Annotated in this window: 57 protein-coding genes and 1 pseudogene (1 of these 58 only partly in view); 29 read left to right on the plus strand and 29 right to left on the minus strand. The window is 40.5% G+C overall.

Going from position 1 to position 57,671, the window contains the following annotated elements:
- Nucleotides 1–74 precede the first annotated feature (74 nt).
- Together ACOI22_RS12610 and ACOI22_RS12615 are read left to right on the plus strand one after the other, a co-directional pair.
- Nucleotides 75–1,304, plus strand: coding sequence for an EAL and HDOD domain-containing protein (locus tag ACOI22_RS12610; RefSeq protein WP_420672473.1), 1,230 nt, complete (start codon nt 75–77; stop codon nt 1,302–1,304).
- Between the two features lie 8 nt (nt 1,305–1,312).
- A complete protein-coding gene (locus ACOI22_RS12615; protein WP_420672474.1) occupies nt 1,313–2,548 on the plus strand; it encodes an EAL and HDOD domain-containing protein in 1,236 nt (411 codons plus the stop codon).
- A gap of 21 nt (nt 2,549–2,569) precedes the next feature.
- On the opposite strand, the gene ftsX is transcribed toward ACOI22_RS12615, so the two are convergent.
- The 3 genes from ftsX to ftsY all read right to left on the minus strand — a co-directional run bounded on the left by ftsX (nt 2,570) and on the right by ftsY (nt 5,631).
- A complete protein-coding gene (gene ftsX, locus ACOI22_RS12620) occupies nt 2,570–3,550 on the minus strand; it encodes a permease-like cell division protein FtsX (RefSeq protein ID WP_420672475.1) in 981 nt (326 codons plus the stop codon).
- The gene (gene ftsE / locus ACOI22_RS12625; RefSeq protein ID WP_420672476.1) at nt 3,547–4,239 is read right to left on the minus strand and encodes a cell division ATP-binding protein FtsE; all 693 of its coding nucleotides are present in this window, start codon (nt 4,237–4,239) and stop codon (nt 3,547–3,549) included. The genes ftsX and ftsE overlap by 4 nt, the downstream gene beginning before the upstream one ends.
- 78 nt (nt 4,240–4,317) lie before the next feature.
- Nucleotides 4,318–5,631 (minus strand): signal recognition particle-docking protein FtsY, encoded by a 1,314-nt coding sequence (gene ftsY, locus ACOI22_RS12630; RefSeq protein WP_420672477.1) that lies wholly within the window; start codon nt 5,629–5,631, stop codon nt 4,318–4,320.
- Nucleotides 5,632–5,704: 73 nt separating this feature from the next.
- Between ftsY and rsmD the strand changes: the two genes are divergently transcribed.
- Complete coding sequence (gene rsmD, locus ACOI22_RS12635) at nt 5,705–6,370, plus strand: 16S rRNA (guanine(966)-N(2))-methyltransferase RsmD (protein ID WP_420672478.1); 666 nt, start codon at nt 5,705–5,707, stop codon at nt 6,368–6,370.
- Here the strand turns inward: rsmD and ACOI22_RS12640 are convergent.
- Nucleotides 6,350–6,937 carry a YjaG family protein gene (locus ACOI22_RS12640; protein ID WP_420672978.1) on the minus strand — a complete coding sequence of 196 codons (588 nt, stop codon included), beginning with the start codon at nt 6,935–6,937 and terminating at the stop codon, nt 6,350–6,352. The two genes, rsmD and ACOI22_RS12640, sit on opposite strands and share 21 nt — an antisense overlap.
- Before the next feature lie 49 nt (nt 6,938–6,986).
- Nucleotides 6,987–7,592 (minus strand): YhgN family NAAT transporter, encoded by a 606-nt coding sequence (locus ACOI22_RS12645; RefSeq protein WP_420672479.1) that lies wholly within the window; start codon nt 7,590–7,592, stop codon nt 6,987–6,989.
- Between the two features lie 144 nt (nt 7,593–7,736).
- Here ACOI22_RS12645 and ACOI22_RS12650 point away from each other — a divergent pair, with 144 nt between their 5' ends.
- On the plus strand, nt 7,737–7,919 hold the full coding sequence (locus ACOI22_RS12650; RefSeq protein WP_420672480.1) for a helix-turn-helix domain-containing protein: 183 nt from the start codon (nt 7,737–7,739) through the stop codon (nt 7,917–7,919).
- A gap of 36 nt (nt 7,920–7,955) precedes the next feature.
- Here the strand turns inward: ACOI22_RS12650 and pepB are convergent, their stop codons facing one another.
- A complete protein-coding gene (gene pepB, locus ACOI22_RS12655) occupies nt 7,956–9,239 on the minus strand; it encodes an aminopeptidase PepB (protein ID WP_420672481.1) in 1,284 nt (427 codons plus the stop codon).
- 61 nt (nt 9,240–9,300) lie between these two features.
- Here pepB and sfsA point away from each other — a divergent pair, with 61 nt between their 5' ends.
- From sfsA to panC, 7 genes are all read left to right on the plus strand, one after another.
- Nucleotides 9,301–10,002 (plus strand): DNA/RNA nuclease SfsA, encoded by a 702-nt coding sequence (sfsA, locus tag ACOI22_RS12660; protein ID WP_420672482.1) that lies wholly within the window; start codon nt 9,301–9,303, stop codon nt 10,000–10,002.
- A 177-nt stretch (nt 10,003–10,179) separates the two neighbouring features.
- Nucleotides 10,180–10,626, plus strand: coding sequence for an RNA polymerase-binding protein DksA (gene dksA, locus ACOI22_RS12665; RefSeq protein ID WP_420672483.1), 447 nt, complete (start codon nt 10,180–10,182; stop codon nt 10,624–10,626).
- A gap of 64 nt (nt 10,627–10,690) precedes the next feature.
- Nucleotides 10,691–11,641 (plus strand): tRNA glutamyl-Q(34) synthetase GluQRS, encoded by a 951-nt coding sequence (gluQRS, locus tag ACOI22_RS12670; RefSeq protein ID WP_420672484.1) that lies wholly within the window; start codon nt 10,691–10,693, stop codon nt 11,639–11,641.
- Entirely contained in the window at nt 11,638–13,032 is a 1,395-nt protein-coding gene (gene pcnB / locus ACOI22_RS12675; protein ID WP_420672485.1) for a polynucleotide adenylyltransferase PcnB, read from the plus strand. Before gluQRS ends, pcnB begins: the two co-directional genes overlap by 4 nt.
- Nucleotides 13,029–13,547, plus strand: a complete 519-nt coding sequence (gene folK, locus ACOI22_RS12680; protein ID WP_420672486.1) for a 2-amino-4-hydroxy-6-hydroxymethyldihydropteridine diphosphokinase — start codon at nt 13,029–13,031, stop codon at nt 13,545–13,547. Before pcnB ends, folK begins: the two co-directional genes overlap by 4 nt.
- 48 nt (nt 13,548–13,595) lie before the next feature.
- Nucleotides 13,596–14,390, plus strand: a complete 795-nt coding sequence (panB, locus tag ACOI22_RS12685; protein WP_420672487.1) for a 3-methyl-2-oxobutanoate hydroxymethyltransferase — start codon at nt 13,596–13,598, stop codon at nt 14,388–14,390.
- Nucleotides 14,391–14,402: 12 nt separating this feature from the next.
- Entirely contained in the window at nt 14,403–15,251 is an 849-nt protein-coding gene (gene panC, locus ACOI22_RS12690; protein ID WP_420672488.1) for a pantoate--beta-alanine ligase, read from the plus strand.
- A 74-nt stretch (nt 15,252–15,325) separates the two neighbouring features.
- On the opposite strand, the gene hemB is transcribed toward panC, so the two are convergent.
- The 7 genes and pseudogenes from hemB to tatA all read right to left on the minus strand — a co-directional run bounded on the left by hemB (nt 15,326) and on the right by tatA (nt 22,465).
- Entirely contained in the window at nt 15,326–16,324 is a 999-nt protein-coding gene (hemB, locus tag ACOI22_RS12695; protein WP_420672489.1) for a porphobilinogen synthase, read from the minus strand.
- 40 nt (nt 16,325–16,364) lie between these two features.
- Nucleotides 16,365–18,299, minus strand: a complete 1,935-nt coding sequence (locus ACOI22_RS12700; protein WP_420672490.1) for a sensor domain-containing diguanylate cyclase — start codon at nt 18,297–18,299, stop codon at nt 16,365–16,367.
- The gene (locus ACOI22_RS12705; RefSeq protein WP_420672491.1) at nt 18,253–20,139 is read right to left on the minus strand and encodes a sensor domain-containing diguanylate cyclase; all 1,887 of its coding nucleotides are present in this window, start codon (nt 20,137–20,139) and stop codon (nt 18,253–18,255) included. Before ACOI22_RS12705 ends, ACOI22_RS12700 begins: the two co-directional genes overlap by 47 nt.
- Nucleotides 20,111–20,959, minus strand: a complete 849-nt coding sequence (locus tag ACOI22_RS12710) for a TatD family hydrolase (protein WP_420672492.1) — start codon at nt 20,957–20,959, stop codon at nt 20,111–20,113. The genes ACOI22_RS12705 and ACOI22_RS12710 overlap by 29 nt, the downstream gene beginning before the upstream one ends.
- A 20-nt stretch (nt 20,960–20,979) precedes the next feature.
- The gene (tatC, locus tag ACOI22_RS12715; protein WP_420672493.1) at nt 20,980–21,774 is read right to left on the minus strand and encodes a twin-arginine translocase subunit TatC; all 795 of its coding nucleotides are present in this window, start codon (nt 21,772–21,774) and stop codon (nt 20,980–20,982) included.
- A 139-nt stretch (nt 21,775–21,913) separates the two neighbouring features.
- A pseudogene (gene tatB, locus ACOI22_RS12720) lies at nt 21,914–22,210 on the minus strand (Sec-independent protein translocase protein TatB); the annotation flags it as partial.
- 3 nt (nt 22,211–22,213) lie between these two features.
- The gene (gene tatA, locus ACOI22_RS12725) at nt 22,214–22,465 is read right to left on the minus strand and encodes a twin-arginine translocase TatA/TatE family subunit (protein WP_420672494.1); all 252 of its coding nucleotides are present in this window, start codon (nt 22,463–22,465) and stop codon (nt 22,214–22,216) included.
- A gap of 157 nt (nt 22,466–22,622) precedes the next feature.
- On the opposite strand from tatA, the gene ACOI22_RS12730 reads away from it, so the two are divergent.
- The gene (locus ACOI22_RS12730) at nt 22,623–23,624 is read left to right on the plus strand and encodes a hypothetical protein (protein WP_420672495.1); all 1,002 of its coding nucleotides are present in this window, start codon (nt 22,623–22,625) and stop codon (nt 23,622–23,624) included.
- A gap of 25 nt (nt 23,625–23,649) precedes the next feature.
- Here the strand turns inward: ACOI22_RS12730 and ACOI22_RS12735 are convergent, their stop codons facing one another.
- The 3 genes from ACOI22_RS12735 to ACOI22_RS12745 all read right to left on the minus strand — a co-directional run bounded on the left by ACOI22_RS12735 (nt 23,650) and on the right by ACOI22_RS12745 (nt 25,364).
- Nucleotides 23,650–24,219 carry a glutathione S-transferase family protein gene (locus ACOI22_RS12735; protein WP_420672496.1) on the minus strand — a complete coding sequence of 190 codons (570 nt, stop codon included), beginning with the start codon at nt 24,217–24,219 and terminating at the stop codon, nt 23,650–23,652.
- A 13-nt stretch (nt 24,220–24,232) separates the two neighbouring features.
- On the minus strand, nt 24,233–24,577 hold the full coding sequence (erpA, locus tag ACOI22_RS12740; RefSeq protein WP_420672497.1) for an iron-sulfur cluster insertion protein ErpA: 345 nt from the start codon (nt 24,575–24,577) through the stop codon (nt 24,233–24,235).
- Nucleotides 24,578–24,656: 79 nt separating this feature from the next.
- Nucleotides 24,657–25,364 (minus strand): DUF6776 family protein, encoded by a 708-nt coding sequence (locus ACOI22_RS12745; RefSeq protein WP_420672498.1) that lies wholly within the window; start codon nt 25,362–25,364, stop codon nt 24,657–24,659.
- A 98-nt stretch (nt 25,365–25,462) separates the two neighbouring features.
- Here ACOI22_RS12745 and ACOI22_RS12750 point away from each other — a divergent pair, with 98 nt between their 5' ends.
- Both ACOI22_RS12750 and ACOI22_RS12755 read left to right on the plus strand, forming a co-directional pair.
- Nucleotides 25,463–27,154, plus strand: coding sequence for a chloride channel protein (locus tag ACOI22_RS12750; RefSeq protein WP_420672979.1), 1,692 nt, complete (start codon nt 25,463–25,465; stop codon nt 27,152–27,154).
- Between the two features lie 10 nt (nt 27,155–27,164).
- Entirely contained in the window at nt 27,165–27,590 is a 426-nt protein-coding gene (locus ACOI22_RS12755; protein ID WP_420672499.1) for a CopD family protein, read from the plus strand.
- Here ACOI22_RS12755 and ACOI22_RS12760 read toward each other — a convergent pair.
- Complete coding sequence (locus ACOI22_RS12760; RefSeq protein WP_420672500.1) at nt 27,587–28,216, minus strand: UPF0149 family protein; 630 nt, start codon at nt 28,214–28,216, stop codon at nt 27,587–27,589. The genes ACOI22_RS12755 and ACOI22_RS12760 overlap by 4 nt on opposite strands.
- 135 nt (nt 28,217–28,351) lie before the next feature.
- Here ACOI22_RS12760 and ACOI22_RS12765 point away from each other — a divergent pair, with 135 nt between their 5' ends.
- A complete protein-coding gene (locus ACOI22_RS12765; RefSeq protein WP_420672501.1) occupies nt 28,352–29,566 on the plus strand; it encodes an NRAMP family divalent metal transporter in 1,215 nt (404 codons plus the stop codon).
- Between the two features lie 4 nt (nt 29,567–29,570).
- Here ACOI22_RS12765 and ACOI22_RS12770 read toward each other — a convergent pair whose 3' ends face one another.
- Both ACOI22_RS12770 and ACOI22_RS12775 read right to left on the minus strand, forming a co-directional pair.
- Nucleotides 29,571–30,281 (minus strand): ATP-binding protein, encoded by a 711-nt coding sequence (locus ACOI22_RS12770; protein ID WP_420672502.1) that lies wholly within the window; start codon nt 30,279–30,281, stop codon nt 29,571–29,573.
- Between the two features lie 16 nt (nt 30,282–30,297).
- Nucleotides 30,298–33,372 carry a chemotaxis protein CheB gene (locus tag ACOI22_RS12775; RefSeq protein ID WP_420672503.1) on the minus strand — a complete coding sequence of 1,025 codons (3,075 nt, stop codon included), beginning with the start codon at nt 33,370–33,372 and terminating at the stop codon, nt 30,298–30,300.
- A gap of 186 nt (nt 33,373–33,558) precedes the next feature.
- On the opposite strand from ACOI22_RS12775, the gene ACOI22_RS12780 reads away from it, so the two are divergent.
- From ACOI22_RS12780 to ACOI22_RS12790, 3 genes are all read left to right on the plus strand, one after another.
- Complete coding sequence (locus ACOI22_RS12780) at nt 33,559–36,276, plus strand: EAL domain-containing protein (protein ID WP_420672504.1); 2,718 nt, start codon at nt 33,559–33,561, stop codon at nt 36,274–36,276.
- Between the two features lie 9 nt (nt 36,277–36,285).
- Nucleotides 36,286–36,678 carry an MAPEG family protein gene (locus ACOI22_RS12785; protein ID WP_420672505.1) on the plus strand — a complete coding sequence of 131 codons (393 nt, stop codon included), beginning with the start codon at nt 36,286–36,288 and terminating at the stop codon, nt 36,676–36,678.
- A gap of 398 nt (nt 36,679–37,076) precedes the next feature.
- The gene (locus ACOI22_RS12790) at nt 37,077–37,256 is read left to right on the plus strand and encodes a hypothetical protein (RefSeq protein ID WP_420672506.1); all 180 of its coding nucleotides are present in this window, start codon (nt 37,077–37,079) and stop codon (nt 37,254–37,256) included.
- 28 nt (nt 37,257–37,284) lie between these two features.
- Here the strand turns inward: ACOI22_RS12790 and ACOI22_RS12795 are convergent, their stop codons facing one another.
- Together ACOI22_RS12795 and gpmI are read right to left on the minus strand one after the other, a co-directional pair.
- The gene (locus ACOI22_RS12795) at nt 37,285–38,466 is read right to left on the minus strand and encodes a murein hydrolase activator EnvC family protein (protein WP_420672507.1); all 1,182 of its coding nucleotides are present in this window, start codon (nt 38,464–38,466) and stop codon (nt 37,285–37,287) included.
- A gap of 10 nt (nt 38,467–38,476) precedes the next feature.
- On the minus strand, nt 38,477–40,006 hold the full coding sequence (gene gpmI / locus ACOI22_RS12800; RefSeq protein ID WP_420672508.1) for a 2,3-bisphosphoglycerate-independent phosphoglycerate mutase: 1,530 nt from the start codon (nt 40,004–40,006) through the stop codon (nt 38,477–38,479).
- 204 nt (nt 40,007–40,210) lie between these two features.
- Between gpmI and ACOI22_RS12805 the strand changes: the two genes are divergently transcribed.
- From ACOI22_RS12805 to gpsA, 4 genes are all read left to right on the plus strand, one after another.
- Nucleotides 40,211–40,636, plus strand: coding sequence for a rhodanese-like domain-containing protein (locus tag ACOI22_RS12805; RefSeq protein WP_420672509.1), 426 nt, complete (start codon nt 40,211–40,213; stop codon nt 40,634–40,636).
- 67 nt (nt 40,637–40,703) lie between these two features.
- Complete coding sequence (gene grxC, locus ACOI22_RS12810; protein WP_420672510.1) at nt 40,704–40,961, plus strand: glutaredoxin 3; 258 nt, start codon at nt 40,704–40,706, stop codon at nt 40,959–40,961.
- Nucleotides 40,962–41,076: 115 nt separating this feature from the next.
- The gene (gene secB / locus ACOI22_RS12815; RefSeq protein WP_420672511.1) at nt 41,077–41,574 is read left to right on the plus strand and encodes a protein-export chaperone SecB; all 498 of its coding nucleotides are present in this window, start codon (nt 41,077–41,079) and stop codon (nt 41,572–41,574) included.
- A gap of 28 nt (nt 41,575–41,602) precedes the next feature.
- The gene (gpsA, locus tag ACOI22_RS12820) at nt 41,603–42,607 is read left to right on the plus strand and encodes an NAD(P)H-dependent glycerol-3-phosphate dehydrogenase (RefSeq protein WP_420672512.1); all 1,005 of its coding nucleotides are present in this window, start codon (nt 41,603–41,605) and stop codon (nt 42,605–42,607) included.
- Nucleotides 42,608–42,633: 26 nt separating this feature from the next.
- Here the strand turns inward: gpsA and trmL are convergent, their stop codons facing one another.
- From trmL to ACOI22_RS12840, 4 genes are read right to left on the minus strand one after another with little or no spacing between them, the layout of a single operon-like run.
- Complete coding sequence (gene trmL, locus ACOI22_RS12825) at nt 42,634–43,098, minus strand: tRNA (uridine(34)/cytosine(34)/5-carboxymethylaminomethyluridine(34)-2'-O)-methyltransferase TrmL (protein ID WP_420672513.1); 465 nt, start codon at nt 43,096–43,098, stop codon at nt 42,634–42,636.
- 56 nt (nt 43,099–43,154) lie between these two features.
- Nucleotides 43,155–44,138 carry an alpha/beta fold hydrolase gene (locus tag ACOI22_RS12830; protein ID WP_420672514.1) on the minus strand — a complete coding sequence of 328 codons (984 nt, stop codon included), beginning with the start codon at nt 44,136–44,138 and terminating at the stop codon, nt 43,155–43,157.
- 10 nt (nt 44,139–44,148) lie between these two features.
- Nucleotides 44,149–45,558: an ATP-binding protein gene (locus ACOI22_RS12835; protein ID WP_420672515.1), complete on the minus strand. Its 1,410-nt coding sequence runs from the start codon at nt 45,556–45,558 to the stop codon at nt 44,149–44,151.
- A gap of 2 nt (nt 45,559–45,560) precedes the next feature.
- On the minus strand, nt 45,561–46,250 hold the full coding sequence (locus tag ACOI22_RS12840) for a response regulator (RefSeq protein ID WP_420672516.1): 690 nt from the start codon (nt 46,248–46,250) through the stop codon (nt 45,561–45,563).
- A gap of 266 nt (nt 46,251–46,516) precedes the next feature.
- Here ACOI22_RS12840 and ACOI22_RS12845 point away from each other — a divergent pair, with 266 nt between their 5' ends.
- Nucleotides 46,517–47,323: a Spy/CpxP family protein refolding chaperone gene (locus ACOI22_RS12845; protein ID WP_420672517.1), complete on the plus strand. Its 807-nt coding sequence runs from the start codon at nt 46,517–46,519 to the stop codon at nt 47,321–47,323.
- Nucleotides 47,324–47,441: 118 nt separating this feature from the next.
- On the opposite strand, the gene ACOI22_RS12850 is transcribed toward ACOI22_RS12845, so the two are convergent.
- The 3 genes from ACOI22_RS12850 to ACOI22_RS12860 are packed head-to-tail and all read right to left on the minus strand — an operon-like array spanning nt 47,442 to nt 49,971.
- A complete protein-coding gene (locus ACOI22_RS12850) occupies nt 47,442–47,888 on the minus strand; it encodes a GyrI-like domain-containing protein (RefSeq protein ID WP_420672518.1) in 447 nt (148 codons plus the stop codon).
- A gap of 18 nt (nt 47,889–47,906) precedes the next feature.
- Nucleotides 47,907–48,467, minus strand: a complete 561-nt coding sequence (locus ACOI22_RS12855) for a DUF6436 domain-containing protein (RefSeq protein WP_420672519.1) — start codon at nt 48,465–48,467, stop codon at nt 47,907–47,909.
- A gap of 10 nt (nt 48,468–48,477) precedes the next feature.
- Nucleotides 48,478–49,971 (minus strand): methyl-accepting chemotaxis protein, encoded by a 1,494-nt coding sequence (locus ACOI22_RS12860; RefSeq protein ID WP_420672520.1) that lies wholly within the window; start codon nt 49,969–49,971, stop codon nt 48,478–48,480.
- Between the two features lie 411 nt (nt 49,972–50,382).
- On the opposite strand from ACOI22_RS12860, the gene argC reads away from it, so the two are divergent.
- Genes argC through argA form a run of 6 tightly spaced genes read left to right on the plus strand, consistent with a single transcriptional unit; the run spans nt 50,383 to nt 57,117 of the window.
- Nucleotides 50,383–51,396: an N-acetyl-gamma-glutamyl-phosphate reductase gene (gene argC, locus ACOI22_RS12865; RefSeq protein ID WP_420672521.1), complete on the plus strand. Its 1,014-nt coding sequence runs from the start codon at nt 50,383–50,385 to the stop codon at nt 51,394–51,396.
- A gap of 2 nt (nt 51,397–51,398) precedes the next feature.
- A complete protein-coding gene (gene argB / locus ACOI22_RS12870; protein WP_420672522.1) occupies nt 51,399–52,232 on the plus strand; it encodes an acetylglutamate kinase in 834 nt (277 codons plus the stop codon).
- Nucleotides 52,233–52,249: 17 nt separating this feature from the next.
- On the plus strand, nt 52,250–53,179 hold the full coding sequence (locus ACOI22_RS12875) for an ornithine carbamoyltransferase (protein WP_420672523.1): 930 nt from the start codon (nt 52,250–52,252) through the stop codon (nt 53,177–53,179).
- A 9-nt stretch (nt 53,180–53,188) separates the two neighbouring features.
- On the plus strand, nt 53,189–54,397 hold the full coding sequence (locus tag ACOI22_RS12880) for an argininosuccinate synthase (RefSeq protein WP_420672524.1): 1,209 nt from the start codon (nt 53,189–53,191) through the stop codon (nt 54,395–54,397).
- Between the two features lie 4 nt (nt 54,398–54,401).
- Nucleotides 54,402–55,790, plus strand: coding sequence for an argininosuccinate lyase (gene argH, locus ACOI22_RS12885; RefSeq protein ID WP_420672525.1), 1,389 nt, complete (start codon nt 54,402–54,404; stop codon nt 55,788–55,790).
- A 19-nt stretch (nt 55,791–55,809) separates the two neighbouring features.
- A complete protein-coding gene (gene argA, locus ACOI22_RS12890) occupies nt 55,810–57,117 on the plus strand; it encodes an amino-acid N-acetyltransferase (RefSeq protein ID WP_420672526.1) in 1,308 nt (435 codons plus the stop codon).
- 61 nt (nt 57,118–57,178) lie between these two features.
- On the opposite strand, the gene ACOI22_RS12895 is transcribed toward argA, so the two are convergent.
- Nucleotides 57,179–57,671: the 3' portion of an NAD-dependent malic enzyme gene (locus tag ACOI22_RS12895; RefSeq protein ID WP_420672527.1), read on the minus strand. The gene runs 1,202 nt beyond the window's last position; the window shows 493 of its 1,695 coding nt (coding positions 1,203–1,695); the start codon falls outside the window, past its right edge; it ends in the stop codon at nt 57,179–57,181.

A 57,671-nucleotide genomic window follows, 5' to 3' on the forward strand; every position in this document is an offset into this window, starting at 1 on the left:
ATTCGCCAATTACCACCGTCTATATGCTTATTTTGATTTCTTTCAGGGTTTATAAATAAAGGGTTCCATTATCAATGTTTGCATATGTTGCAAGGCAAGCTATTTACAATCGAAAAAAACAAGTATTTGCCTATGAGCTGTTATTTCGCGATGGGGTAGAAAATTGCTTTCCAGACGTATTACCAGATGAAGCTACCAGCAATATGCTCGCTGATAGCCATCTCACTATAGGCCTTGAAAGTATCACATTTAACAAACCGGCATTTATTAATTTTCACGAAGATACCTTATTGTATCGATTTCCCGCAACCTTGAATCCATTAGATGTAGTAATAGAGATTGTGGAAACCGTTAATGTGAGTCCAGAACTCATATTAGCTTGCCAACATATTTCCGATTTGGGCTACAAAATAGCGCTAGATGATTACGACTTTTCACAAAAATGGGATGTATTGTTACCTTTTACGCACTTTATCAAGATTGAAGTCAATGATATTGACATAAGTGATGAAAACCGGCTTGAACAAATTAAGAAGCTAAAAGACGATGGTAAAATACTCATTGCTGAACGCGTTGAAACAATTGAAGAATTTGATCAGTTGTTACCGCTAGGCATAGATTATTTTCAGGGCTATTTTCTATCTAAACCAGAAATGGTGAAACATAGAAACATAGAAGTCTCCGTTTCCTCCGTCATTGAATTAGTTGGCATTAGTGTATCGGCTGATTTCAACTTAAACGATGTAAACAAAGTGTTTGAGACTGATCTTGGCCTGTCTTTTAAGCTTATGCGGTTTATTAATAGTCCAATGTTAAATAAACGCCATTCTATAGGTTCGTTAAGTCACGCTATTAAATACTTAGGCGAAGTGGAGTTAAAAAAATTCATAGCATTACTCGCAATTGCTAATTTAAAAGGGAATAAACCTCTAGAGTTAATAGTGAGCAGCCTTCGACGCGCGCAATTTTGTAAATTACTAGGCACCCAAATGGATGTAAAAGAAGACCCACCCAATGGCTTTATTATGGGTCTGTTTTCACTGGTTGATGCCTTATTAGATAAACCAATGCAAGACTTAATGTCTTCATTACCTTTTTCAGATGAATGCAAAGACGTGTTGTGCCAGCAACGCACTCATGGAAAATTAGCCTATCAATATCGCTTATGTGTTGCTTTTGAGCGCGCCGATTGGCAAGAGATAGATAAACTCGCTCAAACCACAAAGATAGATCTTCCAACATTATTTTCGCTTTATTATGAAGCCTCTCAGTGGGCACATGATATGAAAAATACATTTAAATAAGTTTTGATATGAACAATATTTACGCAAGAGAACCCGTTTTCAATTTAAAAAAACAATTGTTTGCTTATCAGTTTGTTTATCGCAATCAAACAAATGGTGCCTATCCTATAGATATGAGTACCTTAAGTGTAAATAACGAACCTATACATGGACTTAGCATTGATGAGCTATTGCAAGTGGGTAAAACCATTGTCAACTTAAACATTGATGAAATTGATATTTTTAGAGAGCATTTTTCTCCAGACGACGTTATTGTTGAAGTATCTGGCATTACAGCGCAGCCCTCTTTTAGAGAAACGTTCAAAATTGAAAGCTTGAAAAAAGCGGGCTTTGAAATCGTAATAAGCTTATATCATGCGCAACTGCCTGAGTTATTAACAATAGCCAATTACGTAAAGTGTGAAGTACTGCACACCACGCCCTCTGAAATTCGCGAATTAAAAGCTAAGCTTGTAAACAAAAATGCTAAAATCATTGCTACACAAGTACATAGCTACTTTCAATTTGAACAATGTCAGAGCCTTGGAATTGACTATGTACAAGGTTTTTTCTTTTTAGAGCCAGCCACAAACACTAATAAACCGGCTCCAACCAGTAAATTAGCCAATATGCAGTTAATGATGGAGATGGCCAAATCTGAATTGGATGTTAAAAATCTTCAGCACGTTTTTGAGACTGACCCGACCTTATCATTTATGTTGATGAAGTTTATCAATAACCCATTGGTGAATAAGTCATACAAAATTACATCAATTCGCCATGCGCTTAACTACTTAGGCGAGCTTATGGTACGACGTTTCGTTGCCATTGTGTCATTAGCCAGTTTAAATTCAGACAAACCAAATGAGTTACTTAACTTGTCTTTATCACGAGCTAAATTTTGTGAACTTGTTGACGCAGAATGTGAAGGCTCTGCAGACGCAATGTCTGCATTTTTGGTAGGCTTGTTTTCTTTGCTCGATGTTATTTTAGATAAACCTTTACGAGTATTAATTGAGGGCTTAGGCTTAGATGACAAAATTGAGCAAGCCTTGATTCATAAACAGGGGCATTTATACGGTGTGCTGGCGTGTGTTAGAGCCATTGAAACCGGAGATTGGAACGAACTGATCGCAAGCGGCAACCGCTTATCCTTAACACAAGACTTTATGATTGAAACCCACCGTGAAGCGATGCGTTGGCAATACGATATGACAAAAGCAATGTCGCCATGTTTTCCTGTCACTAGCCCAGGTTACACTTAAGCCTTAACTGACAAATCATTATTATTCGGGCTCAATTTCATTCACGTGTTTTTGCACTGATATGAACGAGCCCAATAAACCTAGGGTAATTGAAAGCAACAGCATAACCCCTAAAGCCTGCATGTTTAAGCCGGTAATATTCATTTGAATTTGATATTGCTGCGCTAAATTGTCAAGGCTATGCCCTATCCACCAAAGTATAATACTTACCGTTAGCCAAGCCATTAAGCCCCCTAGTAGACCAAACCAAAATCCTGTGTATAAAAATGGTCGCTGAATAAACGCATCTGTTGCGCCTACCAATTTCATGACCAATATTTCATCTCGCTTATTAAGTATATTTAAACGAATGGTGTTTCCAATAATTAACACTACAGCAAAAAACAGCAATACCGCCAAAAGCAACACCAATTCTTTAGCAATAGCGAGCAAACTATACAAACGTTCTAGCCATTCAATATCTAGCTTTCCTATGTCAACTTCGCGCTCTTTGCGAAGCTTATCAAGCAGCATACCCGCTGCAGTTGGGGTAGCGTGTTTACTTGTAGGCACCACCAATACGGTTGCAGGCATAGGATTTTCGTTTAAATAGTCAAGCGCTTCGCCTAAGCCTGATAAACGCTGAAACTCATCTAAGGCTTGTTCCGGGGAAACGTATTTCACCTCGCTTATTTCTTTCCACGTTGATAAACGCTTTACCAACTGCTGTGCCTGAGGCGGCTTGACATTAGCTCGTAAAAATAAGGATATTTCAGAGGCTTGTTGCCACTGTTCAGTTACCTGTTCAGTATTTTTGACCATAATGTACAAGGTACTTGGTAAGGTAATGCTAAAACCCAAAACGCCAATGGTCATTAAAGCTGAAAACGGCTTTCTATACAATTCACCTAGGCTGTTTACACTTTGCCTAATATGATCAATGAAAAACATTAATATAAGCTGCAGTATACCCACTTTTTGTGAAGCCGAAGCCTGTTTTCGCCCTTTAAAAAGAATGCTCATGCCCACGTATCCTCTTGCGAAGATTGTGACAAGCCATCGGTTATCATTCGCCCATCTTTTAAGGTTAGGGTGCGATACTTCATTCGTGCGATTAAGCCTAAATCGTGAGTAGCGATAAACACAGATACCCCTGCACTATTAAAATCTTCGAATAAACGAATGATTTCCATTGATAATTTAGGATCTAAGTTACCGGTAGGTTCATCAGCTAATAGCAAAGGGGGTCGATTAACTACGGCTCGCGCAATACCTACACGCTGCTGCTCTCCGCCTGATAAGGTAATGGGCAAGTTTCTTACTTTGCTACTCAGTCCAACCATCTCAAGTGCAGCATCCACTCTTTTGGTGATTGTTTTGCGCGTGTGCCCTTCAATAATAAGTGGCAACGCTACGTTATCAAATACGGATTTATCCATTAATAACTGGTGGCTTTGAAAAATCATGCCTATGTCGCGGCGAATATAAGCTATTTGTTTACGGTTTATTTTGCCTAAATCATGCCCATTAATTAGCACCTTGCCTACCGTTGGGCGCTCCATTAAGCTGATTAATTTTAGTAAGGTACTTTTACCGGCGCCGGAATGCCCGGTTAAGAAAGCCATTTCGCCCTGCTCAACGTGGAAATTGACTTTGCTTAGCGCTTGGTGCCCGCCAGGATAAGTTTTACTTACATCTTCAAATTTGATCATTCGTTAATAGATATCGCTTTTTTATTATTGTTCCAATATAAGCACTATACATAGATATTACAAAACGTAATTATCTATTTATTCTGCAAACAGTGCCTCCACAAAGGCTTTAGAGTCAAACTCACGCAGGTCTTCAATACCCTCGCCAATCCCAATATAACGAACAGGTATTTTAAATTCATCAGCCAAGGCGAATATCACCCCACCTTTGGCACTTCCATCTAGCTTAGTTAGGTTTATACCCGTAATGCCTACCGCTTCATTAAATATCTTTGTTTGGCTTACCGCATTTTGACCCGTGCTAGCATCTAGAGTGAGCATAATTTCATGTGGCGCGTTTGGAATTTTCTTTTTCATTACACGCACTACTTTTTTCAGCTCTTCAATCAAGTTATCTTTATTTTGAAGGCGGCCTGCCGTATCGGCAATCAATACATCGGCATTTTTTGACTGAGCTGAGGCAATGGCATCAAAAAGCACGGAGGCGCTATCAGCACCCGTATGCTGCGCTACTACAGGAATATTGTTACGCTCTCCCCACACTTGCAGTTGTTCAACCGCGGCAGCTCTGAAAGTATCACCCGCCGCTAACATGACTGACTTTCCTTGCGCTTGAAACTGTTTTGCCAATTTACCAATAGTCGTGGTTTTACCTACGCCATTTACGCCCACCATTAAAATAACGAAAGGGACCTTCTGTCCATTTTCATCTACAGCAATTGAAAAATCCAGAGGCGTATTGACTTCATCCAGCATGCTTTGCATGTGATTTTGTAGTAAGCCTGTTAGCGCACCGCCATCTTTTAATTGTGAATGCTTGGCTTGGTCAGTTAATCTTTCAATGATTTTATTGGTAGTGGTCATGCCTACGTCAGCAAGTAACAAATGCGTTTCTAGCTCTTCGTATAAATCTTCATCTATTTTTTTGCCTAGCAATAAGCTAGCAAAGCCACTGCCTATATTGGCTTTGGTTCTAGATAAACTAGATTTTAATCGGCTGAAGAAGCCTTTTGACTCTTCTTTAGCTGGCTGGGCTGCGATCGCTTGCGCGTCGACTTCAGGCGCTATTTCAAGCTTTGCGGTGCCCTCTGATACAGGCTCTTCTATGGCAGGCTCTTCTATAACAGCCTCTTCACCTGCTGGTTCTTCTAGTTTTGACTCTTCTGTTGGTGTTTGGGCTTCGCTGACCTTTTCTTGAGCTTCATGCTCAGATATTTTAATACTTTTTTCTTCATTTTCCAGCGCTTGCTCTTCAAGTGGCGCAGAGTCATTTGAGTTATGACTTTTTCCACTTTCATCACTCAGTGCTTCGTTTGAATCAACAACAACATCATCAACTTTTTGCTCTTGTTTTTGCTCACTTTTCTTAAACCAACTAAATAATTTTGACATTTTGCCTACGCTTCGCTTGTAAAATCTTGATATAATCTTGCATCTTTTATAAATGATAACACTTTGATGTCCTATGTCGCCATTCCAAGATCGCAGTAAAGCACGTAAAAACAAACAGAAAAGCGCGAATTTCAAAGCTAAAAAAGGTCATTTATCAAAATCGCCTTCCCAGCCAGGCAAAACGAGCCGTGGTTTAGTGCGCATTATAGCCGGCACTCACCGAGGTCGTCGCCTCCCCGTTTTAGTATCAGAAGGCCTGCGCCCCACATCTGATCGCGTAAAAGAAACCTTGTTCAACTGGCTAATGACTCACACCACTGGTGCGAAATGCCTAGATATGTTTGCAGGAAGCGGTGCTCTTGGGATTGAAGCTTTATCGCGGGGCGCAGCCCATGTCACATTTATTGAGCAAGAAAAAACCGTGGCTGAGCAACTCAACAATAATTTAGTGACCTTGCGCGAAGCTGATAAAGCCGAGGTAGTAATGGGCAATGCCTATTCCCATGAATTTGATAGTGCTGCAGCTTATAATATTGTGTTTATTGACCCACCATTTGGTAAAGAGATGGTTGAGAAAAGTATCAATATTTTACTATCTAGCAAGATATTGTCGCCAAATGCGCTTATTTACATCGAAACCGCACACTCAGATGAGTATGCAGTTCCTAGTTGTTTTAGTTTAGTTAAACAAATAAAAACAAGCCAAGTATTTGCGGCCCTATTCGAGCTCAATACCTAGACTACTGATTTTTTGAGCTAATAAATCTTCTCGTAGCCCTTTGCACACGTCTTTATTCACCTTATTGTTTTGACAAAACTCAAGTAAACTTAGCTGTGTTTCAATTTCAAACTCCATTAGCGGGTGAGCTTTAATTGCCTCATTACTAATTTCGTCATCCTCGGTTGCCAAGATATATGCTTCAACTGAGCCTTGGCTTAATTTTGCAATGGTTACAGCTGGAAACTCATGCTCTTTACTAAATGACTGCAAAGCACTAGACAATGCCATACAAAAATCCAGTGCCGGATATACACCAAAGGTATCAAATTCGCTTACCTCAGGAATTATTTCTTCTAGCTTTTCCAACTGTACTGAGGCGTTGAATTTACTTTGTGGTGACATACACCATTCCCACAACAAATTAAGGATGCTTTGCGCAGTTTGGCCATCACCAAAATTAGATACCTGACTAAACAACTGATAGTTAGGCAACATTCGCTGAAGTAAAGCGCAGCAAAATAGCATGTCTTTAGGTGATCGCAAGTCACGAATTTGGGCAAAAGTATTTAGCTTGTTTTCTCGCATTTTCACGCTTATATCCTAATATTCTTTGGTTTTGATTATGATGCTTACGTTACGCTTTGTTTAACAGGTGCTCAAAATATACACCCACCCCATTTAGCAGCATTTGAATGGCTATCATCACAAGTATCATACCCATGAGCCTTTCTATTGCACGTAAGCCTTTGTCGGTCAGTATACGATGAAACATATTCGACATCATAAGAATTATTGCAGAACAGCCCCAAGCGAGTAACAAGGCAATACTCCACTCCATCATTTTAGTAGGATCTTGACTGGCTAATAAAATTAACGCGGCCATGGTTGAGGGGCCTGCAATCATAGGCACAGCAAGTGGCACAATAATGGGTTCTTCACCTTCGGGTAAATTCATTAAGCCGCCGGGTTTAGGAAATATCATCTTTATTGCAATTAAAAATAAAATAATTCCGCCAGCAATACTTACGGTTTCTTGGCCAATCTTTAAAAAATCGAGCAAACCTTGACCACTGAATAAAAAGATAAACAAAATTAACAAGGCAATACATAGTTCGCGAAAAATCACCCAAAGCCTTCTTTTAGGATCGATTGATTTTAAAACGGACATAAAAATAGGCAGATTCCCTAGCGGGTCCATTATTAAAAATAGCATGGTAGCGGCGGTTAAAATGTCAAACATTATGAGTAACCTTGCGGTAATTGAATAATTAAAAGAACGAAGTATCTTACCAAAGCTTCACCTCATTTGTTTTTTTATAAACTTTTGCAATAAAGTGCCGTTAAAGTCTTATCTGAATCTACAATTATTTGTCAGGAGACAACAATGGCATTACTAAACACAAGCGAAGTAGCAGAATATTTAGGTGTACCAGAAGCAAGAGTTTCACGTTTAGAACGTGAGAGTTTGTTGATAGCCGCCCAAAAAGATGAAAATGATCAGCCTATGTTTGAACAAGAAGCTGTGACTAAGTACAAAGAACTTGCTGAGCGTTTAGGCGGAATTTAAGCTGTAAACTCCGCCATTAGTTCAACCTGCTTTAATTTATTGATTTAGCAAAGTTAGAGCAATAGAACGAATACCCAAGCCTGTGCCGCCCGCAGGCATAAATTCTGTCGCATTTCTGCTGTATGCGGCAGCTAAATCTAAGTGTATCCATTCGCAATGTTCATGGTCCACAAATCGTGATAAAAACCCAGCTGCGTTTGACGCACCGCCGGCACCTCCCCCTTTTGTTGGACGGGAATTAGCCGTTTGTGCAAACGGCGAAGGGCACTGGTCTTGATGCCATAGCTCCAACGGTAAAGGCCAATGTGGTTCATTGACTTTTTTAGCGGTTTCTAAAAAGCGCTCACTTGCCTGAGGATGTAGGCTAAACAGTGCATTGTATTCCTTTCCTAAAGCGGCCACCGCTGCCCCAGTTAATGTTGCAGCATTTATAATTAACTTAGCCTTTGCTTCACTTGCGGCCATGAGGCCGTCAGCCAGTACTAAACGCCCTTCAGCATCAGTATTGACCACTTCAACCGTAGTTCCATTTTTGTAAGTGATAATATCACCAAGTTTATAAGCGTGCCCGCTCACAAGGTTTTCTGCACAGCATAGAAAAAGCTTAACGCGTTTTTGCAGGCCGTTCATAATGGCTAAACCTAAAGCGCCTGTAACAGTAGCCGCTCCGCCCATGTCACACTTCATATCAAGCATGCCTTCGCTAGATTTTAAGCTATAACCGCCGCTATCAAAAGTGATACCTTTGCCCACTAAAGCCACTGCTACATCATCATTTTCACTTGGGTTGTAGTCAATTTCCAGTAAAACTGGCGGGCGCTCACTTCCGCGCCCTACTTCATAAATTCCCATCCAGCCAGCTTGCTTAAGTTCTTCGCCTGTATATCGCTTCACTTTTAATACTGATTCATCAGCACAAATACCGCTTAACCATTTTTCAGCGGTATCGGCTAAATTTACTGGACTCATCACTTCGGGCGTTTGATTAACTAATTGACGCGTAAACAACAATGCTTTAAGGAAATTATCAAGGGCGCTCTTATCAGCCCCCTTAGCCCACTTTACGTGTCCATCAAAATTAGCCGCGCAAAAACTCTGTGCAAATATAGCTTGTTGTTCATCAGTCCACTCACCCTCAAATGCAATATCAGCCGCGCCTGTTGCTGAAATTTTTCTGGCACTTTGTTGCAGTGCTCTTACCCAATTGTTTTTAGCGGCAATGTGAATAACCGCGCCTGTTTCATTAAATGAAACAATACTTTCAGGTGAATATGGCGCCGGGGCGGCTTGTTGACTAAATTTGACTGTAAAAAATGACATGGATACTCCATTATAAGGCAACTTAAAAATTCGCTTAAGCCTCGGAGGGCTATAAAAGCAGATGGTAGCGTTTAGTTCATCATTAAAGCAAGCAACATTAATAAAACGTTATAAGCGTTTTTTAGCTGATGTCGTATTTCCTGACGGAACAATATCAACTGTTCATTGCCCAAATACAGGTGCCATGACAGGATGCCAAGACGAACATTCAAACATTTATTTGAGTTTATCAGCCAATGTAAAACGAAAGTATGCCTACACTTGGGAATACGCAACTGATCAAGCAGGAAATAGAATTTGCGTTAACACGAATATGGCAAATAAAGTCATAAAAGATGCCCTAGTGCATGGTCACATTAATGAGTTAAGCCAATACTCAAGCGTAAAACCAGAGCAAAAAGTAAATGCAAGCAGAATAGATTTTTTACTGCAATCTCCCCAGCATCCTGACTGCTATGTTGAAGTGAAATCAGCCACCTTAGCCGAAGGCGATTGCGCAATGTTTCCTGACACGGTAACCGAACGCGGTAAAAAACATTGCTACGAATTAGCACAACTAAGCCAACAAGGTTATAAAGCTGTTTTGTTGTTTTGCGTAATGCGTGAATCAATAACGCAATTTAAGATTGCCCATCAGATCGATCCAGACTATGCTAAGGCAGTTAAGTTTGCGATGGAACAAGGTGTTGATGTGATCTGCTATGGTTGCGACCTAAACCTAACAGAAATAAAAATTTCTCATCCAATACCTATTATTTGGTAAAAAAAGGTTGCTTTTTTACAAATAATCACCATATTACCGTCCTTGAATTTTTCTAGTAGTGGTATCAAGAAGATTTTATTTTGCCGCTATCGATAAGAAACGCTTGTAGGGCTGAAAAGTGCACAAAGTGGAATTGACCAGCACTGCTCAAGGAAGTTAATAGTAGGAGAATGGCTTATGCCAACTGAAAATAGTAAATCGATTGGATTGTTAGCGCTTGCCGAATTGGCTCCGTATCAGGAAGCTGAAGGCGAAGAGTATATGAACGAAGATCAACTTGAGCATTTCAAGAAGATCTTATTCGCTTGGCGCAATCAGTTACGAGTAGAAGTAGACCGCACAGTACATCACATGCAAGACGAGGCTGCTAATTTTCCAGATCCTGTTGACCGTGCTGCGCAAGAAGAAGAGTTTTCACTTGAACTGCGTACCCGTGATCGAGAACGCAAACTCATCAAGAAAATTGAAAAAACCTTGAAGCGTATTGAAGAAGACGATTTCGGCTTTTGCGATTCTTGCGGTATAGAAATTGGTATCAAGCGCCTAGAAGCAAGGCCTACTGCTGATTTATGCATTGACTGTAAGACCATGGCTGAAATCAAAGAAAAGCAGTTACAAGGTTAACTGTAGCAAGCATTAAAGAAGTGTTGCCTTTACAGCACTTCGTTTATGCTGCTTGATGCTATATATGAACACCTCTGAAAAGTCTATGTATGTGGGGCGATTTGCGCCGTCTCCTTCGGGCCCTTTGCACTTTGGTTCTTTAGTGTGCGCTTTAGCAAGTTACCTTCATGCTAAACAGCATAATGGCAAATGGTTACTTCGCATTGAAGATATAGACACTCCCCGTATAAACCCCGCTATGAACGAGGTAATACTTCGCTCGTTGGAACTTCACGGCCTTAAATGGGACAACGAAGTTAGCTACCAAAGTCAACGCCACCATTTATATGAGCACACCCTGAGTGAGCTTGAAAAACGCAAGCTTATATACGCGTGCAGTTGCAGTAGAAAACAAATTAGAGCTAGGTCGGGCACTTATGATGGCCATTGTAGATTAAGAAATTTACCATCAGCAGGCCACGCAATTCGATTTATGCACAGCAATAAACACACGCATTTTCAAGATTTGTACAAAGGCGAAGTACACATTAAGCATGCAATAGCGAGCGAAGACCCAGTACTTAAACGTGCAGATGGTATATATGCTTATCATTTAGCGGTAGTTGCCGATGATATTGAACAGGGTGTTACACATATTGTTCGGGGAAATGACCTAATTGATACTACGCCAATACATTTAGGCCTGTATGCGGCGCTTAAACAGAACGCTCCTCAATATTTACATATTCCTGTTTTGGTTCAAAAACAGGGGGAGAAACTGTCGAAACAGCATCATTCGCCAGCGATAGATGACCAAACACCCTTAGCAAATTTAAAGTTAGCTTTATACTTTTTAGGTTTACAAACACCTGCATATAATGCTGAAATTGAACAACTCACTAGCGTTGAATCATTATTGGCATGGGCAACCGTGAACTGGCAGTCTAAAATGTTATCAAAACAATCAGAAATTCTTATTTCGGTGACAAATGGCGTATACTCTGTCCCCCTAAGTCATAAAGAAGTACAACTATGAGTCAAATAGGCGACGCAGCAATAACTCCTCAAAAATTATTCCCGGAATTAATTCCACGGGAAGCGCATAATATGCGTAATAGCGATTTGTCGCCGAATACCTTAAAAGTGTTACAACACTTAATCACCAAAGGATATAAAGCATATGCTGTGGGTGGCTGTATTCGTGATAAACTTATGGGCTCAAAGCCAAAAGACTTTGACGTAGTCACTAACGCCACACCTGATCAAATAAAAGAGTGTTTTCGTAATTGTCGTTTAATTGGTCGTCGCTTTCGTTTAGCGCACATAACCTTTGGCCGTGAAATTATTGAAGTAGCGACTTTTCGCGGGCATCACGATGCGGAGCCAGCCACGCAAGCTAGCACCCCAGAAGAACCCACCAACAATAAGCCTAATCCTCGTAGTAAGCGCAAGATTGATGATGGCGTATTGGCTAAAAAGAACGAGGCTGGACAGTTACTACGTGACAACATTTTCGGTTCTATTGAAGAAGATGCCGCCCGCAGAGACTTTACATTTAATGCCATGTACTTTGATGTCTCGGATGAAAGCATATTGGATTTTGCCAAAGGCTTAGATTCTATTTCTAGCCGAACCATTGTTATGATAGGTGACAGTGCAATACGTTTCAGAGAAGACCCTGTTCGTATGATCAGAGCAATTCGATTCGCTTGTAAATTGAATATGCGCTTGCCCGATGTCTTGAGTTTGAGCATTCAAAAACACGCTTATTTGTTAGCCAATATACCACCGGCTCGATTATTTGAAGAAGTGAGTAAGTTACTGCTTAGCGGCACCGGAGAGGCTACGTTTGTAAGTTTACTAAAGCATAATTTACTTAGCCAACTGTTCCCATTACTTGCGGCATTATTAAAAGATGATAGCAGCAAAGAGTATCAGTTTATTTGCAACATGCTTCGCAATACAGATAAACGTATTAATAATGACCAACGAATTACCCCGGCGTTTTTGTATGCGGCTTTTTTATGGTACCCCATGGAAGAGCGCGCGCAAGAGTTGATGTTTGACTCCACCATGCCGCTGCATGATGCGATTAATTTAGCCAGCGCTGAAATTCTGCAACAACAAAGCCGACGCATTATGATACCCAAGCGCTTTAGCACCCCTGTAAGAGAAATATGGGCCTTGCAACTGCGCTTGCAACGTAGGCAGGGTAAGCGATGCTTGCAATTGCTCACGCATCCTAAATTCAGAGCCGCCTATGATTTCTTATTATTACGTGCGAGTGTAGAAGGTGGCAATTTACTTGAGTTAGCAAATTGGTGGACTAACATTCAAGAAGTTTCGAGCAATCAGCAAACCAAAATGGTTAACGAATTACCGAATAAATCTCCACGAAAACGTCCTAAAAGGAAGCCTAAGAAATGATGTCTGACATTGCATACATCGGCTTAGGTAGCAATTTAGCCGAGCCTATAGGGCAACTACAAAAAGCGCTTACTACTATTCATCAACATCCGAATATTAGTATTCAATATTGTTCACATTTATATTCAAGCGCGCCTATGGGGCCACAAGATCAACCTAATTATGTAAACGCTGTATGCAAAATAGTAACGTCGCTTTCGCCCATGGAATTGTTAGATGTGTTACAAGCCATAGAGCATGAGCACGGGCGGGAACGCAAAGCAGAACAGTGGGGCCCTCGTACACTAGATTTAGACATGTTACTTTTTAACAACGTAAGCATGAAAAACGAACGCCTTACCCTGCCCCACTATGGCATGAGTGAGCGTGAGTTTGTGTTAGTGCCTTTATTTGAAATTTCACCAGATATGATTATGCAGGATGGTAAAAGTTTAGCAGCTTGGGTTTCAAACTGTTCATTGAATGGTTTAAAAAGACTCGCTGAAGATATTGATTATGCTTCTATCGCCGCATAGAAAGCGAATTGTGAGCTTGGGCAAAAATATAAAAAACGAGGACTTGGGATGAAAAAAGTAACCGTAGCTAGCTTGCTGAAAATGAAGCAAGAGCAGCAAAAAATTGCGGCGCTTACTGCGTATGATGCTAGTTTCGCAAAATTGTTTGATGACCAAGGTATAGATGTCATTTTAATTGGTGATTCGCTTGGAATGGTACTGCAGGGCGCAGATGACACGCTAAGCGTAAGCACGCAAGAAATAGCCTATCATACCAAGTGTGTACGTAGCGGCGCTAACAGGGCATTTGTGATTGCTGATATGCCATTTATGAGCTATAGCTCGCCTGATGTAGCCTACAAAAATGCTGCCAGTCTAATGAAAGCGGGTGCTAGCATGGTGAAGCTTGAAGGCGGAGAATGGTTATTAGATACAATTCAGGGCTTAGTTGAGCGCAGCGTACCGGTGTGCGGCCACCTTGGCTTAACACCACAATCGGTACATGTACTTGGCGGTTTTAAAGTTCAAGGGCGCGAAAGCACACAAGCCGAAAAACTGATTAACTCAGCAAAGGCCTTAGAAGAAGCTGGGATCCAATTATTGGTACTTGAATGCGTGCCTACCAGCTTAGCGGCACTCGTAAGTGCAGCTGTATCTATACCCGTTATAGGCATTGGTGCAGGCGCACAAACCGACGGCCAAATATTGGTAATGCATGACATGCTAGGTATCAGTGCCAATTACATGCCTAAATTCTCAAAAAACTATTTGCTTGAATGTGGCAATATCCCTGATGCCGTTAGCAAATATATTAGTGATGTAAAAGCACAGGAATTCCCTGGTGCTGAGCATAGCTTCGAGTAAGAGTTTATAGATATGCAAATAATTACCGACATTAACACCTTGCGACTTACACGTCGCACATGGCAGGCAGGCAAAGATCTCATCGCGTTTGTACCCACCATGGGAAATCTGCACCAAGGCCACCTCAAATTAGTGAAGGAAGCCAAAAAGCATGCCAGCAAGGTGGTTGTATCCATTTTTGTTAACCCTTTACAATTTGGGCCCGACGAAGATTTAGACGCTTACCCAAGAACTCTCGAAGAAGATAAACAAGCCTTAGAAGCTTTGGGCGTTGATGTATTATTTATGCCACAAGCTAAAGACATTTATAGCCGTGGCTTAGAACATCAAACCTTCGTAGAAGTACCTGGCTTATCTTATATGATATGTGGCGCTAGCCGCCCTGGTCACTTTCGTGGCGTTGCCACCATTGTATGTAAGTTATTTAATATGGTTCAGCCAAATTTGGCGTTCTTTGGCGAAAAAGACTTTCAACAGTTACAAGTCATTAAAGCCATGGTGACCGATCTTTCCATGAACTTAAGCATTCACGGCGTGCCTACTGAGCGAGAATCAGATGGCTTAGCCATGAGTTCTAGAAACGGTTATTTAACTGAGCAACAGCGTAAAATTGCGCCAATGTTGTATCAGCAAATTAGCTGGATAGCAGATGCGATATTAAGTGGTCGACGTGATTTTTCAGCATTAGTTGCAAATGCAAACAAAAACTTAGCTGAAGCTGGTTTCAAACCTGACTACATAGAATTAAGAAGTGCCACTACCTTATTACAGGTTGGCCATGAAGATAAGCAACTGGTAATACTTGCTGCTGCATTTTTAGGAAAAACACGTTTAATTGATAATCTTCAATTATCAATATAGCGCATAGGGAATAAGGCTGCCAAAATGTAAAAATTAACAGCAGCCTTTTTCAAATCAGCATTACACCTACTGGTTTACGCCTCGGCTCTTAAAAGTTTTGCTGCTTCTTTCGCAAAATAAGTTAAGATACCATCTGCTCCCGCGCGTTTAAACGCCATCAAAGATTCTATAATTACTGCATCTTTGGCTAGCCAACCATTGGCAAAAGCAGCTTGATGCATGGCATATTCACCACTTACCTGATACGCAAATGTAGGAACTTGAAATTCGCTTTTACAGCGCTGAACCACATCTAAATAAGGCATACCCGGTTTAACCATAACCATGTCAGCTCCTTCATTTAAATCCAAGCTAATTTCAAATAAAGCTTCATCAGTATTGGCTGGATCCATTTGATAGCTTTTTTTGTTACCACCCTTTATATTATTTGACGAACCGACTGCATCTCTAAATGGCCCGTAATAACTTGAGGCATATTTTGCTGAATACGCCATAATACACGTATTGGGGTAGTTAGAAACTTCCAAGGCCTCTCTTATAGCTCCTATTCTGCCATCCATCATATCCGATGGGGCAACAATATCAGCACCAGCTTCGCTGTGCGATAGCGCTTGTTGAACCAATACCTCAATAGTTTCATCATTTAATACATAGCCATTGTCGTCAATTAAACCATCTTGGCCATGCACTGTGAATGGGTCGAGTGCTACGTCAGTAATAATACTAATACGATCTTTAAATTCGGTTTTTAAGGTACGTACAGCGGTTTGCGCTAATCCATTTGGATTAAACGCTTCGCTAGCGTCAAGAGACTTTTTCTGGGCCTCTATTACCGGAAACAAGGCAAAATGTTGAATACCTAATGCCAAACATTCAGCCACTTCTTTTACCAACAAATCTATACTGTAACGAAAAACATCCGGCATTGACTCAATGCTTTCGGTAGTATTTTCACCAGGTATAACGAACATTGGGTAAATTAGGTCATTAACTGATAATTGGTTCTCACGTACTAAGTTGCGCAAAGCAGCTGTGCGTCGAAGGCGTCGAGGGCGAGTTTGTAAAAAAGCCAAGGGGAGTACTCTTAGTTAAACAACAATGAACCTAGTATACCTAAGCTACGACTAAATTTCGTCCTTTGTGTTTCGCTAAATATAAATTATGGTCAGCTGACGATATCAACGACCGTAATTCATTGCTATGCCTCATGCGCTTGCTCGCAATGCCAACGCTAGTGGAAAATTTAACTATGCCCGCTCCTGTTTCTACCTTAAGCTTCTCAACTTGATCTTTAAATTGATTCATTTTTTGCTCAATTAATTTACTGGGTAGTTGGCTGGCAACAATAAACTCTTCCCCACCAAAGCGGCAATATGTGTAATAATCAAGGTTAAATTCAGATTTAATTAGCCTAGCAAATTCTCTTAAACACTCATCACCGGCCAAATGTCCAAATTCGTCATTTATTTGTTTAAAATAATCGATATCGAGTACCGCAATGCATAGCGGCTCACCTGAATCAATTGCCAAGCCCACCATTTTTTCCATGGCAATTTCAAATGCAAGACGGTTGGGTAAGCCGGTGAGCCCATCTAAATTACGCATAGATTCAAGCTCTCTGCTCGCGGAAGTCAAGTCTTGAAGTGCACCTTCCAATTGCAGCGTTTGTGCCTTTACCTGCTCCTCTAATTGCCTTTGCGACTGTTTTTGCAGTGTAAGTATTTGATCTTTTGAAATAACCGCTTTTTCCTTGTCTTTTAAGGCCGCTTCTCTAAAATCATGAGTGGTTTTATGCGATACTTTATAGTCATGCACCATGGCCAAGCCAACCACCAAAGTAATCAAATGAAAACCTATAATAAGAATGAAAACGGGGTCTATATTAAGAGGAAGTAAGCTGTATCGGTCTACGGTAGAAAAAATGCACGCTACAATTAAAATAATCCAAATTAAGACGATTAGTTTTTGTAAAGAAGTATTACTACTTTTCCCCCAACATAACAAAGGTACTAGTAGTGAAGTGATAAGGACAATGAAAATACCAATGGTCACGAAAACAATGTGGCTTGTAAGTACGCTAAGCGCAGCAACCAGCACATTGGCAACTACAACTACATTAAACACACGCTGAAATGTTTTTCTTTCCGGTAATAAGATCGATTTTGTAAATTGTGTGAGGGCGGCGAATAGAAGATTAATAGACACTCCACCCACAATAGATTGAAACTCAGTAGAACTTGGCCATATGTACTGAAATCCAAAACCGCTCACTGTCCCAATATGAGTAATATAGCAAACTAGAAAGAAACAAAACCACAAATACTCTAATTTTCGGGCAGTTGCATAAGTCATTAAGCAATAACCTATTAAGGCTATTACATAGCCAAATAGTAAGCCAAAAAATAGTGTGTGCTTGTCATGAAAGGTTATAAAGTCTTCGCTTGTCCATAATGAGGCTTGTAAATCAACGGAAATCTTTGATTTTCCTCGAACGTAAATAGTGCTTTCATATTGACTAGGCTCAATGAGCGCAACCGAGTTAGGTACGTCTAGCGCCCGAAGACTAAAGGGCCGTGTATCTCCTGTATATTGCACCGGCATTATCATGTCCGTATGTTCCAGGTGGCGAACTACATACACATCAAGAGTGTCTACTAAAGGGTCAGAAAAACGCAGTATAGTTTCTGACTTTACCATGCTTAAATTTAACGGAATTTTCATCCAAACACTGCTTTGCTGACCATCAAAGTTAGGCACAAGTACTGTATGCCAAGCGCCTTCAGGTAAGCCAACAATGCTGCTTATGTCATCTTTTTGAGGAGACTGAATATAACTTACGTTATCTAAATCAAAACTGCCTTTTTCAGCGCTGCTGAAATAGCTGATTGTTTTAAAGAGGATCGCAAGGGAAAGTACGACAAAAATATAAACCCAATAGTGATTAAATACATCTTTTAGAAAGAAAGAAGCGGGACCTTTATTTAGGGCACTGTTCTTCATTTTAGTAACTCGCAACAATGACTTTGTTTCGGCCCGAGTCTTTGGCATGGTAAAGTTGCTTATCAACAAAGCCTAAAATAACCTCATGCTCATCTTCACTGGCCATGGTGCGTGAACATCCACCTATACTCACCGTCATACTAATTTTCTTGCCTTCAAACATAATCATCTTGTTCGCCACAGCGACTCGGATATTGTTTAATAATTTTTTCAGGCCCTCTTCTTCAGTACTTGGCAGAATGAGCACAAACTCTTCCCCGCCATAGCGACACACTACATCAGACGGACGTTTAACGTATTCTTTCAACAATTCAGCGAAAACTTTTAAGCAATGGTCACCACACAAGTGGCCAAATTCATCATTTATTTTTTTAAAGTGATCAATATCAAGCATCGCTAAACCTAAAGGTCGCAATTCGCGTTTGCTGCGACGCGCCTCCGCGAGTAGGCGTTTATCAAAGTAACGGCGGTTCATTAGCCCTGTTAAAGGGTCTATAGCACTCAAGCGTTCTAAGTCTCTATTTTTATCAGCCAATTCACGTAAGGCTATTTCTAACTCAAGCGTGCGCTCCTCAATACTGTACTCTAACTCCGCCTTATTTTGTTCTTGTAATGCAATGAGTTGGTCACGAGCATCTACGGCTTCCTGTTCATTTTTTAGGGCCGTTAGCCGCGCATTAATTGCATTTCTTAATTGCTGGCTAAAATTCATGGCCAGTGCGAAAGCCAATAATAAAGATTCTGTAATTGCCCCCACCATTATTAAATAACTTGAATCAATAAATGATGAATAAAGCCCAAAGTTTTCAAGCGCAACTATGGCGCCCGAGGTTAATAATGCCGCCCAGGCGCCGCAAAAATAGCGAGCAACTATACTACCGCCAAGTGCCAATATTACTCCTGCCGTTAAGATAATTGGTGTGCTAATGATCAATAAAACTAACACGGCGCGAATCATTACTTCGTATGGCGCAAATAAGCTAACGGCTAACATGGCTAAAAATATTAGTTGGATAATTCTTAATATTCGATAAATATTCGGCGCTTGTTTTTGTAATTCAAGTAAGCGAATAGTTAAAGATATAATACTCAACAGCGTAAAGTTCGTGAAAATGAATACGCAGAATTCTTGTAGCCATATATTGTTTGACCACAAATATTGAAAACCTATGCCGTGTAAAGAGGCAACCGCTAATGCAATGCTTGCTACATAGGCGGTATAAATAATAAATATTACATTCCTATTTGAAGCAAATATAAATAAGTTGCTCAGCGCCATAGCTATCATAAAGCCAAAGAAAATACCCATGAACAATTTCTTCAGACTTACGTATTCAACGAATGCATCTTCATCCCACATTTCAACAGGCACCTTAACAGGGCCTTTGGTCTCAACACGTATTAGTACTGTAATTGCACTTGGATAGACCGGCACGGGAAATAGAAATTGATCAAACTCAGTGGGCCTTTGTTCAAAGGGATAACTGTCACCAGTTTTAAAACTATTTATGATTTTTTCTTGACCAAGTTGCGCGTCTAAAAACCATAAGTCGACCTTATCAAGCAAACCATAATTGATCATTAACACTCGGTGCTGCTTTTTACTTGAAGGCTTAATGGTCAGTTTGAACCAATGTGGTAAGGGTGAGAGGCCTAAATTAGCTTGCTGTTTACTCGTCCATGCTTGTTCGGGTAAACCAAACACTTCAACAACTGGCGTGTCCACTTTGCTATCAACATAATAAGTGGTATGGAGTTCTAAGGCGTTGCGGTCTGTAAGTTGAGTTAAATAAAAAGGAATAGTGAGTAAAAAAAGGACAAACGCAACAATTGACACCACGACAACAAGTGAAGGTATTCTATGTTCTTGCGTTGCTTGTGTGCTCATTCATCCCTCTATTGAAAAATAGTTTATTTGCATTTTGAAAAGCAAATTGCTTAATTGTATCTACATCTGTTCCTGTCAACTCAGCCACAGCATTTGCTATATAGGGAATATTGCACGGTTCATTTATTGACTTACGCGGCTTTAAAGTCTTCGGGAACAAATATGGCCCGTCTGTTTCAAGTAATAAACGCTCTAAAGGTAAATCCCTCACAGCATTTTGTAGCTCTTTACCGCGCTTGTTATCACATAGCCAACCTGTAATACCCACAAAACAATTTAGCTCAAGGTAAGCTTGCAATTGGCTTTTATTGCCCGTAAAGCAATGAGCCACCATAAATGGTAATGATTTAGCATATTTCTCTAATAAGCTTATTTGGGTGTCAAAGGCATCTCTTTCATGCAAATAAACGCCCATATTATGCTCGCTTGCCAACGCTAATTGTTGCTCAAAGGCATATATTTGATTGGCTTGAGATGAAAAATTCCTATTAAAATCAAGTCCGCACTCACCTACTGCAACTACTTGAGTATCGGCCATAATACGTTTTAGTTTAGTCCAAGTTTCACTATTTGTGTTATCTGCGTAATGCGGGTGAACCCCTGCTGTTTGCGCAAGGAAAACTGATTGACTAGGCGCATCGTTTGCACTTATTTGATGAGTGTTATGGTCGCGAATTAAACCTGCCGCTTTTTCGGACTCTTCAATGGTAGAGGATATTACGAGTATATCTAGCACGCCTGCATCACTGGCGCGCCCAAGGGTATCGTTTAAAGCAAAACGGGGGTCAAGAAGATTAAGCCCGCAATCAGACCAATGCATACTTTATGAGCCTGTTTATTCTATGGTTTTGCATCTTCTTGGCTTTCTTCGCTAGCGCTAGCGGTGTCATCGTTAGACTCTTTTGATTTTCTTGAATACAAACCACCAATAACAACACCTATTTCAAATAAGATTAACATTGGCACAGCAAGTAAGGTTTGAGAAATAACATCAGGAGGAGTTAGCAGCATACCTACAACAAACGCGGCAATAATAATGTAAGGGCGTTTCTTACTTAAACTTTCAGCCGTTGTCACACCTGTCCAGCAGAGTAATATCACAGCAATAGGAATTTCAAAGGCCACGCCAAAGGCGAAAAACATCTTTAACACAAAGTCTAAATAGCTTGAAATATCAGTACTCACTAAAACCCCTTCAGGGGCTACGCTATTGAAAAACAAAAACACCAAAGGGAATACTACGTAGTACGCAAATGCCATTCCGGCGTAAAACAATAAAGTACTACTTGCTAGCAGCGGCGCCACTAAGCGCTTTTCATTTTTATACAAACCAGGCGCTATAAATGCCCATATTTGATACAGCACAACCGGAATCGCTACGAAAAAAGACAGCACAAGAGTCAATTTAAACGGCGCAAGAAAGGGAGACGCAACCGCCGTTGCAATCATAGTTGCGCCCTCAGGCATGGTTGCAATTAACGGCATTGCCAAATACTGATATAAGTCTTGTGCAAAGTAGAACAAACACAAGAAAACAACGAGTACCGCTAACAGAGCCTTTAAAATTCTTGACCTTAATTCAATAAGATGAGAAATGATTCCGCTTGCTTCAGTCATTTGAATGGGTGCCGTCATTAATAGATTTGCTGTGCGCTTTGGGGGTCGCTTGGGTATTCGATATAGAAGGCTCCTTTTCGACACTCCCCATAGTGTTGGCCTTAGGTTGCTCTATTGAAGCCGTATTTTGCGAAGATGAGCTTTGTGAGGGGGTATCTTGGCGCTTATAAGGGCGCTGAACTGAATCAGCGGCAGCTTTTAATTGATCAACCGATGACTGCAAATCAGAGCCTATATTCTCCATACCCAATTGTTCCGCTTTTTTCAAATTTTCATGTAGCTCATGGGTATCTAATTGCGAAGCCACTTCTTCTTTGAATCCGTTGGCCATCTTTTTAATACTACGAACCGTAGACATAGTAGAACGAATAGCACTAGGCAAGCGTTCAGGCCCAACAACTAAAAGCGCAAGTACGCCTATAACCAAAATCTCCAGAAAACCTATATCAAACATATATTAGTCTTTTGTGTTCTGCTTTGTTTCAGCTTGCTGCGTTGTATTTGAAGGCTGATTATTCTGTTCTGGTTTGTCTAGTGGCTCAAAGTCAGCGTCTGTTTTAGGTTTTTCATCATCGTCAGACATTGATTTTTTGAAACCCTTAAGGGCTGAACCTAAATCAGAGCCCACATTGCGAAGTTTAGATGTACCAAATAAAAGGACTACTAAAACCAAAATGACTAATATCTGCCATCCACTCATCCCCATCATAACGTTTCCTTTTTTTTGCGATTATCTTTTAATAAGATAATTATAAGAATTAATTGAATAAAGCGCATGCTTATGTTCGTATTATACGCAGAAACATGCAAGTCTCGCTATTGTTCTTTGAATTAAGATTATGAAAATCGTAATTAAACACATATTCATGTACAAACAAAAGGAAATTGCTCTGAAACTCATTGGCTTGTTGTTCATTTTTTATTTTATACTCAGCCAAGCGGTTTTCGCGAAGGGTATCATTAAAGATAACTCCAATGCTAAAACTGAATCAATTACGGCTCAGCCCAATCACTATTGTGAGCACCAACAATGGCTAGATAAAACCTACTGTCATTTTTTTTATGGCATTGATAGCGCCGCAAATACTCTTAACGATTGGTCTCGCCATGAGGGCAGTAATCTTAACTCTGAGGCCAGTACCAGCGGCCGACTGCGCTTTGGTTGGGAGCCTCGCTCGGGTGACTTCAGCGCCTTAGATTTTCGTTTTAAAATAAGAGTAAAATTGCCCGCACTTGAAGAACGAGTCGAATTAGTATTGTCTGACCAAGAAGATGACGTTAACGGGCAAGAACTTAAAGCCGCTCGCTCAGAAGAGCTGGGTAACAATAAAGACCAAGCCGTTGTTGCCCTGCAATTTAAGCGCAGTGCTGAAGATAAAGTCTCGTATCGGGTGGGCTTTGGGCGTGGCAGCCAAATATACACACGTGCTCGCTACTCTGATATGCATCGCCTTTCGCCTGATTCTACCTTGCGTTATTTTGCCGAAGCCAATTATTATTCTGAAGATGAATTAGGCACAGAGTTAAATGCCGAATTTGCTCACGTATTTACCCCTAAGTTAGCCTATGAGCTAAGTAACAGCTTTCGCTATCGAAACAAGTCTAATGATTGGCTTTGGCGCCACGAAATGCAGCTGATTTATATGGGAAAAAACAACAGTAGCTACTTGTTCACGGCAATGATCGATGGATTATCTCAGCCAAATTATCGCAAAGAGCAAATGTTGCTAAGCATGCGCTACAAAAAGCAGGTATTACGTGAGTGGTTATATTTAGAACTTGAGCCTTACATTCTATATTTAAGAAGGGAAGATTTCAGGCCATCAATTGGCATTGCGCTTCGCGCTGAAGTGCATTTCTCAACCTAAAGCGAGTACAAAGTAATGACTCTATTTATCTAGGGTCGGTTTTGTGACAAATGGCTAATTGCTGCCATTGCTTATGCAGCTTAAGCAACTCAGGATAGGGATTTAAATCGTATAAGCTTCTAAACAAAATCCAGTCTAGCAAACAAAACAAGCTTATTGACACGTAGTCCCAATGTTCAAATTGTCTATCAATTGCAAGGCTTTCTAGCTGAGCCAATACCGCATCAATTCTTTCACGCTGAATACGAAAATAGAGCTTATCGGCGCTCACATCAATTTCAGAGCGTGACAGGATAAATAATTGCACTAAAGAATCGTTTACAGCGTCAATACTCGTTAAAAGGCTTTGTTTATTCCAATCTAAACTGGGCAGGGTAAATTTACTGACTAGATAATGGTAAATAAGCCCTGAATCTAAAATTATTTGCTCGCCATCTTCAAGCATAGGAATTTTTAAGCTTGGATTTTTAGTGGCAATATTGGCTCTGTCACGGCTGTTAAAAATATCAATCAACACAAATTCATGAGGAATATCCTGCATAAAAATACGCAATCTTCTTACATAAGGTGATGTAGTAGAGCCATATAGTTGCATAGTAAACGAATTCCTAAATACTGAAGCTTGCTCCGCAACCACAAGTTGTGCTTGCGTTAGGGTTATTTACAAAAAATCGAGAGCCTTCTAATCCCTCTGTATAGTCAACCACTCCGCCTACTAAATACTGCAGACTCATTGGATCTATCACAAGGGTAACGGTTTGATTTTCAATAGTCATATCGCCTTCATTGACTTTTTCATCAAAGGTAAAGCCATACTGAAATCCAGAGCACCCTCCCCCCGTTACATACACTCGTAATTTTAGGTTAGGATTTTCTTCTTCGGCAATCAAATTCTTTACTTTACTAGCCGCCGCGTCTGAAAATTCTATAGGCATTGCTGATTCTACTGACATGGTGTTCTCCAAACTGCGTAGCGCATATACATTAGGCGCAATTATCTAATACTTGAGTGTTTTAATCAAGTATTCAGATTTAATCTTCGCTAAAGGCTTCTACCCATTTAACCGTGCGTGAATAAGAGCCTCGCTTTTTACGATACTTATAAATATCAGTGCTTAATTCAAAACGGCTCACGGCAAAACCTTCGGGCAAGGTTATACTGGTTTCTAGTACTTGAAAATACTTAAAGGCAAAAGCCAATGACGTTTTAGGCTCATCTTGAAGCTCCGTTAAATCATAGCTTTTCACTTTACCATTTTCACTGCCATGTACTCGCACCTTTAATGTGCCCTTTATTACTGCTTTTACATCTTCGTATTGCAGTAAAATTATTTGCAGTGCGTAGTTATTCTCACTTAATGTTGGGCTGACTTCCACGCCTTCTACCACAAAACCATCTTGCGACATTTCTGGCGCCATTACGCGTTGGTAAAATGAAATCTGTTCTTTTAAACTTTGCTCTCTATTAATACCTTCTTTAATGTTAGATTGGGATTGTTCATTGGCAATCTGAGCAATTTCCAGTTCTACTTTCAGCATGTTTAACTCTGATTGCTGCTTTTGAAATTCCTCACTTAAATTCGCCAAGCTTTTATCAAGCAGTCGCTTTTTAGCTTGTAAGTTATTATTCTGAATATTGGCAAATTTGTATCCCGCATAAAAAACGATGCAAAGCGCAATAAAAGCAATAGCGTGAAAGCGCACAAATCCAATTTTCTCGCGATATTTTCGTAAATCCAAGTTTTCTCCAAAAGATAAATTTTATGCTATGCTTTCTTTATACATTTTCATCTAAATATATTGAAGTTACTCAATATCTTATAGCGAATATTAAAGCCATGATTGCCAAGCTTGTACAATCTTTGCGCCTTGCGCTGTCCAAACCTGCTACATCGGTTCAATTATGCCTAATTGGGCTAATGGGCGGCTTAATTGCAGCTGTGGTCATCATTGTTTTTCGCTTATGCTTAGCATTCTTACAAATTTCTATATTAGGCGGTATCGGCCAATATAATGCAATCGATAGTTTACAGCTTTTTGCATTGCCCATAATAGCGGTTGTGTTAATAATTACTATTGCCAAAATGACTGGCTTTAAACATTACCGAATGGGCATTCCTTTCGTCATTCATCGCTTCAAAGTGTTTTATGGTCATATCCCCTTAGCCACAAGTATTAATCAATTTTTCGGTGGCTTGTTAGCGCTTGCCAGTGGCTTTGTAGTGGGCAAAGAAGGCCCTACGGTTCATCTTGCTGCCGCGGCTAGTCATTATGTAGGGCGCGGTTTCAAGCTGCCATTTAATAGCTTACGAATACTCGCAGGATGCGGAATTGCCGCAGGTATAGCTGCTGCTTTTAATACTCCTTTTGCCGCGGTTATTTTTGTGATGGAAGTAGTTATGCGTGAGTATAAAGTCCATATATTCATTCCGGTAATGCTTGCTGCCGCCTGTGGCTCGGTGCTTACCCGATTAGTGTTTGGTGACGTAACCGAGCTTGCCTTTTTTACTTTTACGGCCATGCAATACTCTCAACTACCGCTATTGATAGCCCTTGGTGTCTTCTTAGGAATACTCGCCAGTGTGTTTAACAGGCAGCTTATGCTAACCATGAAGCTATTTAGACCCGTAAGCATGACTCGCCGTTTACTACTTGCCGGTTTGTTTACAGGCACTGTTGCATATTTTATGCCCCAAGCCTTAGGCACTGAATTTATTAATATTAACGCCTTTGTTGAAGGGGCACCGCTATTGGCTGACATTGCAGTTTTATTTGCCGCCAAGTTCGTTTTAGCCCTTATAGCGATATCTTTAGGCGTACCTGGCGGTATTATTGGCGCGGTTATGGTTATTGGTATTCTGGCCGGTGTGTTGTTCATGCAGCCTATCAGCTTATTGATTGATACCAGCCTATTAACCGGCAACTATGCGCTGCTGGGTTTAGCTGGTTTTTTGGCCGCGGTATTACATGCGCCAATGGCTGCAATATCGGCAGTAATGGAGTTAAGCTCTACTCAACAGATTATTTTACCTGCATTAATAACGGTAGTAAGCGCTTACGTAACATCTAAGCAACTGTGTAAAAACAGGTCTATATTTATTCAACAACTTGAGTATCAAGATTTACCATACACCACCACAGCTATTAGGGATGTACTGCAAGACACTGGCGTAATGGCTATTATGCGCCAAGATATGAAAATATTCGATGATAAGCACGACGCTGACATGTTTGCCTATTTACAAGACAACCCTGCCCATTTAGTGGTATCTGAAAAATTAAATGAAAAAAGCGGTTTACGTGAATGGCAGTTAGTCGATTTAGACGTAAGTTTACAAGCGAATGCCTACCCAATTACCTTGCACAATATGGAAGAAGTGTCTGATCAAAACACCTTGGCTGAGGTGTATGAATTACTCTACAAAAAACGCCAAGGTGGCGTGGCTATTTATGGCGATGACCCACAAGTACTTTGCGGAATAATAACTTGGAACATGCTGCACACTTATTTAATGCGGCAACAACACTAAAGGATAAACCATGATTTTGTGGTACAAAGCACTACATGTATTTTTTATGATTGCTTGGATGGCGGGGATTTTTTATTTACCTCGTTTATTTGTGTATAACGCTGAATCGAGCGTTGACGCGGTAAAAGAGCAACTTAATATTATGCAGCGCCGCTTATGGCTGTTTATTACGCCTTTTGCCATTCTAACATTAGTGTTTGGACTATTGACCATTTACGAATATGGTTACGCGTGGTTCAAACTGAGTTTATGGATGCACGTAAAACTTAGCATTGTCATTCTGTTCTATGTTTATCATATATACTTGTTTGTATTAGTGAAAAAATTTATTGCGAAGCAAAATACACATAGTCCAAAGTTTTATCGCTTCCTAAATGAAGCGCCCGTTTTAGCGCTTTTAGCCATTGTGATATTGGCTATTGTTAAACCCTTTTAATCTTGTTTGAAGGTTTCAAATTGGTTAGGCAGGTAAGTTGCTAATTTGCCCGCTAAATCTACGTAAGTAGTAAGTGTGTCATTTAAACTTTGCGCAATAAGCGGCATGTTTTCACGCAGGGCTTGAGCCTGTTCTAGCGATTTTGCCTCAGCGTCACGCAAGGTTTCTTTAGGATCCGCAAAAGTGCTAAACATTAATAAGCAATGTTTTAAATCTTTTGCCATTTGCGGTGCCTGTTGTGGGTCTTGTTTTTGCATTTTTCGCCATGCTCCTTGCCAAAATTGCTCTCTTGCGCTGTGCGCCATAAGCAAGCCCTTACACCATTCACGTAAGGGCCGGTCTTTTTCAAACTCTCCTGAATACTTTACATACTCAGGTATTACAAGGGTGTTGTTATTCATTTGTGCTAGGCAGTGTTTGAAATAATTAAATAGTTCATTGGTGATTTGGTCAGCCTGCGCGGCGTTTTGAATTTGATTATGTTGTTTTATTACCCACGGTAACCACACATCGGGTAAAGGAATTTCAGGGCAAGCACATGCCCCAACTAAACAACCTTCTACATAATACCTAGAGTGTAAAAAAGATACCTCCTGAGGGTTTGCATATAGTTCAGTCAAATTCATTATAAATAGCACTTCCGGAAATTAAACATTTTAAATATCAGTTATTTATTGTAAAGCAATCTGCGCTTTTCTACATCGCTAATGCGTGTCATGATACTCGTAAATATAAAACATTCAAAGACTTCAAGGAAGCACATGAAGCAAGATAGTCAAAACCAAACTAAAGGCGGTTCAAGCGCAGGTGTGCAAGGCTTAATTGTGGCAGCCGCGTTTATAGGCCCGGGCACAATTACCACTGCAACATTAGTGGGTGCAAAAACGGGCTATGCGCTTATTTGGCTATTAGTGTTTGCAGTAATAGCCACTTATATATTGCAGGAAATGGCATCTCGAGTTGGCCGAGTAAGCGGCATGGGGCTGTCGAAGGCTATTATGAGCAGCATCCCGAATAAATGGATTAAAGGCTTAGTTGGCGTCTTAATAATAGTTGCGATAGGCATAGGCAACGCTGCTTACGAAGGCGGCAATATTACTGGCGCCGCACTAGGGCTAAGTGCAAATGCAGGTGGGGATATCCGAATATGGGCAACCGTAATTGGTTTAAGTGCATTTTTATTGTTAGTAAGCGGGCAGTACAAATGGGTCGAAAAAACACTTTTAGCATTGGTCATGCTAATGAGCGCCGTGTTCTTATCATTAATGATTTATTTAGGTATTAACAGTGATTTGTTTTTAAATGGCTTACTTTTGAAATCGTCAGTTATAGACAATACATCTTTGGCGCTAGCGATAATTGGTACCACCATTGTCCCATACAATTTATTTCTACATGCAGGAATGAGTGCACAGAACGCGCAAAATAAAGCATCGCAAAGTGCAAATAACAAGGCGCTATTTGCCAGCTTAGGGTTAGGTGGGCTATTAACGTTCGCGGTGCTTTCCAGCTCTGTGTCGGCATTTTTCATTAGCCAAACCCATGTTGATAGCTCAAATATTGCTGCGCAATTGCAGCCACTATTGGGAAACTATGCAAGTTTATTTTTTGGCATAGGTTTATTTTCGGCTGGATTAACGAGCGCTATCACAGCACCTTTGGCTACCGCCTATGCAATATCAGGCTTATTTAATTGGCAAACAAATTTACAAGATAAGCGTTTTCTGCTTACCGCATGTACCATTATTGCTTTAGGCACGCTAAGCGCTAGTATTGGCGCAAAACCACTTAGCCTAATAATGCTAGCACAAACGGCCAATGCCATGTTACTGCCAATATCTGCATTACTATTAGTATGGGTATGTAATAAAAAGGCTGTAATGCAAGAGCATACAAATAGTGTTTTCAACAACTTTGCGGGACTATTAGTCATTGTATTGGTTGTGGGGATATCTGCGTATAAGTTACTTAACTAATTAATTACTTGCGTTCTAAAAATAAACTTATTCTTAAGCCAGTATAAGGCGCTTCGCCCAAGCTTACATTCATGTGCCCGCCTAATAATTCACTTATACGGTGAAGCTTGCTAAAACCCATTCCGCAATGGTCGTGACTACAAGCTAGGCTTGATTGAAAAGGTCGTTGAATAGTATTGAGCTTTTCAGTCGTAATTGAGCAGCCATTATCTTCACACACAAGCACATGATGTGTAGCTGTGGCTTGGTATCGCACTTGACACTTAAGACCAATATTACTCGGTGTGTTACTCGCCAACTGTGCATGCTGTTTAATATTAGAAAAGACTTCTTGATAAAACATCAAGATTAACTCGGAGCTTGAATGAATAATAGGAAATACATCGTATTCTATCTCTAGATTTAACTCCCCGCTTCCGGTTCGTTTAGCGGCTTCCTCTTTCATCGCACACTTCATGAAGATTTCATTGATATCACAAGCTGTGAACTCATATTCGCAATCAAATAGTTGCGCATAATCTCTGAATGCATGTAGTTTGTGCTGTGCGCTTGAACACTCCATTACAACAAGCGATAGCCAATTACGGGCTTTGTCGTCTAATGCGCAAGAGTATTCTTTATCTAGCAAGTTAAGTAGTGAGGCACTCACACCTATTGACCCGTTAACATCGTGATATAGCGTTTTAAAGACGCCTTTTAATTTTCTTTCATCCATGATGTATCACGATATTTTATTTCCCTTCAATAGTATTAGACTCATTTTCAATCAGTTCCTCAATATGCAAGTCAATTTGGTGACGGCGAATAGCGTAGCGGATACTTCTATCTAAAAGAGCTGGAGAAAGTTCATCTTTGTCGATTAAATCAAGTGCACCATGTGATAGCAATAATGGCGTTAACTCATCTGATTTATCCCCTGTTATCACTATGACAGGAACAACAATTTCTTTGTGGGTCAAACCATCAATCAGGTTTAAAGCGGTTTCATCCTTAAGATAATAATCGCAAATACAGATATCAATATCGTTCTTTCTAATAAGCGAGAATGCTTGTTTTACATTACTGCACTTAAAAATGTTAATTTGATACTCATTAATTTGTGACAGTTGGCTTTCAAGTAATTCTAGGTACGCCGCACTATCATCTAAAATAATCACATTTAATTGCTGTGTAAAAGGCTTTGTATCTAAAATTTCTAGCGCATTGTTTATACTTGAGCGTAATTGCTTATAAGCAACGACCATCCCTAGTTCCATATAGCGAACTCTAGAAATATCTAAAAACGTAATAGCAACGCCTTTAGAGCGCGACACATCACTATAGTTGTATGAGTTTATTGAAATACGTAAAAGTTTTTTGTCTTTTAACGTAATCTCCTTCTCAATAGACTTTGTAGTACTAAGCACAGTGGCAACATCAACTAACATGGTGTCATATTCAATATTATTTGAAATATGGTGAAGTGGCCTACTTATATCCGCTTCTTGCAAATTTATGTATGTTTTAACGGCTTCGGTGTATCGGCGAATAAGTAATTTATCATCAACAAATATGATGCCTATTTTTGACAAACCAAGTACTTCGTCTAAGTCACCATTTGCCTGTGAAATTTGTACAATTTTTTCTTGATATTCAGAGTTAACGGTATATAACTCTTCGTTGACTGACTGTAACTCTTCATTGGTACTTTGGAGTTCTTCATTGGCCGACATTAACTCTTCATTGGCCGATTGCAACTCCTCGTTAGTCGTCTCTAACTCTTCTACCGTAACTTGTAAGTGCTCTTTGTTATACTTCAGTTCAAGCTCTAAGTCAGCAATTCTTTGACGAGCTTGCTCACTTACGTCAAATTTTTCAGACGAATTTTTGATGCCTTTTGAGTCTGACTTAACAGTATCAAATAACACCCAATAATAACCGGGAGAACTCACTAGATCATGTTCTTTAATGTATCTAGCACGTAGGTCGAAGTTGACGAGATCTTCTCTACCTTGTGTTGTCATGCCTGTATAGCAAACTTCCTCGCCACTATATTTAGCCCGCTGTAATGCCGACGATACCGCTATACTAATATCTTCGTTGACCATGTCCTTTATTAAGGTACTAATTCGACCAGGCGGTAAACGCCTCACATAAGGCGTTGTATCACCGTATACATGTATAGCTTGATACTCATCGTTAAGTAGGATGCAAGGTGCCACAAACTCACTGATTAAAGCATCATTAACAAAACCCAAGCCTCCAACGGAATTGCTGTTACCTTTATAACTTTTCATCAAATCAGAAACTGATGGCATCGAATGATTGTCTTTGCGACTAGCTTTTGGTGAATCAGAAGTCGAAGAACTGAGTGGTAACTTAACATCTCCAGTTTTCATAAATATTTTTTGTCGCTCGTTCACCGCGTTAAAATGAACCGACAAATCGCCTAAATTTTCAGACGATCCTAAAAACAAATACCCCAGCTTATTTAGGGCAAAATGAAATGAAGATAGCACTCGCTGCTGCGCATTTGGCTTAAGATAAATCAATGCATTTCTACAGGACACAAAATCAATATTTGAAAACGGCGGGTCAATAAGCATGTTGTGGGTTGCAAAAACAACACTATGGCGAATCTTTTGAGAAACTTGATACCCACCCGTATTCACTTTAACAAAGTGGCGTTTTAATAAATTAGAGTTTATGTCGTTTTCTATGTCTGCACTGTAAAATCCCGCACTCGCTTCAGCAATAGCATCTGCATTAACGTCAGTCGCAAACACTTTTACTTCTTGCTCTATACCTTGCTTGCGAATTTCTTCTTCAAACATTATGGCAATAGAATATGCCTCTTCTCCAGACGAGCACGCCGCCACCCAAGCGCGAATTACTTTTTGAGAAGATGATTCGCTAACAATTTTGGGAATTACGAAGTCCTTTAAATACGTAAAAGCTTCAGTATCGCGAAAGAATCGAGTCACACCAATAAGCAACTCTTTGCCTAATACCTCTACTTCGTATGAGTCTTTAAAAAGCAAAGTAAGGTAATCTTGAAGCGAGGTGAGCTGCTTAATTGTCATACGCCGTTCAATACGACGCGTAATGGTAGCTGCCTTATATTTAGAGAAATCAATATCACTTTTAAGACGCAAAATATCGAATATTTCGGCCATTAAATCTTGAGTGACTAAATTACTATCCGATGTAATTTCGGTTTGACCACTCACTAGTGGATGCTGAATATATGAAGCTAGTTGTTTGCCCATTTCTTCGGGGCGCAAGATTAAATCCACTATACCCGTGTTGATTGCACTATTTGGCATGCCATCAAATTTAGCACTATCAGGCTCTTGAGCAATCACTAATGCGCCTGCTTCCTTTAGGGCTTTTAGGCCACGCGTACCGTCCGAACCGGTTCCTGACAGTATAATCCCAATCGCTCTATGTTGTTGATCTTCAGCGAGCGACCTAAAAAACACATCAATAGGTAAACTTAAGCCCGTTTCAGGAATTTTATCAGTAAGGATTAATTCACCTTGGGCAACAATCATACTCTTTTTAGGAGGTAGCAAATAAATAGTATTGCGCTTTGTGAGCACTCCATCAGTTACGTTTTCAATTTGCATTTGTGTATGTTTACTCAGTAATTCAAGCATCATACTTTTAAAGTCAGGTGACAAATGTTGGACAATCACAAAGCAAGCGCCTGTATCAACAGGTAAGTTCTGTAGGAGGGTTTGCAGAGCTTCGAGTCCGCCTGCGGAAGCACCAATTCCTATATAGTGACTGGGTATACCAACATCTTTATCTTCTGACTTGTCCATATTATATTTCTATTTTTTGAAAGGGCTTAAAATATATGCTTGAGTGTAACGTATTTATGATAGTTGTAGTTAAATTTTATATATAGGCTTGTAAAAAGACGCCTGTTAGTACAAAGTAATCGCTGTGGTGGAATTTTATACAATAATTGAATTCCAAAATTATGTTCGCGTAACGGAAAACTGCCTATGAGCAAAGCAAGCGCTGAAAACGTTAATAAAACGGAATATCTTGATCCAGATATCAGTGAAATTGGCGCAGATCGACGGCAAGATAAATCAACGCGAAATGCTATTGAAAAAATCCAGGACAGGTTATTTGATCCTGGGTCTTTTGATCAAATTTTTAATATATTAATCCATTATTTGAGTGAAACCACTAAAAGCGCACACGGCATTTGTTTTTTATCTGACGACAAAGGACTTTCGCCTTTATCTGAAAATCAATTCCTCTACGAAATTTACCATGGCGAAACTCCCCCATTTATCGATCAATCCGTTCTTGGAACTTGGATTAAGGAAAAATCGCTTCTTAACAATATTGTTTATTATAACTCCCCTATTCCTAAAGGAACACGAGCATTAATAAAGGGCAATGTTGATATTAAGTCCTTAATGATCATACCGATATTACTTCATACGAAGCTACGAGCAATTTGTGTTTTAGCAAAACCTCAAAAAGCCTATGATGCTTCAATGATGAATCAGCTTAAACCTATTTTAGGCGCCGTTAGTTGCACGCTACAAAGCGTAGAATCAGTAAAAGGCAACTTCTCTGGTTTAGATGCAAAAATTGCTGATAATGAATATTTGAGTAAGTTAATATCATCATCCCCCATTGGCGTAGTGGTGGTTAGTCACGACCACACTATTTTTATGAGTAACCCAGCCGCACAAGACATCTTCGATCCTCAATCTGTAAATATCAATGAAGATGAAAAGCATTCTTTGTCTGGAATCAAGATCACATCGTTTTTTCCGAACTTTGAACGCTTCTTTCAATGGTCAAATCAAAAAGACAAAATGGGGCTAAATAGCGATACTCACGCACCAAAAGTATGGGAAAATCACTTAGCATATAGAAAAGATGGCACACCTTGCTTGTTAAACCTTAGCCTGTTTCGACACAGCCATGCGGGGCAACGATATACAACGCTTCAAATCCAAGATATAACATTTATTCAAGAACAAGCAGATGAATTTAAACGTACTTCACAGCAGCTTAACGCGCTAACTCAGCTAGCGCCAGTGGGTATTATTCATGTTGACGTTGCATGGAATTGTGTATTTGCCAATGAGAAATGGTCTGAGTTTTCCGGCCTAAGCCCTCAAGACAGCACACACCACAACTGGATCAATGCATTTCATCCTGATGATATCAATGGTTTGCTACATGAACTTCGAAAGAGCATGGAATTAGGAACTGATTACTTCCAAGAGCTTCGCTTGGTAACACCGTCAGGTAAAACAAAATGGATTGATTTAAGTGTACGTATACTATTTGACGAAGATGACAAAATTGATGGTTTTTTGGGAACTTGCCACGACGTCACCGAGCGATATATCAATCAGGAGAAACTTCGCCATATTGCTGAGTACGATAATTTGACGGGCCTAGCCAATAGAATGCTATTTTTAGATAGGTTGCAACAATCGTTTTTTCGGTCACAAAGAGATCAATCCATAATTACAGTCTTCTTTTTAGACCTTGACGGATTCAAAGATGTAAACGATACCCTAGGACACGATGTGGGTGACATGTTATTGCAAAAAGTGTCTGAAAGGTTGCTAAACACTTTAAGGAAAAATGATACTGTTGCGCGCTTTGGCGGTGACGAATTTGTTGTTATGTTGGGGCACGATGACCACATGACTGAAGTGATAGTAGTAGCCGAGAAAGTAATAGAGTGCATAGCCAAACCTTATTTAGTCGAAAACCACGAAATATTTATCACTACAAGTTTAGGTATTGCACAAGGTAGCAATAAAAATTCAAATCCTGACATTATCTTAAAAAACGCTGACTTTGCGCTATACAATGCTAAAAAAGAAGGTAAAAACAAGTATCAGGTATTTAATAAAGCATTAGAAATTGGAACGCAACAGCGAGTTAAACTTCTTAACGATCTTCGCACTGGATTGTCACGAAACAGATTCGAATTATATTTCGAACCTATATGCGACGGCTTAACGCAGCGAATAATCGGTTTTGAAGCTTTACTGAGGTTCAAAAACAAAGAAGATCAAATAGTTCAGCCTGATGACTTTATCCCCCTTTTAGAAGAGAGTAATTTAATTGTAGACGTTGGCAAGTGGGTTATTAACGAAGCGTGTAAACATCTAGCGAACTGGCAAGATAATAAGGGCTTCCCCACAAATGGTTTTGTTTCATTCAATGTGTCGGGTAAACAAATGCTAGATCCAGATTTAATTCCCCACATTTCTCAAGCCTGTAAAAGTCACAAAGTAGAACCAAAACGCCTAGTAATGGAAATGACTGAGTCTGTCATTATTAATAAAACCTGGAAAGTAATTAACGTTCTTAATAAGCTCAGGCAATTAGGCCTAAGATTAGCACTTGACGATTTCGGTACAGGCTATAGTTCATTAAGTTACCTGCAGAATATGCCGTTTAACATTTTGAAAATAGACAAATCGTTTATAGACGACTGGAACAAGGACAGCAAAGGGAGCAAAGATACGAAAATCGTAAAAGCAATTATTGCCCTTGCCAATTCGTTAGAGCTGAAAATAATTGCCGAAGGTGTTGAAAATCAACATGCACTTGAACAAGTGATTTTATTAGGCGCTCATCTATTTCAGGGGTACTATGTGAGTAAGCCTCTTAGCAGCGAAGATGTATTAGATTTTATGCTGCAATACAATTCAAGAACCACCACACAATAGGAATTAATAATGCCACTAGCCATCACTGGTTTATACGCAAGTTTATTAGCTTTAGTATTTTTTGTACTTACCATTGGCGTGGTTAAGCAAAGAAGAGCTAATGCCGTTAGCCTAGGAGATGGCACCGTAGACGAACTACAAAAAGCTATCAGAGCACACGGTAATTTTATTGAATATGTTCCCATATGTTTAATATTACTCGCTATAGCTGAACTCAATACAAATTTGGTGGCATTGTTACATGTCGCTGGAGCCGTTTTATTAGCAGGGCGTTTACTGCACGCTTACGGAATAGTTAAATCCAGTGGCGCAAGCAAACCCCGCATATATGGTATGTTATGCACATTTCTTGTAATGCTCGTTTTATCTTTATGGAATTTGTTTAGCATCATATTTTGGTAATTTCTGAGTAAGAACAAGCGCATATAAAATGCGCTTGTTCTTCATCCCTAATTTATCCTCTGAATTAACACAATTTAATCATAATTTGTTGATATTACCCCTCACGCAAATCCATATTTTGCCGAAACAATATTACCTTTCATAAAACCGTTGGTGTTGCTATCAGTTCTGTAATTACCCATCGTCCAATTGCTTCTTCAGATGAATTTTCTGACGCCAATACAATTCGTTGTGCTGCGCGTATAAAGAAATTATCACACCCCAAGCAATTATCTTACGCACGAGAAAACGATAAAGTTATTCATATAAATCATGACCATAGTGTATCGGTCGAATTAGAAAGTCTTAATATAGGGGATATTAGTAGTGAATATTCTGTGGTTGAGGCTCTTATAGACGTGGACTCTCGCCAAGAGCTTAATAGAGTAAGCAAGGCTCTTGAAGAAGCCATGGAAAACAAGTGGTATGTGATATTTGATGTGACCTATTTATGCATATCAGATGAGGGTGCTATTCTGTTTGGCTGTACTGCCACTATTACAGGCCAAACTGAAAAGGATTTGTTCTCGCTGCGCTAGTACAACTAAGCAGTACAAGGTCAAACAATTAAGTACGCGTTAGCCACTTACTCGGGTTTAACGCTTTACCTTTATGTCTAATTTCAAAGTACAAACTTGCTCTACTTTGTCCTCCGCTTGTACCCGCTAAGCTTATCGATTCACCCGCTAAAACTTTATCACCCACGTTCTTTAGTAACGCTTGGTTCCGTCCATATACGGTCATATATCCTTTACCATGATCCACAATGGTTACCAAACCAAAACCTTTGAGCCAATCAGAGTAAAGTACTACGCCATCGGCTACCGCTTTAACGGAAGTACCAGAGCGTGTATCTATTACTATTCCCTTCCAGCGCACCTGTCCTTGCCTGCGCTTACCAAACAAACGCTGTACTGTCCCGCCAGTAGGTATCATTAACTTGCCTTCGAGTGCGGCTAAGCCACTCAATTGAATATCACTTCGATTGGCTTTCTCGCGAGCCACTTTCGCAGCTAATTCAGCGGCCTCAATAGCAGCAAGTAAATCATTTTCTTGTTGCTGTAACTGACTCACTCTAGCTTGATCACTTTTTATCTGTTTTTCTAATTTTTTAAGTGAAGCAAAACGCGATTGTTGTTGATCACGTAGCCTAGATGATTGAGAAGACTGTTGAGCTAGCAACTGCGCTAATTGTGTTTCCTGACTCGCCAATTTCGAACTAACCGCTTCTAAACTGCTAATTAGCTCACGAAAGTTACTAATTTCAGCTTGCCTAGCTTTGTTTAAATACTGATAGTAAGTCAGCACGCGCTCAAACTTACCTGCCTGATTTTGGTTAAAGACCATTTTAGCAAAATCATAGTCACCCGCCATATAAGCGCTTTTGATTTGCGCGGCCAAAGCACTTTGTTGCTTTGTAATATTCTGTGCTATTTGTTTTTTCTGTGCGTGTAATTGCGTGAGTTCTGCTCGAGTGTTATCAAGCTTTGTATCTGTTTGATTGAGCAAAGTCGCTGTTTGCGCAATTTGCAGCTCGGCAAGCTTTAACTCTTCTTGAAGGCGATCTGAATCCGCTAGCTTCTTTTTTAATTGATTTTGGGTTTGTTCTATTAAGGACTTAATGGTTGCCAATTCTTTGGTTTCAGATTGGGCAAGCACCAAGTTAGGAATTAGGCACACAAACACACTAAAGCAAAACGCCTTTAGTGTGTTTGAACACGCTTTATTCACCAACTTGGTGTACTTCATGTTTATCGCTTTATTTTACGGTAACGATCGGCTTTCCGGTCATTTCTTTAGGTTGCTCCATACCCATAAGATGAAGCATTGTAGGCGCAACGTCACTTAAAGTGCCGCCACTACGAACGCTTGCCTCACGCCCATAATAAATAAACGGAACGGGCTCGCTGGTATGCGCGGTATGCGCAACACCGGTGCTAGCATCTTGCATTTTCTCCGCATTGCCGTGATCTGCCGTAATTAAGCATTCACCGCCATTTTTTTCCAGTGACTCAATAATTCTGCCAATACATGCATCTACCGCTTCACATGCTTTTACTGCCGCATCAAATTTGCCGGTGTGACCTACCATATCACCATTAGGGAAATTACAAATAATAACGTCATATTTTCCCCCTTCAATAGATTCTATAATCGCATCAGTTAACTTTTCTGAATTCATTTCTGGCTGTAAATCATAGGTAGCTACATCAGGAGATGGAATTAAAATGCGTTCTTCGCCTTTGTATTCGTCTTCTTTGCCGCCACTATAGAAAAACGTTACGTGGGCAAATTTTTCAGTTTCTGAAATACGAAGCTGAGTTTTATCGTTTTTAGATAACCATTCACCCATCACGTTTATTAATGGCTCAGTTGGATAACCAACGGGCGCTTTTAAACTAGTTTCAAATTCAGTTAACATCACAAAGTTAATTGCAGGACGAGCTTTTCTTTCAAAGCCACTGAAATCGTCAGTAATTAGCGCATGTGACAATTCACGTGCTCGGTCAGCTCTGAAGTTCATGAACAACACAGCATCGCCGTCTTGCATGCCTGCAAAGTCGCCAATTACGGTTGGCTTCACAAATTCATCAGTTTGTTCACGGGCGTAGCTATCTTCCACCGCTTGACTTGCACTATCTGCGGTAAATTCGCCTTTAGCGCTTACTAATACATCATAGGCGAGTGTTACGCGGTCCCATCTGTTATCACGGTCCATCGCGTAATAGCGCCCTACTAAACTGCCAATTTGTGCGCCGCTATATTGAGCGCATGCTTCTTCTGTTTGTTTTACGTAATTTATTGCGCTTTGTGGAGGCGTGTCACGACCATCTAAAAAGCCGTGCACATAGATTTTTTTAGCGCCTTTACTGTGCGCTAATTTCACTGCTGCCAAAATATGGTCAATATGAGAATGCACACCACCATCAGACAACAAGCCCATAATATGTACAGCTTTATCATTATTGACTGCGTTTTCAATGGCGGTAACTAATGCTTCGTTGTCATTAAAGCTACCATCTTCAATAGATTTCGTGATTTTGGTGAAATCTTGATAAACCACGCGTCCAGCACCTAAATTTACATGGCCTACTTCTGAGTTGCCCATTTGACCTGGCGGTAAGCCTACATCTAAGCCTGACCCTGAAATTAATGTGCTAGCATACTCAGCGCTTAGTCTATCTAAGTTGGGCGTATTGGCGGCCGCAACTGCATTATTTTCGGTTTCTTCACGATATCCCCAGCCGTCAAGGATAAAAAGGGCTAAGGTTTTCTTTTTGCTTGTCATAATGTTCCTATATGCTGAATGTTAAACAGTTAAACTCAGATTGTAGAATGCTCATGTATCTAATTTACCAGTAAAAGCGCTGAGCATAAACACACTTAGCGCAATAATGTATAGCCAATTAATACTAATAGTGTCATTTTTGCCGTGTTTATATATAATTCCCCGCTTTAAAGCGTTAATTAAAATTAAGTGAGATACAAATAAATGGATCAACTCATCGAGTTTGCTAGCAATAATCTTATTTTGTCAGGCCTATGGGCTGCTTTAGTGATCATGTTGATTTATTCCTTCATAGCGCCCGCTATTTCAGGAACGAAGCGAGTAGATAACCATCAAGCAACGCAATTAATCAATAAAGAAGATGCAATTGTGCTTGATATTCGTGCGCAAAAAGACTTTAAAGCCGGTCATATCATTGGCTCAAGACAGCTAAAACCTGAAGAAATTCGCGAAGGTAACTTTTCTAAGCTTGAAAAAGACAAAGATAAACCCATTATTGTTGTATGCGCAATGGGAAATACCGCTGCTGGTACTGCTAATAAAATGGCAAAACAAGGCTTTACAAACGTAAACGTGTTAAGTGGCGGTATAAATGCATGGCAAGGCGCAAGTTTGCCATTAAATAAATAAATAATTTGTAAATATTATAGGCCCAATACAGTCTGTTGAATGTTTGCTAAACAAAAGAGAGTGTAATATGCAAAAAATAGATATTTATACCAAAGGTTACTGCCCTTATTGCAAGCGAGCGAAAAGCTTACTTGAAGCAAAAGGTGCTGCTTACAATGATATTGAAATTGACAAGCAACCAGAATTACGTGATTCAATGATTGCACGCGCCAATGGCGGCTCAACCGTGCCGCAAATTTTCATTGGTGATACTCATGTAGGCGGATGCGATGATTTATTCGCACTTGAAGCCAATGGTAAATTAGACGCTTTATTAGCAGGCTAAGCACTTTTATAGCGCGCAGCTAAGTAAGCAATTTATAAGTGACGCAACATGCATCACTTTCTCAATTCACTGGCGTAAATTACGCCTTAAAAAAAGAAGTAAATAGGAAACACTCATGGCTGACGAAGCATTAAACCAAGCTGCACCACAACAAGAAATACAATTCAACATGCAGCGCATTTACACAAAAGATATTTCATTTGAAACGCCAAATTCTCCAGCCGTGTTCCAAAAAGAATGGAAGCCTGAAATTAAGTTAGATATTGATACTCGCACAGCCGAATTAAGTGAAGGCGTTTACGAAGTTACTTTATCAGTAACGGTAACGGCAACTAATGAAGGCCAAACCGGCTTTTTATGTGAAGTACAGCAAGCCGGCATTTTTGCCATTGGCGAAATGCCAGATAACAATAAAGCGCATATGCTGGGTTCTTACTGCCCTAATTTATTGTTTCCCTATGCTCGCGAAACGGTTTCTAATTTAGTAAACAGAGGCACTTTTCCTCCACTAAACTTAGCACCAGTAAACTTTGATGCTATTTTTGCAGCTTACGTACAAAAGCGCCAAGCAGAGCAAAACCCAAGTGACGAAGCGCCTAAGTTAGACGCTTAATAATCTATTTACAAAAGGCTGATTGCTCATGAGTTTGTCTACTACCACAACGGTAATTGGTGCGGGTTCATATGGTACGGCCTTAGCCTTTTGTTTATCTAGAAATAATTACCCTACCTTTTTATGGGGCAGAAATAGCGATGCTGTTGAGCTTATGCAAACTCAGCGCGTTAACCATAAATATTTAGGTGACTTTACCTTTCCTGAACAGCTACAGGCTGTAACAAATCTTAAGCACGCCATTAAACAGAGCACCTACATTCTTATTGTAGTGCCCAGCCATGCCTTTGCCGACACTGTAATAGCTATTGCGCCTATGATTGAAGCCCACCATCAAGTTATATGGGCTAGTAAAGGGCTAGAACCTGGTACCGGTGATTTATTAGAAAATGTGGCAGAGCAACATTTACCTGAGGGTACGCCGCTGGCGGTATTATCAGGGCCCACTTTCGCTGCGGAAATGGCAGCTGGGCTTCCCACCGCTATTACATTGTCGAGTAAGAATGCGCATCTTAATCAAACATTCGGTGCACTACTGCATGACTCTCAGCGTTTCCGCGTATACATGAATAACGATATGACTGGCGTACAATTAGGAGGCGCTGTTAAGAACGTTATTGCGATTGGGGCAGGCCTAGCTGATGGTTTAGGTTTTGGAGCAAACGCAAGAACAGCACTTATTACTCGCGGCTTAGTCGAAATGAAACGTTTAGGTTTAGCTCTTGGCGCCCAAAGTGATACGTTTATGGGGATGGCCTGTTTAGGAGATTTAGTGCTCACTTGCACTGACAATCAATCAAGAAATAGGCGTTTTGGTTTAGCGCTAGGCCAAGGTATGAGTGTAGACGCAGCCATTGAAAGTATAGGCCAAGTAGTAGAGGGCTATAGAAATACTGACGAAGTACATATTCTGGCGAACAAACAGGGCATTGAAATGCCCATTTGTGAACAGCTTTACGCCGTGTTATACGAAGGTAAGTCAGCGAAAGATGCTGCGTTAACGCTACTAGGGCGTGAACAAACCAGTGAATAACGGGGTGACCCCGCTGCTTTCAGATCCTATTTTGCTTCAGGAAAATCGAGTTGACGCCACGACTCATAAACAAACACCGCAACCGCATTTGATAAATTCATACTTCGGCTATTGGCTGTCATAGGAATACGTACTCGGCATTCAGCAGGTAACGATTCTATAAGCTCGTTAGGCAAGCCTCGCGTTTCTGGCCCAAATAATAAGGCGTCACCAGCTTCGTAGTTTACTTGGTGGTAATAAGCGGTGCCTTTTGTAGTGCATGCAAATATGCGTTTAGGCTGGCGCGCATCAATATAACTTTGCAGGTTAGGATAGCGCTGCGTGTTGGCAAACTCATGATAATCAAGCCCCGCACGGCGAACTTTTTTTTCATCCCAGTCAAATCCTAAAGGTTCAATTAGGTGTAAACTGTATCCGGTATTAGCGCATAAGCGAATAATATTGCCGGTATTCGGGGGGATTTCAGGTTCAAACAAAACCACGTCTAACATGCTGATACTCTTTGGATATTAATGCACATGAGTATAACAGTGATTAAGGTGAGTAGTTAAGGCTTAGCGAAAAAATCTAATATCGTGCTAAGCGCTTGATGCTTTGCTGGGTCTTTTTCAAAAAGGATTTCATGCTTGGCTTTAGGAATAACAACACACTTAGCTTGAGGCATAGACTCCACTGTTTTAGACATTTTTTTGTTATCAACTATTTGCTCTTCTTCCGCTTGTAATACCAACACTGGCATCATTAAGTGCTTGGCTATAATACGGGCAGATTGCATGGCGTTTATGGCTGCAGTCAACCATGTGAAGGTTATTCCCCCCAACTGCGCTTCAGGGCTTTGCGCCATCGTTTTGCGAAAACTCGCATAGCGAATTTCACTGTTCGTTAATTGATTGGTAATAAACGGGTACGGCTTATAATCACCTTGCCCCCAGAAGTAACGAGGCGTTTTACCTAGTAATCGATACACAGTACCAGCACTCTTCGCAATAGCTTTCACTAGAACTTCTGGTAAGGGTAAATTAATACCTAACATTGGCGCACTAAAACACACTTTTTTAAACAGCGTTGCGTTAGCTTGCAAAAAATGTACGCCGATTGCGCTGCCCATAGAGTGGCAAAGCAAGTATAAATCTGAATCAAGTGCCTGCTTGTGTAGTTGGGGTATCAACACATTTTCAATACATGCGGTAGCATCAGTGATGTAATCATCAAAACTTTCAATATATCCCATATGCGGGTTCGCTAACGCTCGAGATGAGCCACCCTGTCCTCGGTGGTCAAGCGCAAATACGCTATAGCCATTTTGGAATAGTTCAAATAGCAGTTCCTCATATTTGACAATAGCTTCTGCACGTCCCGGGAAAATCACAATACAGCCCTTAGGTGCTTCATGTAGCGCAATGCAGTAATGTAAAGTAACGCTAGGCGAGCATATCCAATGTCCGTATTCTAAAGATGAATCTAAGAAGCGTAAATAAGCTGGATCTTTCGGCTCAAGTACATCGTTTTGTGAGTGAAAATAATATGTCATAAGAATGAAATTAGCGTATCAGCTTAGCTGTAGTTAATGGGAAGTTTAGCGCTATTTTAAGGCCACCCATAGCAGATTCATACACATCAATTTGCCCCTGGTGTAGTTCTACTGCGGCTTTTGCAATCGCCAAACCTAGGCCAGTCCCCTGTACTTCATTTCCAGAAGGCGCGCGATAAAAAGGTTCAAAAATCTGCTTGGCTTGCTCAAGTGGTAAGCCTTCACCGTTATCTTCAATAACAATGCTCAGTATGCTGTGGGCATTTTTTTCATTCTGCTCCATGTTTATTTGCACGGTACTTTCACAAAACTTAATTGCATTGCGCGTCACATTTTCAATCGCGCTTACAAAGCTTGCTTTATTGAGCATAAGTGTAAGTTCAGGGCATTCGTTGATTATAAGTTGCTTGCCCGAGGCTTTTGCCTCAAATATTAAGTCATCAAACATGGGGGTTAAAATATCACTTAATAAGCAACTTTGTTTTTGCGATAAGCTATGTTGGAGTTGGCTATCCATTTTGGCCAATTGTAAAGACTGGCCAATCAGACTATCCATAACACCAATTTCTTTTTCAATTCGTGCTCCGTAAGGGTTATTTTCGTTGCCTTCAGGGTTCAACATAGCCAGTGCTAATTGCATTCTTGTTAATGGCGTTCTTAATTCGTGGGATACGTTTGCCATTAAGTCTTTTTGTTGGCGCAAGCTCAACGCTAAGTTGCTTGCCATTTTATAAATATCTTCATGAAGTTGGCCAAGTTCGTCTTTTCTTTTCGCTAAATGAGGGTCAGGCTCTTGTGAGTAGCCGGTGGCAAAATCATTGCTAAGCTCTTGTAAGCGTTTAATCGGCTTAACAATTGTAAACGCAATGCCCACACAGGCCAGTGTGCCTAGTACTAAAAATACTACCAAGGCAGAGCCTAAAACCATAAATGGACGTTGCTGGTGGCGCAGTAGGCGCCCTGAAAACAAATACAAGGGTTTACCATTTGCGCTTACTGCTATCGGACCAATAAACTCCATGTTCTTTGTGCGTATTACTAACGGTTCGCTCGCATTGACTAAATCAATGAACTTACTAGTTTGACTTAGCATGGGGCGTGGAAAGCCTAAAAATAAGTGCTTATTTTCAGGATCTATTAGTAAAAGCTGCGCCCGGGTACGCGCGCCAACTCTGCGCAGAGCCCTTTCAAAATCTGTATTTTTGTTTAATAGCTTTTGAACGTTCGCAGCAGTGCTTTGCAAATCAGCAAGGTGCGCGTCGGTTGTCGCACTTAGCTCCCAGGTGTCCCCTAAAAAGCGTGCTACAGTGAACGCTCCAATCACCATTACACTTACCGCTAACCAAAACCATAAGAATATACGCCCAAATAAAGAGTGCTGTGGATTAATACGACGCAAGCTTCGAAACAATTTATTCATTATTAATCCGTTTCATGCTGCATAAGATACCCACTACCACGAATGGTTTTAATCACATCGGCTACACCATTGTTCGCGAGTTTTTTACGGACATTACTCACATGCATATCTAAGCTTCTATCAAATGCACTTAATTTTCTGCCAAGTACTTTCTCAGAAAGTACTTCTTTGCTTTGTAAGTTACCTACATTTTTCATTAAATACGCTAACAATAAAAATTCTGTCGACGTCATTTCAATTGTATTACCGTTGGCAATCACGGCCTGGTTCGCTTCATTAATATCAACGCCATGTAAGCTCACCTTTTGTGGTTGATTAAACGCTGTGCTGGGGTTTAGTCGGCGAATTAACGCCTTAATTCGAGCGACTAATTCACGTTGATTAAATGGCTTAGGTAAATAATCATCTGCGCCTAATTCTAGGCCTAGAATTTTATCGAAGTCATCACCCTTTGCCGTTAACATGATTACAGGAATAGAAGAGAAGGTACGAATGCGCTTTAACGCTTCAAAGCCATCTATTTCAGGCATCATTACATCTAGCAATAACAGATCGTGCGGGACTTTATTAATTAGCTCAATACCTTCTAAGGGGTTGTTGGCTACACGCACATCAAACCCTTGTTGGCTCAAGTAGTCACTGAGCAATTCAGTTAATCCTTTGTCATCATCAATAATTAATAGTTTGTTCATAAGCGCCATAGGTGTAATAAATAAAACAATGAAAGCATTTAGTGCTTGAATCAGCGTATAGAAAGAACCGCCATAAATACATAGCCACGCTAGTTAAGGCACAATTGTATAAACTTGTTTCGTGAATATCACGGGCTTTACACAAGCTTTACACTCTCATGGCGTTACTTTGCATTGTATTGGTTATTATACTTCCATCAACTAGCAAGAACGAATGTACCACAAACGGTGATACATCATAGACTAACAACCCAAGAGGAAATGTTATGAAAAAACAAATTTCAGCAATAATCGCTATCGCCTGCTTTAGTCTAGCAACTATTCCTGCAGCTATGGCAAAACATGATCATCAAGGCCAGCGTGGTGAATTACGTATTTTTAAAGGACTTGATTTAAGTTCACAGCAAAAGCAAGACATCAAAACACTTATGAAGCAAACCCGTTCTGACAATAGCGTATTTGCTGCAGAGCGCGAAACATTTCGTGCACAACTTGATGTGTTAATGAGTATGCCTACTTGGGACGCTACATTAGCGACGCAGCTTATTAAGCAACAAATGGTGTCTAAACAGCAAGTGCAATTGAATAAAGTAAAATCAAAACATGCTGCCTTTTTATTGCTAAGTAATGAGCAGCAAGCTGAGCTGTTAGAAAAAATGGCTGACAAAAAAGACCGAAAAGCAAAGAAAGATAAAAAGGGCAAGAAAGATAAAAAGCGTGGCAAAAACAAACGCATGGCCAAGCGCTTAGATTTAAGCGATGAACAAAAAGAAGCGATTAAGGCCATTAAAGCGGCAAGCAAAGCGCAGTTTGAACTTGTTCGCGCTGACATGAAAAACTACAAAGACGCAGAAGACGCGCTTGTTTTATCCGAATCATTTGATGAGGCGGCATGGATAAGCCTGAATGATAGCCACGCTGATACATTTATGGCAGCTCAATTAGCTAAGATGAAAGCAAAATATGACGAATATAATGTGTTAAGCGCAGAGCAAAAGTTAAAACTTGCAGAGATGCGTGAAAAAATGAAAGAAAAAATGAAAGAAAAACGTGAGAAAGCCGGTTCTGTATAGGCAGGTTTTATAAATGTGATACCCCTCCCTAAAGATATTTTGTCGTAAATATCATCTTATAACCGCTCATTTTTGTGAGCGGTTTTTTTATGCCTGCTACCGATTGCTTTTTCGCCTATTACTTTATTGCAATATGCACTTCAATTTGATTGCCATTGGCATAATACTCAAAATCAATATTATACAATCGTTGGTGAGGGCAATCGTCACGGGTGAAGTGCTCCCAAACTTTAGTCCATGCATCAATTGCAATTTGTGGCATATCACCCCGTTCAACAAACACTAAATACTTTCCATCGGGGATCGTAATTTCTTCTAGCGTTATATCACTGGGAAATGATGCCCCATCGAAGCCAGCGAGCACGTTGAACATTCCAGCATGATCAGACTCATAGTTATAATATACACCGTAAACACGCTCACCACCTTGATAATCAACAGGTACGCGCGCATCAAATAATTGCCAAAGGTCAGGAATTTTACCATGAGGGCTCATTTCAGCTGTATTGTTGGTACGTGCAGAAATACCATGCACTGTTTGCTTCGAAACGTTTCTTACTTCCATTTATCTATTCCCTTTGGCTTATGTTGCGCAATAGCATCCACGTGCATCAGTATCAATAACCGGGTTAATAAAGTCCTGATTACTTTTAGGCAAATTTAACCAGCGCTCAAGTTGCGTGTCAATTTCCCCTGTTTTACCAAAACATCCACTGCCTCTAGAGTACGGCCCCATATAAATTAACTTATTACTTGCATCAAATGCAACCACTGCGGGGGTTGAAGGAAGATATTTCGAAACAGTAGCGGAATCTAGCGCATCTACATTTAAATAGTGCGTGGTAAATGCGTGTTCACCAGCCCAAATATCAAGCTTTTTTTGATGTGGCTCAGCTAACCACTCGCAATAACATTCTCCTTGAACAATGTGAAATACTTTGCCCTCCTTGTTTGTAGCACTGCTATTGGTGCTAAGCTGCGCATAAAGCTCAGATTCAAATGAAGCGTCCATAATAGCGCTAGACAGCGCCATTTTGGGGTCAAATTCGGTTTTATTGACTAGTCCGTATTGCACAATTAACACCGAACATAAAACGAACCAAACGGTGAGTATGCCTATCCCAACTTTATGTGGTAAGTTCATCTTAATTGCTTCACAAGCTAAAGTACCTAAGCTGCTCTGATAACTTGTTTGATAACACGTTTAAAGCCCTCACGTCTTTTTGTAAGTAGCTCACCTGTTCTTTTTCGTTTGAGAATAAAACGTTTAGGTGTTCGGTTGATTCACTCACTGATTTTGAAAGTTCAGCTTGCTGTGTGGTAGAACTAGCCATATTAGTTACGTCTGTATTTACTTGCTCAATACTTGCAAGTACATCTAGCATGTTGCTCGTAGCAGTTTCTGACGAACACACCGCTAACTCCACTACATCAACGCAGTTATTCATATTGGTGACTGAGTTGTCGGCACTTTCGGTTAATAGCGCTGTAATTCTCTCTATTTCTTCCGCACTTTCTTTAGATTTAATGGCTAAGTTTCTAACCTCGTCAGATACCACCGCGAACCCTCTGCCATGCTCACCAGCACGCGCTGATTCTATTGCTGCATTAAGAGCTAATAAATTGGTCTGCTCTGCAATTGATTTAATACCTTGCATCACTTCTGAAATATTTTGGCATTTAAAGCTTAAATCACTTATTGCACTAGATGAAGTCTGTAAAACACTTTTAAGTTGCGCAATATTGGTTCGGCTATCTTCTATAGATACTTGCGTGTCCTCAGTACTTGTTTTTGCTTTTTCTGAAATTGCATTTGCATTCAATGACAGCTCAACAACGCCATCTATTTTTTGTACAATATTGTGCATCGACTCTGATATTGAGCTTACCTGTTGATTCTGCTCTTCTACCGAACTGTCTAAGTCTTCTGATGACTTTTCTACCTTTCCAGCCACAACTGCCAACTGTTCGGCAACCGCATTTGATTGTTCAACTAATGATTTAACTGCCAATAACATATTGCGCAATTGCTTCAATTCATGATCCTTTGGAATATTCTGCTCAGCTAAGTCTATTGTGCCGTTTTCTTGAATAATACTGCGCACTGAACGGTTGAGTTCGGATGCAACTTTATGTTCGCGCGCTGAACCTTTAACCATGGCGGCTAACACTGCGCACTCAATAACGGCAAAAGCAGCATGTATAACTAGTATCATGATAGATAAACGCTCTTGCTCAAACACAAAAAGGCTACCATTCATTGATTGGGAAACAAAGCCTAAAATGTGGTGAACGGCAACAACAACCGTTGCGGTTACAATAATCTTCCAATCTCTAAAAAATATAAGAAATGCCAACATAACAAACACTTGAAAATGCATTTCGGTCATTCCCATTGTTTGCTGAATGTGCAAGGCAGCCATTAATTGAGTTGCAATCGCAACCGCATGGCGGCTTAAGGCGGAACTAGGCTGAGTAAAGCCTAGAAAAATAGGGACAGATATGATTAATACGCCTAAGCCAGCCCCCATAAAGAGGCTATCACTCAACAGGCCTATGAGAATAGCAAGCGCTAGTTGAGCTAATAGTACAACACTAAATACCTTGTGGGTTTTCGCGCTTTCATCTTTCTCACGTAATAACTGCATGGTTATATTTTCTCTCCAATCGAAAATGTTCTTCTACAATTCAATCGGCCGCTCATCCATATAACTTAACCGTTTTTTCTTAAAATAGAATAGCTCAAAATAAAAGTGAATATAAATACATTTTTATTGCATATTTATCTCATTTTGTTATCCTTTCGCAAATATTGAAATAACATTGCTCACTTGCAAACATACAACACAGGAAATATTGGTGATTTCTCATTTTTTTCATAGACGTAAAAACGATTCTCCCTCAACCCGCTATTTTTTGACCTGCCGACGATAATCGTTAGTAAGTAAATGTAAAATAGCACTTTGTGCGCATGGTATGATGTATATTTAAGTATATACTCGACGTTGCCAGCCACTTTTTTGAGAAAGATAAAACGAGAACTGTTGTAAGATTACATTATGAAAAAAACATGTATTGTAGGCGCCAGTGGATACACTGGCGCTGAGCTAATTAAAATTATTTCACGTCACCCACAACTAAACTTGGAAACTTGTTTTGTATCAGATGGGAGCCAATATGCTGGAAAGTCGGCCAGTGAAGTTCACCCTGAACTTCAATTTATATGCGACCTTCCTTTAGTTGAATTAACACCTGAAAAACTCGCGTCAATAAAAGATGATTTTGATATTGTCTTTTTAGCTACCCCCCATGAATTTAGTCATGACAAATTGCCTAGCATGTTAGGCGCTAGAGCCAAAGTATTTGATTTGTCGGGCGCGTATCGCTTACAAAACACCGCTGATTTTGCACATTTTTATGGCTTTGCACACTTACACCCAAATAGTCTATCGAAGGCAGTTTATGGCTTGGCTGAATGGTACGAGAGCGATATTGCAAACGCGGCATTTGTTGCAGTACCTGGTTGCTATCCTACCGCATCATTATTAGCCCTTAAGCCTTTGCTAGAAAACAACTTGCTTAATACCGCTCATTTGCCAGTAATTAACGCAACAAGCGGGGTTAGTGGTGCAGGTAAGAAAGCGTCTATGACCTCTAGCTTTTACGAAGTGAGTTTACAAGCTTATGGTGTGTTAAGTCATAGACATACGCCTGAAATAGAAGCTTACGCTAACAACCCTGTTATCTTTACTCCTCATTTAGGTGCCTTTAAACGCGGAATTTTGGCTACGCTTACCGCATTTACAAACAGCAATGTAAGCGAACAAGATATTCAACAGGCCTATGAAAAGGCTTATAAAAATAGTCCGCTCATTCGCCTGCGAAATACCATGCCTAAAGTTGATCAAGTTACAAATACGCCATTTTGCGATATAGGTTTCGCTTATGACCCAGCTAAAAAATGCATTGTAGTTACAAGCGCCATTGATAACCTTTTAAAAGGCGCATCTTCGCAAGCCATACAGTGCTGTAATATTGCTTTAGGCATTGATCAAACCACAGGTTTGTTATAAACATGAGCAAAATGAATAAAAATCCTAAAACCAGCGATATATTGCCAATAGTCATTAAAGTAGGCGGTAGCTTTTTTAACGAACTCAGCCAAGCTGGCGCTAGCAATGGCGCAAAAGTGTTATTGCAAACAATTGCCGAATTGCAAAAACAAGGCAAGCCAGTAGTGCTAATCCATGGCGGCGGTGAACAAGTATTAAAGCGTTTAGATGCTTTGGGGATTGTAAGCGAGAAGAAAGATGGCCTTCGCGTGAGCCCTGATGCTCATATGCCCATTGTAACAAGCGTACTTGCTGGTGAGCTGAATAAGCAATTAGTCGCAACCTGCGCTTCTTTTGGCATAAATGCGGTAGGTATAAGCCTAGCCGATGGTAATATTGCACAGTGTATTGAACACGCAGCAGATATTGGTGCGGTTGGCGTTCCCACCGCCCAAAGTGCCGATTTACTCAATGCAATAATGAGCGTCAATATGGTGCCAATAGTGGCATCAATTGGTAAAGATAATGATGGTCGTTTATATAATGTTAATGCTGACCATGCCGCCATTTGTATCGCTGAATTATTGCAAACAAAATTGTACTTTTTTGCCGATGTTCAAGGCGTACTTGATGCAAACAAACAACTAATAGCTGTGTTAAACCATACTTTGAGCGAATCTTTAATTGCAGATAAGGTGATTACTGACGGAATGCTTGTTAAAGTAAAGGCCGCTCAAGACGCAGCAAATAAAATAAATAATTCTGTAATTATTGCCAGTTGGTCTAACGCCCGTGAAATTCTGTTAGAACATAAACCGCTTGGCACTCAAATATTACCTGCTTCTGCAGACAAATAATTCCCAAGGACAAAATTGTGCACTCAAACTTACTCAGTTTCAAAGATTGGGCTAGCGAAGACGCTACTAGCCTTTTAAAATTTGCTATAGCGCTTAAAAGCGCCCCTGAAAACTTTGGCAAACCCCTTGAAGGCAAATCCATTGTTGCCCTATTCGAAAAGCCCTCATTGCGCACCCGCGTTAGCTTCGACATAGGCATCAATAAACTTGGTGGACACATGGTATATGTTGACAGCCAAGGCGAACCAATGGAAAAACGCGAAGACCCAATTGATGTAGGCGCCAATATAAGCCAGTGGGCCGATGCCATTGTGGCTAGAGTTTTCAAACACAGTACCTTAGAGAAATTAGCGCAAGGTGCTTCTGTGCCCGTAATTAATGCGCTATGTGATATGTATCATCCATGCCAAGCACTTGCTGACTACATCACCATGCACGAAGCTCTTGGCGAAATTAAAGGCAAAACCCTTGCCTATATTGGTGATGGCAACAACGTCGCGCATTCACTCTTAATACTTGGCGTGCTTTTAGGGTGTCATCAGGTTGTGATCACACCGAAGGGTTATGAAATAGATCCGAATATTGCGCAATTGGTGTCTACATTAGCGAGTGAAAATGGGGTTAACTTTACTATTAGCAACCACATGGAAGAACTTGGTCAAGTTGATGTTATTTATACTGACACTTGGTTATCAATGGGTGACAATACGCCACTATCTGACATTAAAAACAAATTTATGCCGTATCAGGTAAATAGGGCGCTGATGCAAACAAGCCAAGCAAAGTTTGTTATGCATTGCCAGCCAGCCCATCGCGATTTAGAAATTACGGGAGAGTTAATGGATTCTCCTGAATCATTATTAATGCAACAAGCAGGGAACCGCATGCATTCACAAAATGCCATTCTTTGCTATTTGCTTACCAATATAGATATTACTCAGATTTAGGAACTAAAGATGTCAAAGATTAAAAAAGTAGTACTGGCCTATTCAGGCGGCCTCGACACCAGCGCCATTGTACCTTGGTTAAAAGAAAACTATGGCTGTGAAGTAGTTGCCTTTGCTGCCGATGTAGGCCAAGGCGAAGAAGAACTTGTTGGTTTAGAAGAGAAAGCCCTTGCATCAGGCGCAAGTGAGTGCCACATAGTTGACTTAAAAGATGAATTCGTTAGTGAGTTTATTTATCCAACGATTCAAACCGGTGCTGTGTACGAAGACGAATATCTATTAGGTACGTCTATGGCTCGCCCTATTATTGCGCGAGCACAGGTTGAAATTGCCCGTAAAGTAGGTGCCGACGCACTTAGCCATGGCTGTACCGGAAAAGGAAATGACCAAGTAAGATTTGAAGGTGCTTTTGCTGCCCTTGCTCCTGACCTTCCTGTAATTGCGCCATGGCGCGAATGGGATATGGTTTCGCGCGAAGACTTACTTGATTACCTTGCGAGCCGTAATATCCCTACCACCGCTTCAGCCACCAAAATTTATAGCCGTGATGCAAACGCTTGGCATATTTCACATGAAGGGGGCGAACTAGAAGACCCATGGAACGCACCTACTAAGAAAATTTGGACCATGACGGTTGACCCAGAAGATGCGCCAGATAAACCTGAAACCGTAAGTGTGAAGTTTGAAAATGGGCGCTTAACCACAGTAAATGGCGCACAAGTTAGCCCTTATGAAGCGCTTGTTCAACTAAACGAGATTGGTGCTGCCCATGGTGTAGGCCGAATTGATATAGTTGAAAACAGACTAGTAGGCATGAAGTCTCGCGGTTGTTACGAAACGCCGGGCGGAACCTTAATGATGAAAGCATATAAAGCACTAGAGTGTTTAGTGTTAGACAAATCAGCCTTCAAATTCCGTGAGCAAATTGGCCTTGAGTACGCCCACGTAATGTACGATGGCCGTTATTTTACGGCGTTAAACGATGCCCTACTTGCAAGTGCAAATACCTTTGCGCAGCTAGTAACGGGTGAAGTAGTGATAAAACTGTATAAAGGCAACGCCACAGTAGTGCAGCGTAAATCTCCAAATAGCTTATATTCAGAAGACTTCGCTACCTTTGGCGCAGATGACGTGTATGACCAATCTCATGCTGAAGGCTTTATTCGTTTATTTAGCTTGTCTAGCAGAATAAGTTACATCAATAAGCAGAAGGGTTAAGACTATGGCGTTATGGGGTGGTCGATTTAAAAGTGGTAGCAGTGACATGTTCAAGCAGGTAAACGACTCCCTGCCCTTCGATCATGTGATGGCCGTTGAAGATATTTTCGGCTCAATAATATGGTCGCGCGCATTAAAAAATGCAGGCGTACTAAACGAAGACGAACAAAGCCAAATTGAAACCGTGTTAGGCAATTTAAAAACCCAAGCTGAAGAAGGTAACATCGACTTTAGTGAATCGCCTGAAGAAGATATTCATAGCTTTGTTGAAGCCTACTTAACGAAGGAGTTAGGTGATTTAGGGCGCAAACTTCACACAGGTCGAAGCAGAAATGACCAGGTAGCCACTGACTTTCGTTTATGGGTTCGCAACCATTTAGGTGAAATTAGACAAGATTGCATCAACTTAATTGGTGCGTTGTTGCAATGCGCTAACCGCCACGAAAGCGCTGTAATTCCAGGGTATACCCATTTACAACGAGCTCAGCCGGTGTATTTTGCGCATTGGAGCTTAGCCTATGTAGAAATGCTTAAGCGTGACTTAAGCCGAATTGATGATTTGCTTGCTCGAATGAACCAATGCCCACTTGGCTCAGGTGCGCTTGCTGGCACAACGTTCGCAGTAGATAGGCAACAAATTGCAGAATCTTTGGGGTTTTCCTCACCTTGTTTGAATAGTTTAGATGCAGTGTCTGACCGTGACTTCGTATTAGAAATGTTATTCGTGGCAAGCACTAGCATGATGCACTTATCACGCATGGCTGAAGATCTGATTTTCTACAATTCTGGTGAAGCTGGCTTTCTACAATTAGGCGATGATGTAACGTCTGGTTCATCATTAATGCCGCAAAAGAAAAACCCTGATGCGCTTGAATTAATGCGCGGTAAATGCGGCCGTGTGTTTGGTCATTTGCAGGGTTTGCTAGTAACTATGAAAGGTTTGCCATTAGCTTACAACAAAGACATGCAAGAAGACAAAGAAGGCGCAATTGATACCGCAAATCAGTGGCATATATGCCTATGTATTGCAGTAGAAGTGCTCAATAGTATGTCATTAAATGAAGAGGCTTGTCGCAAAGCGGCTCAGCAAGGTTATGCAAATGCCACAGAGTTAGCTGACTATTTAGTGGCTAAAAATATTCCATTTAGAACAGCGCACGATATTGCAGGGCAAGCAGTAGTAGCGGCTATTGAAAAAGGCTTGGCGCTTGAAGATATGGAAATAAGCGATCTACAAAGCATACATAAAGACATTGATAGCGATGTTTATGAATGCTTACAGTTAGAATCGGTACTTAATAAGCGCGACCAACTTGGCGGCACAAGTAAACAAACTGTCACAAAAGCCTTGTACATTGAACTCGAAAACTGGGATGCCTTAAAACGCAGTTAACCAAAGGTAAACAACCTGTATGACCCTTACTCATGAAGATAGTATTAGGCTATTTAGAAACTCAACGCCTTACATTAATGCTCACAGAGGTAAAACCTTTGTCATTATGTTTGGTGGAGAGGCAGTTGAAAGTGACAACTTTGAGCGATTAATACAAGATATTGCACTTCTGCATAGCCTAGGCATCCGTATTATTATTGTGCACGGTGCCCGCCCACAAATTGATGAGCGCCTTGCACTTCGTGATATTAAGGGTCAATTCGTAGATGGTTTACGCATTACCAACAAACCAACCTTAGAATGCGTAAAAGATGCCGCGGGTTCTTTGCGTAGCCAAATTGAAGCTTTACTCACGCTTGGTTTACCCAACTCACCTATGCACGGTGCTCGTATTCGAGTGTGCTCAGGCAACTTAGTAATAGCCAAGCCGCTAGGCGTTCGAAACGGCATTGATTTTGAACACACTGGCAGTGTGCGCAGAATAGATATTGAGGGCATTCAAGATCAGCTTGAAGATGGGTCGATTGTATTGCTTTCCCCTATGGGTTACTCACCCACCGGCGAAGTATTCAACCTGTCACATGAAGATGTGGCCACCCAAGCGGCTATAGCGCTTAGTGCAGATAAAATCATTACTATGTCAAACCTTGACGGTATATATAGAAATGATGATCTTATTAGAACAATGCAATTAGATCATATTCAAACTCTCATTTCAGAAAACGCCATTTCAGCAGAAAGTACCTGCTTAAGCGCTATGATTGACTCAGTGCAAGCCGGTATTGATAGAGCGCATTGCGTTAGCTACCACCAAGATGGCGCGTTGTTAAAAGAGCTGTTTACACGCGATGGTTGCGGAAGCTTACTTATGCAAACTCATTATGAACAATTACGCTCGGCAACTATCGACGACGTTGGTGGCATAATGAAGCTAATTAAGCCATTAGAGGAAAGTGGCGTGTTGTTGCCGCGCTCAAGAGATAAGCTTGAAAATGATATTGACCAATATGTTGTTATTGAGCGCGATGGCATGATTATCGCGTGTGCTGCGCTGTTTATATTTGCAAATGATCACATGGGCGAAATTGCATGTGTAGCCACACACCGTGATTACCGTGGCAAAAGTCGCGGCGAGCGTTTGTTGGAAAACCTTAAAGATAAGGCCATAGCCAATAAGCTAAAGAAAATATTCGTACTTACCACAGTAACGAGCCATTGGTTTTTAGAGCAGGGATTTGAAGAGCAGAGCATTCAAGACTTACCAGAGTCAAAGAAAGACATGTATAACTTCACACGAAACTCAAAGGTCTTTATGTTGGCTATTTGATGGATTGGCGAACAAATTACCACTGGGTATATTTGTTCGCGGCCATTAGCTCACTAGCGTGTTACCAACTCACACGCTTATAAGGTCTATATTCAGCCTTCCAAAAATTACTTTCAATTTTAGCCAATAAGACTTCATCAGATACCGTTAAAGCAAGCTCCTGTGCCATGGCTACTTTAGCCACTGCAAACGCGATTTTACGTGAAAGTTCGCTTATCTCCGTTAAACGTGGCAGTAAGTATTCAGAAGTGCCGTTTGCTAAAGGCGATGCATCGGCCAATGCGTTACTGGCGGCCATAAGCATTTCGTCACTGATTAATTGCGCTTTACTGGCAATCACGCCTAGCCCAATGCCCGGAAATATATAACTGTTGTTGCACTGCGCAATAGGGTAATGCACGCCTTCATACACTACCTTGTCAAAGGGCGAGCCTGTAGCAATAACTACCTTACCTTTTGTCCACTCTATTACTTGCTCTGGTCGCGCTTCTACTTGGCGAGATGGATTACTCAAAGGAAATATAATAGGCGTTTCGCAGTGTTTAGCCATGCTC

This window comes from Glaciecola sp. 2405UD65-10 (assembly GCF_048820975.1).
Classification (GTDB): Bacteria; Pseudomonadota; Gammaproteobacteria; order Enterobacterales; family Alteromonadaceae; genus Glaciecola.

Excerpts from the sequence above, each read along its gene's own strand:
- ACOI22_RS12765 (WP_420672501.1), top strand. The coding sequence starts at position 28,352 with ATGAAGCAAGATAGTCAAAACCAAACTAAAGGCGGTTCAAGCGCAGGT.
- ACOI22_RS12750 (WP_420672979.1), top strand. The coding sequence starts at position 25,463 with ATGATTGCCAAGCTTGTACAATCTTTGCGCCTTGCGCTGTCCAAACCT.
- ACOI22_RS12615 (WP_420672474.1), top strand. The coding sequence starts at position 1,313 with ATGAACAATATTTACGCAAGAGAACCCGTTTTCAATTTAAAAAAACAA.
- ACOI22_RS12860 (WP_420672520.1), bottom strand. The coding sequence starts at position 49,971 with ATGCAGTTATTACGTGAGAAAGATGAAAGCGCGAAAACCCACAAGGTA.
- argC (WP_420672521.1), top strand. The coding sequence starts at position 50,383 with ATGAAAAAAACATGTATTGTAGGCGCCAGTGGATACACTGGCGCTGAG.
- ftsE (WP_420672476.1), bottom strand. The coding sequence starts at position 4,239 with ATGATCAAATTTGAAGATGTAAGTAAAACTTATCCTGGCGGGCACCAA.
- ACOI22_RS12735 (WP_420672496.1), bottom strand. The coding sequence starts at position 24,219 with ATGCAACTATATGGCTCTACTACATCACCTTATGTAAGAAGATTGCGT.
- ACOI22_RS12780 (WP_420672504.1), top strand. The coding sequence starts at position 33,559 with ATGAGCAAAGCAAGCGCTGAAAACGTTAATAAAACGGAATATCTTGAT.
- ACOI22_RS12610 (WP_420672473.1), top strand. The coding sequence starts at position 75 with ATGTTTGCATATGTTGCAAGGCAAGCTATTTACAATCGAAAAAAACAA.
- argB (WP_420672522.1), top strand. The coding sequence starts at position 51,399 with ATGAGCAAAATGAATAAAAATCCTAAAACCAGCGATATATTGCCAATA.
- tatA (WP_420672494.1), bottom strand. The coding sequence starts at position 22,465 with ATGATGGGGATGAGTGGATGGCAGATATTAGTCATTTTGGTTTTAGTA.
- ACOI22_RS12700 (WP_420672490.1), bottom strand. The coding sequence starts at position 18,299 with ATGCCAAAGACTCGGGCCGAAACAAAGTCATTGTTGCGAGTTACTAAA.
- ACOI22_RS12830 (WP_420672514.1), bottom strand. The coding sequence starts at position 44,138 with ATGACATATTATTTTCACTCACAAAACGATGTACTTGAGCCGAAAGAT.
- argH (WP_420672525.1), top strand. The coding sequence starts at position 54,402 with ATGGCGTTATGGGGTGGTCGATTTAAAAGTGGTAGCAGTGACATGTTC.
- ACOI22_RS12880 (WP_420672524.1), top strand. The coding sequence starts at position 53,189 with ATGTCAAAGATTAAAAAAGTAGTACTGGCCTATTCAGGCGGCCTCGAC.
- folK (WP_420672486.1), top strand. The coding sequence starts at position 13,029 with ATGATGTCTGACATTGCATACATCGGCTTAGGTAGCAATTTAGCCGAG.
- ACOI22_RS12645 (WP_420672479.1), bottom strand. The coding sequence starts at position 7,592 with ATGTTTGACATTTTAACCGCCGCTACCATGCTATTTTTAATAATGGAC.
- ACOI22_RS12845 (WP_420672517.1), top strand. The coding sequence starts at position 46,517 with ATGAAAAAACAAATTTCAGCAATAATCGCTATCGCCTGCTTTAGTCTA.
- argA (WP_420672526.1), top strand. The coding sequence starts at position 55,810 with ATGACCCTTACTCATGAAGATAGTATTAGGCTATTTAGAAACTCAACG.
- tatC (WP_420672493.1), bottom strand. The coding sequence starts at position 21,774 with ATGACGGCACCCATTCAAATGACTGAAGCAAGCGGAATCATTTCTCAT.
- rsmD (WP_420672478.1), top strand. The coding sequence starts at position 5,705 with ATGTCGCCATTCCAAGATCGCAGTAAAGCACGTAAAAACAAACAGAAA.
- dksA (WP_420672483.1), top strand. The coding sequence starts at position 10,180 with ATGCCAACTGAAAATAGTAAATCGATTGGATTGTTAGCGCTTGCCGAA.
- ACOI22_RS12855 (WP_420672519.1), bottom strand. The coding sequence starts at position 48,467 with ATGAACTTACCACATAAAGTTGGGATAGGCATACTCACCGTTTGGTTC.
- ACOI22_RS12710 (WP_420672492.1), bottom strand. The coding sequence starts at position 20,959 with ATGCATTGGTCTGATTGCGGGCTTAATCTTCTTGACCCCCGTTTTGCT.
- ACOI22_RS12705 (WP_420672491.1), bottom strand. The coding sequence starts at position 20,139 with ATGAGCACACAAGCAACGCAAGAACATAGAATACCTTCACTTGTTGTC.
- gluQRS (WP_420672484.1), top strand. The coding sequence starts at position 10,691 with ATGAACACCTCTGAAAAGTCTATGTATGTGGGGCGATTTGCGCCGTCT.
- ACOI22_RS12770 (WP_420672502.1), bottom strand. The coding sequence starts at position 30,281 with ATGGATGAAAGAAAATTAAAAGGCGTCTTTAAAACGCTATATCACGAT.
- ACOI22_RS12785 (WP_420672505.1), top strand. The coding sequence starts at position 36,286 with ATGCCACTAGCCATCACTGGTTTATACGCAAGTTTATTAGCTTTAGTA.
- grxC (WP_420672510.1), top strand. The coding sequence starts at position 40,704 with ATGCAAAAAATAGATATTTATACCAAAGGTTACTGCCCTTATTGCAAG.
- secB (WP_420672511.1), top strand. The coding sequence starts at position 41,077 with ATGGCTGACGAAGCATTAAACCAAGCTGCACCACAACAAGAAATACAA.
- ACOI22_RS12850 (WP_420672518.1), bottom strand. The coding sequence starts at position 47,888 with ATGGAAGTAAGAAACGTTTCGAAGCAAACAGTGCATGGTATTTCTGCA.
- gpmI (WP_420672508.1), bottom strand. The coding sequence starts at position 40,006 with ATGACAAGCAAAAAGAAAACCTTAGCCCTTTTTATCCTTGACGGCTGG.
- gpsA (WP_420672512.1), top strand. The coding sequence starts at position 41,603 with ATGAGTTTGTCTACTACCACAACGGTAATTGGTGCGGGTTCATATGGT.
- ACOI22_RS12835 (WP_420672515.1), bottom strand. The coding sequence starts at position 45,558 with ATGAATAAATTGTTTCGAAGCTTGCGTCGTATTAATCCACAGCACTCT.
- ACOI22_RS12730 (WP_420672495.1), top strand. The coding sequence starts at position 22,623 with ATGTACAAACAAAAGGAAATTGCTCTGAAACTCATTGGCTTGTTGTTC.
- ftsX (WP_420672475.1), bottom strand. The coding sequence starts at position 3,550 with ATGAGCATTCTTTTTAAAGGGCGAAAACAGGCTTCGGCTTCACAAAAA.
- pcnB (WP_420672485.1), top strand. The coding sequence starts at position 11,638 with ATGAGTCAAATAGGCGACGCAGCAATAACTCCTCAAAAATTATTCCCG.
- ftsY (WP_420672477.1), bottom strand. The coding sequence starts at position 5,631 with ATGTCAAAATTATTTAGTTGGTTTAAGAAAAGTGAGCAAAAACAAGAG.
- pepB (WP_420672481.1), bottom strand. The coding sequence starts at position 9,239 with ATGTCATTTTTTACAGTCAAATTTAGTCAACAAGCCGCCCCGGCGCCA.
- ACOI22_RS12805 (WP_420672509.1), top strand. The coding sequence starts at position 40,211 with ATGGATCAACTCATCGAGTTTGCTAGCAATAATCTTATTTTGTCAGGC.
- trmL (WP_420672513.1), bottom strand. The coding sequence starts at position 43,098 with ATGTTAGACGTGGTTTTGTTTGAACCTGAAATCCCCCCGAATACCGGC.
- ACOI22_RS12760 (WP_420672500.1), bottom strand. The coding sequence starts at position 28,216 with ATGAATTTGACTGAACTATATGCAAACCCTCAGGAGGTATCTTTTTTA.
- erpA (WP_420672497.1), bottom strand. The coding sequence starts at position 24,577 with ATGTCAGTAGAATCAGCAATGCCTATAGAATTTTCAGACGCGGCGGCT.
- ACOI22_RS12640 (WP_420672978.1), bottom strand. The coding sequence starts at position 6,937 with ATGCGAGAAAACAAGCTAAATACTTTTGCCCAAATTCGTGACTTGCGA.
- panC (WP_420672488.1), top strand. The coding sequence starts at position 14,403 with ATGCAAATAATTACCGACATTAACACCTTGCGACTTACACGTCGCACA.
- sfsA (WP_420672482.1), top strand. The coding sequence starts at position 9,301 with ATGGTAGCGTTTAGTTCATCATTAAAGCAAGCAACATTAATAAAACGT.
- panB (WP_420672487.1), top strand. The coding sequence starts at position 13,596 with ATGAAAAAAGTAACCGTAGCTAGCTTGCTGAAAATGAAGCAAGAGCAG.
- ACOI22_RS12755 (WP_420672499.1), top strand. The coding sequence starts at position 27,165 with ATGATTTTGTGGTACAAAGCACTACATGTATTTTTTATGATTGCTTGG.
- ACOI22_RS12650 (WP_420672480.1), top strand. The coding sequence starts at position 7,737 with ATGGCATTACTAAACACAAGCGAAGTAGCAGAATATTTAGGTGTACCA.
- ACOI22_RS12775 (WP_420672503.1), bottom strand. The coding sequence starts at position 33,372 with ATGGACAAGTCAGAAGATAAAGATGTTGGTATACCCAGTCACTATATA.
- ACOI22_RS12795 (WP_420672507.1), bottom strand. The coding sequence starts at position 38,466 with ATGAAGTACACCAAGTTGGTGAATAAAGCGTGTTCAAACACACTAAAG.
- ACOI22_RS12840 (WP_420672516.1), bottom strand. The coding sequence starts at position 46,250 with ATGAACAAACTATTAATTATTGATGATGACAAAGGATTAACTGAATTG.